Here is a 55,901-nt window from a genome sequence, read left to right on the forward strand (position 1 = left end):
GTCGGCGCGCTGGCCCGGCGGGTGCCGCTGGCGAGGCCGCTGACGGTGCTCGCGCAGGCCGTGGTGGCGCTGCTCGCGCTGACGGTGGTGTTCGCGCGCGAGCAGGCGATCGCCGGGGTGCTGCCGGGGCCCGACGTCTTCGACCACTTCAACACCCTGCTCCAGCAGGGCACTTCGGACGTGGGCCAGTACGCGATCCCGGCGCCGGCCACCCCGGGCATCCGGCTGATGCTGGTGGGCGGGGTGCTGATCGTCGGTCTCGCGGTGGACGCGCTCGCGGTGACGTTCCGCAGCGCGGCCCCGGCGGGTCTGCCGCTGCTCGCGCTGTACTCGGTGGCCGCGGGGCTCTCCGAGGGCGGCGCGAGCTGGCTCTGGTTCGTCCTGGCGGCCGCCGGCTATCTGCTGCTCCTGCTCGCCGAGGGCCGCGACCGGCTCTCGCAGTGGGGCCGGGTCTTCGGCGGGGCCGCGCGGGCGCCCGGCCGGCCTCAGCAGGGCGTGTTCGAGAGTGCGGCGCCGCTGGCCCCGGTCCGTACCGGGCGGCGCATCGGCGTGCTCGCGCTCGGCATCGCCCTGGTGATCCCGGCGATGCTGCCCGCGCTGGACAACGGGCTGCTCGGCTCCGGCGGCGGCACCGGGGACGGTGACGGGAACGGCGGCACCATCTCCGCGGTCAACCCGCTGGTGTCGCTGCAGAACAGCCTGAACCAGCCCCAGGACCGCGAGGTGCTGCGGTACAACACCAACGCCCGGGACACCAAGGGGATGTACCTGCGGATCGTCGCGCTCGACGAGTTCGACGGGGCGTCCTGGAAGTCCTCGGAGCGCCGCATCAAGGACGTGCCCGATCCGCTGCCGAGGCCGGACGGGCTGAGCCCGTCGGTCAGCACCACCGAGGTGCAGACCAGCATCTCGGCGGCGGGCTGGTACGCGCAGAACTGGCTGCCGATGCCGTTCCCCGCGACCCAGGTCAAGATCAAGGGCGACTGGCGGTTCGAGCCGGTCGGCCGGACCCTGGTCGGCGACCGGAAGCAGACGACCCGGGGTGCGCAGTACACCGTCGGCAGCCTCCTGGTGCAGCCGACGGCGGCCCAGCTGGCCAACGCCCCGGCACCGCCCGCCGCTCTCCTGGCGGAGTACACCCGGGTCCCGGACTCGCTGCCCTCCGTGGTGAGCGCCACCGCGCGGCAGGTCACCAGCGGCACTGCGAACAACTACGAGAAGGCCGTCAAGCTCCAGGACTGGTTCTCCACCAGTGGCGGCTTCACCTACAACACCCAGGTCCAGTCGGGCAGCGGCACCGAGGCGATAGCCAACTTCCTGAAGGAAAAGGAGGGCTTCTGCGTCCACTTCTCCTTCTCGATGGCCGCGATGGCCCGGACGCTGGGCATCCCGGCCCGGGTCGCGGTCGGCTTCACGCCGGGCGTACCGCGCGCGGACGGCACGATGTCGGTGGGCCTGCGCGACGCGCACGCCTGGCCCGAGCTGTACTTCGAGGGCGTGGGCTGGACCCGCTTCGAGCCGACGCCGACGCGGGGCTCCGTCCCCGACTACACCCGCCGGCAGGCTCCGTCCGGCAACCCGAGCAGCCCGGCCCAGCCGTCCAGGAGCGCCTCGGCCGAGCCCTCGGCCAGGCCGTCCGCCGCGGAGTCCTGCCCGCCGAGCGCACGCCGCCTCGGCGACTGCGGGCCGTCGGCGGCGGCCGGGGTGGCGGGCCCCACGGACAGCGGCCCCTCGGCATCGACGCTGGTCGGTACGGCCCTCGGGGTGGCGGCGCTGCTGGTGCTGCCGCTGCTGCCCATGCTGTGGCGCAGCCGGGTGCGGGCCCGGCGCCTCGGCTCCGGCGGCCGGACCCCGGCCGACGCGGTGGCCCGTACGCTCGCCGCCTGGCAGGAGATCACCGACACGGCCTGGGACCACGGCATCCCGCCCGACGAGTCCCAGACGCCCCGCAAGGCGGCGGCGCGGGTGGTCCGGCTCGGCCGGCTCGACGGCCCCGCGGCGGACTCCGTCCACCGTGCCGCGGGCGCGGTGGAGCAGGTGCTGTACGCACCCCGCCCCCAGCCCACGCCGGGCCTGGTGGACGACGTGGCCCGGGTTGCGGCGGGGCTCCGCGCGGAGGCGAGCCGCTGGGTCACCCTGCGCGCGATTCTCGCCCCGCGCTCAGCTGTCCGGGTGATCTGGACCCTGTCGCTCCGCTGGGAGACGGCTACGGCCCACTGGGGTGAGCGGGTCCGGGGGCTGGGATCGGCACTGCGGTCCCGTGGAGGTCGTCGAGATGGCGACCCGGGTGCGGGTGACAGCCCCGGGACGCCACAATCCAGCCCGTCATGGGGGTCCCCCCTGGACCTTTAGTCCTTGGGGGAGCTTGAGAAGCGTTTGAGGAACGGGGGTCCGGGGGCGGAGCCCCCGGGCGGTGCTGGGTGACCGGCCACCCCGGCCGGCACCGGGGCAAGGCCAGCCCGGCCGGCATCGGACATGCCTCCGGACCGCACCGGACATGCCTGAGGGGCGGTCACCTAGCGGGTGACCGCCCCTCAATTCAGGTCAGAACGGGGCGGGGTTAGCGCCCCTCATCGCGGCGCCGCTGCCAGCGCTGCTCGATCCGGTCCATCACCGAGCGCCGCTGCCGGGCCTGCCGAGGTCCGGCGGAACCGCCCGCACGCGCCTGTTCACCGGGACGCGGCGCCTTGCGCCAACCGGTGACCGCGAGCACCGCACATCCGAGCATGACGAGGAAACCCACCACGCTGATCCAGATCTGCTGCGCGACCATTCCTGCCATGAGGAGCGCGATACCCACCAAGAAGCCGACGACCGCCTGGTAGACCCGTCGCCGGGTGTACGTACGCAGCCCGCTTCCCTCAAGCGCTGTCGCGAACTTGGGATCTTCGGCGTACAGCGCTCGCTCCATCTGCTCGAGCATGCGCTGCTCGTGCTCCGAGAGCGGCACGGAGTCCTCCTACTCGTCGGTCGCGGGGGGCGACCGGATGCGGCCCCTTCAGGATAGGCAGGGAATCGCCCCCGTGAAACCCGCCCTCTACGCCAAATCGCCAGCCGGGCCGCCACGGCGGTTCGGCTGTGGAGATTCAATTCCCCGTGCGCCGATCCGTCATGCCGGACGGTGTCCACCGATCATACGGGGCGAAGCCGCCGATCGGGGGGCCTGTGGCGTACTCCATGCGGCACAGCGTCCCTGATCAGCCCGCCGACGGCCGCGCGAGCGGGGTCAGCCGCGCTTCTCGCCCAGTACGTGCAGTTGGGTGGCTACGGCATGGAAGGCGGGCAGCTCGGCGGCGGCGGCCTCCAGCTTGAGGAGCGCGTCCAGGGCGCCGGGCTCGGTGTCCACCAGGACACCGGGAACCAGGTCGGCGAAGACCCGCACCCCGTGGACCGCCCCGGCGGTGGCCCCGGCCGCGCCGACCAGCTCGACGAGCTGCTCGGCGGTGAACCGGTGCGGCACCGGGTCGCCCGCGCCCCAGCGGCCCGCCGGGTCCAAGAGCGCGTGGCGGGCCTCGGTGAAGTGCCCGGCGAGCGCCCGGGAGAGCACCGCGCCGCCGAGCCCGGCGGCGAGCAGGCTGAGCGCGCCCTCGGGCCGCAGCGCGTCCACCGCGTTGCGCACGCCTTCCGCCGGGTCCTCGACGTACTCGAGGACGCCGTGACACAGCACCGCGTCGTAGCCACCCCGCTCGACCACGTCGAAGAGGCCGAGGATGTCGCCCTGGACTCCCTGCACCAGCTCGGCGGCGCCCGCCTCGGCTGCCCTGCGCTCCAGCGCGAAGAGCGCGTTGGGGCTGGGGTCGACCACGGTGACCCGGTGGCCGAGGGCGGCCAGCGGCACCGCGAAGTTGCCGGAGCCGCCACCGGTGTCCAGGACGTCCAGGGCCTCCCGCCCGGTCGCCTTGACCCGACGGTCGAGCGCTTCCTTGAGGACCTCCCAGACCACAGCGGTACGGAGGGAGGCGCGGGGGCGCATGGGGTCCGACACGGCAGTTGACTCCTCGGCGCGGTGCCGCCGCGGACGGCGGGGCGGGAAAGGTGAAGACGCGTCCACCCTATTGCCTCCCCGGCCCGCTCCGGATCAGCCGCGGGCCGTCGCGGCCGGGGCGGCACCGTCGCCGTCAGCCCGTCCCCCGTTCCGCCTCCGGCGCCCGGGGCCTGGGCTGGGGCAGCACCGGCTGGAGGACCAGCATCCGCTCGACCAGGCGCAGGAACATGCCCGCGTCGCGGAGCAGGTCGTCGGCGTCCCGGGTGGTGGCCGCGCCCGGGATGCCGGCCTCGGCGCGGGCCCGCCTGTGCGCCCCCGAGGCGAACAGGGCGCTCCACTCGGTCAGTTCGGGCGCTATTTCCGGCAGGACTTCCCAGGCACTGCGGATGCGTTGGCGGCGGCGCGGGTTGGTCTCGGGGCGGCCCCGGGCGGCGAGGACGGCGGCCGCGGTGCGCAGGGCGGCCAGATGGGCCGTCGCGTACCGCTCATTGGGGGCGTCGAGGACGGCCGCCTCGTCCAGGCCGCCGCGGGCCTGGGCGAGCAGATCGAGGGCCGCGGGCGGTGCGCCCGCCCGGCGCGGCACGGGATGGACGTCGTTCGCGGGACCGCCCGCCGGACCGTTCAGTGAGGGGGCAGGGCTGCTTGCGCGGCGCCGGGGTGCGGCTGCTGCGGGGGAGCTGGCCATGACGAACCTCCTGTCGTCGTGTGACGGCGCTGTGGCCGTATGTGTCCATCGTGAGGGGCACCACTGACAATCGACCCGGCCCCAGGCCTGACCTGCTGTGTTGGTTCTCTCCTGACCTGGCGAGACGGCGGTTGTTGTGAGCGGTTCTTCGCCATTCGGCGTGAGACATCCATTCGTTGTCTTTCTCATTCGAAGTGGCGACTTTCGGGGAACGGCTGCGGGATGCTCCCGTAGCGGGGGCGGTTTTTCTGGAGGTCGGCCCAGAACGCGAGGCGGGCGGCAGCGTGGCGGGCGCGCAGATCCTGGGCCCATTCGCAGAGTGGGTCCACTCGGCCGCGATCGGTGATGAACCCCTCGCGATCAGCGCCGAGGACTCCAGCGGTGTAGCGGTAGAAGTTGTTGAGGTGGTGCAGCTCCACCATGGAGACATGGCGGCGCCAGTCCGGGTAGGTGAGCACCTGGGCGAGCTGCACCATTTCTGGGAACCTCACTGCTGCCTTGCCGTGCCCCTTGGCGCCGATGGCTCCGGCCCGGGTGTCCCAGCGGTCGAGCAGGGCGGGGTGCCGCTTCTCGCTGGCCCAGCGGGTCGTCATGTTCCACGCCTGGAAGAGGGCTGCGGAGGCCTTGTCGCGGCCGTAGCGGGCGACCAGTTCGTTGTACTCGGCCTGGGCGGTGACGACCTCGGGGGCAGCCGCGAGGTCGAACTGGGGATCGCTGTTGATCCAGCGGCCGTGTGCGAGGCAGACACAGCGGTCCCGGTCGCGGTACTCCCATCCGACGGCGGTAGCCGGACTGTGCCGCAGCGTGCAGCTGCGGCAGGCCAGGACGGGATGCGGGGAGCCGCGGAAGAATCGCGCGTAGGGCCGCCGGCGGGGCAGCGCCACGTAGAGGGGTGAGCGGCTCAGGACGGGAAGGGCTTTGCGGAGGTGGGCGACCGGGGTGCTGGCAAGAACGCTGAGCCGCTTCTGGGCGGGGTCGTTGAGGTAGGCATCACGGTGCAGGACGTGCTTGCCCGGGGTGCAGTCCCCGATCGTGCGGAACAGCAACGTGGCGGGGAAGTCGTTCGCGGCGGCCAGCCGGGCGACGAAGGACACGACGGTCTCGCCAGCCATGGGCCGTGCCCGCAGCGGGAGCGGGCGGGCTGGTCTCTCCCAGCGTTTCACCGGCGGTCCTCCTCAGCAGCGGTGTCGAGGACGACGGCTTCGAGGTGCCGTTTGGTGATCTTCTCGGCGCCGTCGGCGATGGCGTCGTTGGCGGCCTCGTAGATCAGCTGGTCAAGGCTGCCGATCATGCCGCTGGTCCGGTTGTGCAGGTAGGACTCGTGCCGCAGGAGGGTGCCGGGGGTCTGGCGGTGCAGTCGGAGGGTGGCCTCCATGGTCATGACCACCCGTTCCCAGTCCTCGCGCTGCTGAGGTGTGCCGTGCTCGAACGGGCCGGTGTGCAAGGTGATGAACCGTCCGGCCAGCTGGCGGCCCCGCAGCCCGGAGAACAGACCGTTCTCGCTGACGTTCACACCCGCGTAGATAAACGTCGCCTGGATCTGCTCGAAGAGGTATTTGAGCTGGTCAGAAGCGTCCTGACCGTTGCGGGTGGTGAGGTCGAGATTGTGGATTTCGTCGACCACGATCAGTCGGCAGCGGACCTTGTGAAGCACGGAGATCACGTTGTGGGTGATCACCTGCGGGCTCTCCCGGTAGGCGTAGGGCAGGCCGAGGAATGCGGCCAGCTCGACCACCAGGTCTCGGGGCCTCACCGCGGGCGGGGTGACGATGTAGACGACCGGGATGCGCTCGCCGGTGACGTCGACGGGCGTACTGCGCTCGACCTTGAGCTGGTGGCGTTTGCCGAGCTGGGAGACCGAGGTGGTCTTGCCGGTGCCGGACGGCCCGGACACGATCAGCCCCTTGCGGCCGGTCTGGCGGCGCGCGTTGCGGGCGATCAGCTTCATTCCGGTGGTCGTGATCCTGCGGATCGCGGGGGTGCTGACCAGCAGGAGTTCATCGTGGTAGGCGGTGCGGGCCTGGTCGTAGACGTTTCTCTCGACGCGGCTGAGGCCCTGCCATGCCCCGTCCGGCAGCAGCGGGGGCGGCTCGGGCAGGCTCTGCGACATGAACGCGCGCCAGCCGTCCAGGCTGGCCAGCGGCGGCATCCCCTCGATGTCCCGACTCACTGCTCGTCCCCTTCCGCGAAGGGGTCGTAGAGCCCGAAGGGAACGACCTCTCCGCCGGCAGCTGCCTCGGCAGCCGCGGAGTCCTCGTCGTCCGGTTCGTCGCCGACGGGCGGGGCCTGCAAGGGAACCGGCAGACGGCGGGGCATCGCGGTCGCCGCGCGGGCTTTAGCTGTGGCCCGACGCTCGGGCCCGGGGCCTTCCTCGGCGCGCTTGAGGATGCCCGCCAGGACCACGGCGACCGAGGACTCCTTGGTGGCGTCGACGCCCCGGGCCGCCGCGATTGTGCGGGCATAGCGCCAAGTGAAGTCAGCGAACGGCTGCCGGATCAGCGGGAGTTGGGTCCACTCCGCGGTGATCCATCCGCCCTTGTGATGGTCACGGACCCAGACCCGGGTCAGGTCGTAAGGGTCGTAGTGGACTTCCCAGGCCCCGCGCTGAGCGGCAACCCCGGAGCCTCGCCTTCGGTAAGGGGCGAGGGCAGAGCTGTTGTAGGTGCGGTAGTCGATCTGGACGCCGTAGTCGTTGATGCCCCGCCAGAGCGCGGGCAGCATCTCGATGTAGTCCTCGCCGGTGGGGGTGACGGGCACGTATCCGGCGGCCGCGACCATCGCGGCGTACGCCTCGTTCGGCGAGAGCGGCCGGTCCGGGGTGAGCGGGTGGCGCAGGCCCTCGTGCGGGCGCATCTGCCACCCGGCGACGATCCACTCGTCCAGCAGATCCTGGAGGTCAGCGACCGGCCAGGCCGCCCGGCTCTCGACGTCGCTGCCGCGGCGGGTGACGTCGCGGCCGGTGTAACCCGCCAGGTGCTGGGTGAACAGCGAGTTGATCGAGGAAAATGTCCGCTCCACGACACCCTTTTCCGCAGGTGAGCGAGGGTGACAAGGCTGCACCGAGATGCCGAGCGTGCGGCAGGCCCGCAGGAACGTCTCGGACAGGTAGACCTTGCCGCGGTCGATGACGATGGTGTCCGGGACGATGACCGGCCTGGCGGCCGTCAGCTCCAGCCGGGTGTCAATGTTGACCAGGCGCGCGTGCGGAATCCGGGACGCGGACATGCGCAACGACGCGTCCCAGTTGGGCCGCACCGGCTCGGGAACGACCATGCGAGCCAGTATCAAAGCGGCGTCCACCGCCTTCGTCCCGGCCGGGTGCAGCACCGCCGCGCAGATCGTCCGCGTCGCGATGTCGACCGCGATCGTCAACTCCGTGCGGCCGAGCACCCCGTCGTCCATCACCGCCATCACGTCCAGCGGCGTGGTGTCGATCTGCACCTGTTCACCCGGCCTCGCCGCGACGGTCGCGGTGAACACCCCGGTGGGCCGGTTGGCGATCTGACGGCGTGTGACGGCCGAGCCGAAGGTATGACGGCCTGCCGACAGCGCGACCACCAGCCGGTAGAACGTCGCACGGGACGGCATCGCCACCACACCCTCGCCGTACTCCTCGGTCAGGAACCGCTCGACCTGCCGCAGTATCCGGGCCTTGGTGCCCGTCGACGTGCCGGTCTGAGCCTCGATCGCCGCGACCGTGGCCCGCACGATCCGCGAGTCGACGTTCCCCGTCGGCCTCGGCCGGGGCGCGTACCGGCCGTCGACCAGACCCCACAGTCCCTGTTCCCGGTAGCGGCGGCGCATCCGCTGAACCGTCCGGAGCCCGGCCTTCAGCTCGGCGGCCTTCGCCTTCTCCCGCTCCGCCAGGGACCGGGAATCCGGGTCGTATTCCGGGCGCGGGGCTGTTCCCTCCGCAGCGTCCGGCGGCAGACCGGTCTCCACCTCAATCAGATGGCGTTCCCACCGGCAGGCGGCGTCCGCGACCTTCTTCGGCAGCCCGTCCAGCAGACCCTGAGAGGTCAGCGGGGCCACCGGCGCCGAGCCGATGACCTCGAAGTCAGCGGCCGCGAACAGGTAGGCCGCCAGCACCATGGACGGTTCCCCCGAGGCTGACAGCAACCGCACAGTCGTGCCAGCGACGGCCACCACGGTGTGCTCCAGGCCGCCGAAGACCACCCGGTCCCCGACCCTCAGCAGCGGACGGCCCCGCATCACTCGGCCTCCCCGGCAGCCAGCCGGACCACGCTGCGGTCACCCAGCAGCACCGACAGGTCGGTCACCAGTTCCTGGCACCACAGCAGGTGGAACAGCACCGGCAGCACGGCGATCGGGTCACCGGCTGCCTCAGCACCCTCCATCAGCAGTCCCGGCCGGGAGAAAAACCCCCGCAACCGCCCGGCCGCTTCGGCGCGGAAGCACCGCGGATGCCGGTAGCCGGCCAGCCACCGCAGATTCGCGGACACCACCTGATCGAGCTCGCCCCACAGGGCATAGCGCCAGCCAACCTCGTCGCAGGCCCGCTCAGTTGCCTTGAACTTCGCCATGTCCCGGGCGGGCCGCCGGTCCTCCGGACGGGAGTCCACCAGCAGCACCGAGCCGTCGTCACGGCGTACGAAGTAGTCAGGCGCGTGCGAGACGGTCCTGCCCCGCTCGTCCTCCCAGAACAGCCAGAGAGGCTGCGAGGCCAGCGCCGACACCTGCGGATCGAAGTCGAGCGCCATCGCATGGTCGCGCTCCAGCCACGACTCATAGCCGACATGCGCGCCCACGGTCGCCGACCAGTACAGCCCCGGATAGTTCCGCTGCCCGCGGTACGAGGGGAACTCGCGTACCGGACGCCCGTCCTCGAACCGCACCCGCGCGGCCCTGGCCAACGGCAGCCGACGTTCCACCCCGTCCCCTCCCATGTAGCTCACCTCGAAGCCCTCGACCCGCGCCGGAGCCCCGCCCACCACGCTTCGCATTCGTGTGCTCACCCGTCCAGGCTCGCCAGGTCAGATGAGAACTCGCCACCGCCTTCGCCAGAACTCACGCGAAAGCGCCACATCACGCGCGACCCGACATGCTGCTTTGCCTCGCATACAGGTTCGGGCTAATCTTTTGTACTGACCAGTCAGTTCAAAAGTGGGGCCGGGGTTCCGGCCCGGGGGACGCGCAGAGCAGGGGGGAATGTGGACAGCCCGCATGCGGACGCGACCGGCGCGGCGATACGCGCCGAGGGCTTCGGCCTCAAGGGGCCGCGAGGCTGGGCCTTTCGGGGGGTCGGCATCGACGCGGCGCCCGGCTCGCTCGTCGCCGTCGCGGGACCGTCCGGCTCCGGCCGGACCGCCCTGCTGCTCGCGCTCACCGGCCGGATGAAGCCGGCCGAGGGCCGGGCCGAGATCGGCGGGCTCCCGCTGCCCCGGAAGATGGCGGCGGTACGGCGGATCAGCGCGCTGGGCCATGTGCCCGGGGTCAGCGAACTCGACCCGGCGTTCACCGTCGCCGAGCACCTGCGCGAGCGGGTGATGCTGCAGCGCCGCTACGACGGTTCGGTGCGGGCGCTGCTGCGCTCCCCCGCCGAGCGCCGCTCCGAGGCGCGGGCCCGGATCGCCGACGCGCTGGCCGCGGCCGGGCTCGACCTCGCCTCGCTGCCCAAGCGCGAGCACACCTCCGTACGCGACCTGGAGCGGCTTGAGGCACTGCGGCTCTCGGTGGCGCTCGCGCTGATCGGGCGGCCGCTGCTGCTGGCCGTCGACGACACCGACCTGAAGCTGTCGGACGCCGAGCGCACCGCCGCCTGGGCGCTGCTGCGCTCGGTCGCCGACACGGGCACCACCGTGCTCGCGGTGTGCAGCCAGGCGCCCGCCGAGGCCGACATCACCGTACGGACGACAGAGGCGGCCGCCGAGGACGGGGCCACGAACGAGGAGGGGGCGGCCGATGCGTTCGCCACGACTGGCAGCGCTTGAGCTGAAGCGGTTCGGCAGGGGGAAGCTGCCGCGGGCCGCGCTGGTCGCGCTGCTCCTGCTGCCGCTGCTGTACGGCGCGCTCTATCTGTGCTCGTTCTGGGACCCCTACAGCCGTCTCGACCGGATCCCGGTGGCGCTGGTCAACGAGGACAAGGGGGCGAGCGCCGCCGGGCAGCAGCTCCGCGCGGGCGACGAGATCAGCAAGAAGCTGCTGGCCAGCAGGACCTTCGAGTGGCACGAGGTCAGTGCCGCCGAGGCGGGCAAGGGCCTTGAGAAGGGCACGTACTACCTGTCGTTGACGATGCCCGCCGACTTCAGCAAGAGGATCGCGTCCAGCTCCGGGGACTCCCCCGAGACGGGCGCGCTCCAGGTGCGGACCAACGACGCGAACAACTACATCGTCGGCTCGATCTCCCGGACGGTGTTCTCCGAGGTGCGCGCCGCCGCCTCCACCAAGGCGTCGCGGTCGTTCCTCGACAAGATCTTCATCTCGTTCGCCGATCTCCACGACGCGACCGAGAAGGCCGCCAAGGGTGCGGGCGACCTGGAGGACGGGCTCGGCAAGGCCAAGGACGGCTCCAAGAGCCTGGCCGACGGGCTCAAGGACGCCAAGGACGGCAGCGGCAAGCTGGCGGGCGGCATCTCGGCGCTCGACACGGGTGCTGGCACCCTCGCGAGCGGCGCCCAGCAGGTCGCCGACGGCACCCAGCGGCTCGCGGACGAGGCCAACGGGGCGGCCGGCCAGGCGCGTCCGTACCTGAAGGACCACGGCAAGACCGTCGGGGACTCGGCGAAGCTCCTGGCGGACTCGATCCAGCCGGTGCGCGACAACCTCGCCGAGATCATCAGGCTGGCCCCCGCCGCCGCGACCGGCACGCGCCAGGCCTCCAAGGACCTCGACGCCCTCTACCAGCAGCTCTGCGTGGACACGGCCACGACGGGACCGGTCTGCCCGAAGCTGAAGGAGGCCAAGAAGGCGATGGCCACCGGCGCGACCCTTACCGACGACGTCAACAACCTCGTCAAGGACCAGGGCGGTGATTTCAAGAAGCTCGACAAGAGCCTCGAAGACCTCCAGACGAAGGCCAGGGACCTGGCCGCGAAGGCACCGGCGCTCTCCGGCGACCTGGAGACGAAGATCGCCGACATCAACAAGCTCAACAAGGGCGCGCACGACGTCGCCAAGGGCGCGGCCGACATCCACGCCGGTCTGGGCAGCGCCAAGACGGGTTCCACCGACCTCGACTCGGGCGTCGGCAAGCTGAAGAAGGGCGCGGGCGCCCTGGACGGCGGGATCCTGAAGCTCTCCGACGGCTCCGTCCAGCTGGCGACCGGCCTGCACGACGGCGTCGGGCAGATCCCCGACTACGACAAGCAGGCCCGTGACCAGCGCACCGACGTGATGTCCGACCCGGTCAAGCTGGCCTCGCAGGCGCTGCACAAGGCCCCCAACTACGGCACCGGATTCGCCCCCTACTTCATCCCGCTCTCCCTGTGGGTGGGCGCGATGGTCGCGTACATGCTGATCCAGCCGCTCAACCGGCGGGCGCTGGCGGCCGGCGCCTCGGCCTGGCGGATCGCGTTCGCGGGCTGGCTGCCGGTGGCGGCCGTCGGGGTGCTCCAGATCGCCGCGCTGATGTCGGTCCTGCACTTCGGGCTCGGGCTCGAAATGCAGCGCACCGCCGGGACGCTCGGCTATCTGGCCCTGACCTCCTGCTGCTTCGCGGCGATCGTTCAGTGGCTGAACGCCAAGTTCGGGGCGGCCGGACGCATCCTGGTGCTCGCCGTCCTGATGCTCCAGCTGACGTCGGCGGGCGGCACCTATCCCGTCCAGACGAGCCCGGCCTTCTTCAACGCCATCCACCCCTACCTGCCGATGAGTTACGTGGTCGACGGGCTGCGCAGGCTGATCACCGGCGGCGACCTGGGAGTGGTCTGGCAGGGCTGCGCCGTCCTGGTGGCGTTCACCGCGGGCGCCCTCGCGCTGACCGCGCTCTCCGCCCGGCAGAAGCAGGTGTGGTCCCTGGACCGGCTGCACCCCGAGCTGAGCCTGTGAGAATCGACGCCATGGACAGCAGCAGCACCAGACGGCAGGCGACCCGGCAGAAGCTCTACGAAGCCGCCGTGACGCTGATCGCCGAGCAGGGGTTCTCGGCCACCACCGTGGACGAGATCGCGGAGCGGGCCGGCGTCGCCAAGGGGACGGTCTACTACAACTTCAAGAGCAAGACCGAGCTCTTCGAGGAGCTGCTGCGGCACGGCGTGGGTCTGCTGACCGCGTCTTTGCAGGCGGCGGCGGACGAAACCGCCGAGCGGGGTGGCACCAAGGTCGAGGCCCTCGACGCGATGATCCGGGCCGGTCTCGGCTTCATCCACCGCTATCCGGCCTTCACCCAGCTGTACGTCGCCGAGCTGTGGCGCACCAACCGCGCCTGGCAGTCGACCCTCCTGGTGGTGCGCCGGGAGGCGGTGGCCGTGGTCGAGACGGTGCTGCGGGACGCGGTGGCGGCGGGTGAGCTGAGCGAGGAGATCGACATTCCGCTGACGGCGGCCGCGCTGGTCGGGATGGTCCTGGTGGCCGCGCTCGACTGGCAGGCCTTCCAGAGCGAGCGCTCCCTCGACGATGTCCACGCGGCACTGTCAAGGCTGCTGCACGGGCGGGTCAGCGGACGCTAGCGCGTACCGCGAACGCTGTACGGAACGACAAAAGTGCGCCGGGCCGGTGCGGTTCGATCCCCCAGAACCGCACCGGCCCGGCGCTTCCCCCGTACGCTCCCCCCGTACCTCCTCACGTCCGGGGAGCCGCGCCGGTTCCGCCGCCCCGTGCCGGCGGTGCCCGCGCCGCGCCCCTTCCGTGGCCTCCACTCTCCCGTCCGCGCAGGTGGGAACCCATCCGCGCACCTACTCATCTCGCCTTCTAGGTACGGATACTCAGACGTCCGCGCTCAACCTCAGCGGGAAGCGGCCGGGGCTGGTTACGATCATGCCCGTGTCCGTACTCCCCCTCGTGTTCACCAGCGGCTGGGCAAGCGGGGTCAACGCGTACGCGGTGGTCCTGCTGCTCGGCATTTTCGGCGCCACCGGTCTCACCGACGACGTGCCCGGAGCGCTCCAGCGGCCCGATGTCCTGATCGTCGCCGGCGTCCTGTTCCTCTGCGAGGCGGTCGCGGACAAGATCCCGTACGTCGACTCGGTCTGGGACTCCGTGCACACGGTCATCCGGCCGGTCGCCGGCGCCGTGGTCGGGGCGCTGCTCGCCGGGCAGAACGGTTCGCTGCCGGACCTGGCGGCGGGCGCAGTGGGCGGCTCGACCGCGCTGCTGAGCCATCTGGTGAAGGCCGGGACGCGGATGGCGGTGAACACCTCGCCCGAGCCGTTCAGCAACATCGCGCTGAGCACGGCGGAGGACCTGGGCGTCGCCGGGATCATAGTCTTCGCGATCTTCCACCCGCTCGCGGCGGCCGTGATCGCGGGCACGCTGCTGGCACTTGGCCTCGTGATACTGGTCGTGCTGTGGCGGAAGATCCGCCGTTTCCGGCGGCGCAGGGCGCAGCGCCGGGAGGAGAAGCGGCTGGCCGCGGCGGGGGTCCACCAGCCACCGGAGTGAGTTGTCAGTGGCGGCGGTTAAGGTCGCAGACATGGCACGGATTGCGGTGATCGGCGCCGGTGCGGGCGCCATGGCGGCTGCTGCCCGGCTGGCCGTGGCAGGCCACCGGGTGACGGTGTACGAGCGCTCGTCGACGTACGGCGGCGCGCTGGGACGGTTCGAGCGGGACGGGTTCGTCTTCGACACCGGCCCCGGTCTGCTGCGGCTGCCCGCGGTCTACCGCGACCTGTTCGTGAAGACCGGCAAGGAGCCGCTGGAGAGCTGCGTGGAGCTCGCCCCGGTGGACCCGGCCTCGCGCCACCTCTTCGCCGACGGTACGGAGGTGTCGCTGCCCAACGCCTCGCGCGCGGGCGTGGTTTCGGCGCTGGACGCGGCTCTGGGGGCGGGCGCGGGCGAGCGCTGGGGCGAGTTCCTGGGGCGGGCCAGGGAGGCCTGGGACCGCACGCGCCGGCCGCTCCTGGAGGAGCCGCTGTGGCCCGACTGGCAGGTGCTCGCCCGCGATCCCTACCCGGCGCCGAAGCAGCGCAGGCTGCTCCGTCCGCCCCGGCAGGCGGCCACGCTCGGCGAGGTCGCCGCGTGGGAGCTGGGCGGGGGCCGGCTCGGCGCGCTCCTGGAGAGCTACGCCCTGGAGTACGGCCTGGATCCGCGCACGGCCCCGGCGTCCGCGGCCGTGCTGCCGTACATGGAGCAGACCTTCGGCAGTTGGTACGTCCGCGGCGGCATGCGCGAGCTGGCGCGCGCGGTGTACGAACGCTGTGCCGCCAGGAAGGTCGGGTTCGTCTTCGGCGCCGAGGTGCGGGGGGTACGGGAGAAGGACGGCCGGGCCGCTGGTCTTGAGCTCGCCGACGGCACCGTGGTGGAGGCCGATCACGTGGTGTGCGGGGTGGATCCCCGGGCCCTCGAACCGATGCTGCCCGGCCGGGAGTTGTGGGGATCCGGGCGGGTGCGGCCCTCCGCCGAGGGCGTGCCGAGCCGTTTCTCGGTGCTGCTGGCACTGCGCGGCGGGCGCCCGGGTGACGCCGTGCACCGCACGGTGGTCCACTCCCCCGACGCCACGGCCGAGGCCCGCGCGGCCTTCGCGGGCCCGCACACCGAGCCCCCCACCGTCACGGTTCTGCGCCCCGACGATCCGACGGTGCGGCCCGACGACGACCACGAGGCGGTGACGCTCACGGCGACGGTCGCACCGCACGGGCCGGTCGACTGGAGCGACGACACCCTGGTCCGGCGGTACACGGACGATCTGATCGCGGCCGCCGTACGGGCCGTGCCCGATCTGCGGGAGCGGCTGCTGTGGCACGAGGCGCGCACGCCGGTGCACATGGCGCGGGCGTCCGGCGCCCGGGGCGGTTCGGTGCCCGCGCCCTCACTGGCCGGGGCCGGGGCCGGATTCCTGCACCCGTCCAACACCACCGCTCTGCCGGGGCTCCATCTGGCGGGCGGCTGGGCGCATCCCGGCGGCGGGCTCGCGCATTGCGGGATGTCGGGCGCGCTGGTGGCCGGGCTGATCGTGGAGGGGGAGGACTTCCGGGGCTCGCAGTGATTCCCGGTCCGAACCCCGTTCCCAGCCTCGGCCCCGGGCACGGTCAGTAGCGGTACGGCTGCTGCTCGGGGTGGTGGGGCAGGTCCGGGTGGTTCGGGTCGTACGGGGCGTACGGCTGCTGGACCTGCTGCTGCTGCTCGTACGGGGCGTACATCTGCTCCCCGTCGCGCTGCTGGGGCACCCACACCCCGCCGGGCGGGGTGTCCGTCCCGTACTGCGCGGTGAGCGGGTCCGGATAGTGCTGCTGCTGGCCGCCGAAACTGTCGTAGCCGCTGTACGTGCCGTAGGCCTGGCCGCCGTTGCCGATGTACGGGTCGGAGTAGGCGGCGTACTGCTGCTGCCCGGCGCCCGTGTCGTACTGCGGGGCGTAGGGATCGGCGTACGGCTGCTGCGGGTCGTACGCGCCGTACTGGGGCTGCGCCTCGGGCTGCGGCGCTGGGCTGTAGACGCCGTACTGACCGGTGTCGTCGGGCAGCGGCTGCGGCTCGTACACCGACTCGGCGTGATCGGCATGATCGGCGTGCAGGGTCTCGCCGTTCGCATCCGTGGAACCGGCCGCGGCGGTGTCCCCGTACTGCAGGTCGGAGACTTCCAGGACCGGTTCGGGCGCGGGGGCGGACTTCCGGCCCGACCTGCGGCGGCGGCTCGCGCCCGGCCTGCCGCCGAGCGCCCAGCCGGTGGAGAAGCCGCGCCGGAAGGAGAGGGTGACGTACACCTGGCCGACGGCGAAGGCGATCGCACCCAGGATGATCACGAAGACCGACGGGATCAGGACACCGATCACCACACCGAGGAATCCGGTGAAGGCCAGCAGCCGCCAGCGCAGCCTTGCCTTGTACTGCAGCAGCACCTCACCGAGCAGCCACAGCGCGACGATTCCGAACGCGATGTAGAGGACCGTCCAGCCCATGTACGTCCCTCTTCTCCTGTCCCGGGTGCGGCCGTCCCCCGACCCGGAACCGCTTACCGGCTACGCCCGCTGGTGCAGACCGAGATTCTCGTAGATTTCGAGCGTCGCCGTGGAGTTGTTGAGGGTAATGAAGTGCAACCCGGGTACGCCATCGGCGAGCAGCCGCGAACAGAACTCCGTGGCGAACTCGATTCCAATGGAGCGTACAGCGGCCGGATCGTCCTTGACTGCCAGCATCCGGTCCCGGAGGGTCTCCGGGAAGACGGCGGTGCTGAGTTGGGGCAGTCGTTCCAGCTGCTTCACGCTGGTCACGGGCATGACCTCGGGGATGATCGGGGTCTCGCAGCCGGCCGCCGAGACCCGGTCGCGCAAGCGCAAATAGTTCTCGGGCTCGAAGAACATCTGGGTGATGGCGTAGTCGGCGCCCGCGCGGCACTTGTCCACGAAGTGCCGGATGTCGGAATCCCAGTCCTGTGACCGCGGATGCATCTCGGGGAAGGCCGCGACGCCGACGCAGAAGTCTCCGGACTCCCGGATGAGCGCGACGAGTTCGGCCGCGTACGTCACGCCCTGGGGGTGCTTGACCCACTCGCCCATCGGGTCGCCCTTGGGGTCGCCGCGCACCGCGAGGATGTTGCGGATCCCGGCGTCGGCGTACTGGCCGACGGTGTGGCGCAGTTCGGCCACCGAGTGCCCGACGGCGGTGAGGTGGGCGACCGGGGTGAGGGTGGTGTCCTCGGTGATCTGCTGGGTGGCCTCGACGGTGCCGGTGCGGGTGGAGCCGCCGGCGCCGTACGTCACGGAGACGAAGTCGGGGGCGACCGCTTCTACCCGGCGCAGCGCGTTCCAGAGGTTCCGCTCACCCTTCTCGGTCTTGGGCGCGTAGAACTCGAAGGAGTACATGGTCTCGCCGGTCGCGAGCATGTCGCGCACGGTTCGTGCGCGATCCGTCCTGGTGGAAGCTGTGCCAAGGGCCATACTCGCAGGTTAGCCAGGGGTGTCCGGTCCCCCAACAGGACCGGGGTAATTTGTCCAGATTGTCGGATTCTTGTCCACCCCTCGGACAGCGCTCGGACATCCGGCCCCATCCCGGGGTGCCGCCGGTCCGGCCCGGTGCGGCGGACCGGGCTAGCCGAGCCGCTCCCTGACCCGCTTGGCGAGGTCGGCGGCGGCCGCGGCGGGGTCGTCGGCCTCGGTGATCGCCCGTACGACCACGACCCGGTCGGCGCCCGCGTCCAGGACCTCGTCCAGGTTGCCCGCGTCGATGCCGCCGATCGCGAACCAGGGCCGGTCGGTACCGAGCGAGGCGGTGTGACGCACCAGGTCCAGGCCCGGCGCGTGGCGGCCCGGCTTGGTCGGGGTGGGCCAGCACGGGCCCGTGCAGAAGTAGTCCACGCCCGGCTCGGCGGCGGCCGCGGCGGCCTCCGACTCGGCGTGGGTGGACCGGCCGATCAGCACCCGCTCGCCCAGGATGGCCCGCGCGGCGGGCACCGGCAGATCGCCCTGGCCCAGGTGCAGCACGTCCGCACCGATGGCGTGCGCCACATCGGCCCGGTCGTTCACCGAGAGCAGCTTGCCGTGCCGTCGGCAGGCGTCCGCGAAGACGGCCAGATGGTCCAGCTCCTCGGCGGCCTCCATGCCCTTGTCCCGCAGCTGCACGATGTCCACGCCGGACGCCAGCACGGCGTCCAGGAACTCGGGCAGGTCGCCCTGGCGCTTGCGCGCGTCCACGCACAGGTAGAGCCGGGCGTCGGCGAGCTGCTCACGGGCCGTGGGCATGGAAGTCCCCCGTTGTGTTCGTGTTCGGCCGCGCCGAGGTGCACGGGCCGGTTCGGAACCGGACCGTACACCGCGGCCTGTCGAGGCTGGTCGGTGGGCTCGTTCAGATCAAAGGGCGAGCGCCTGGGCGCGGCGCTTCACCTCCGTGCCGCGATTCTCGCTGAGGGCCTGCGCGGGGGTGCCGGGCAGCGTCGGGTCCGGAGTGAAGAGCCACTCCAGCATTTCTTCGTCGGAGAAGCCGTCGTCCCGCAGCAGGGTCAGGGTGCCGGCGAGCCCCTTGACCACCTTGTCGGTGTCGATGAAGGCGGCCGGCACCTGGAGCGCACGGTTCTCACCGCGGCGTACGGCAATGAGCTGGCCCTCCTTGACCAGCTGCCGTACGCGCGTCACCTCCACGTCCAGCATCTCCGCGATGTCGGGGAGGTAGAGCCAGGCGGGGACGAGAGCATCAATCTTTGCGTCAATCTCGGTCACGGTCCAAGCGTGCCACCTCCCACTGACAGTCGGTACCCGGGTGGTCCCGTCCGGCTACCCGGGGGCCGCGCCCACGGCCCCCGCCGTTTCCCGTCCGTCCGCCTTCGCCCGCGGGCCGCGCGCCGGGGGCTCCCCCCCAGACCCCCGCTCCTCGAACTCCCCCAAGGACCAAAGGTCCAGGGGGGACCCCCATGAGGGGCTGGTTTTTTGCTGACCAGCAGCGCCGCAGAGGCTGATTTTTTTGCCGGCCGGTACTCCAGCCGGGACCGACTCGCGCGACACCCCTCAGCCCACCCGCACCGCCGACTTCAGTGGCACCGACGGGTCCGCCACCCTCTCGCGGTCGAGGGGGGTCGCCGACTCGATCAGCTTGCGGCCCTGGGCCAGGTCCCGGGGGCGGCCCACCGCCAGGACGGCCACCAGCGCCTCGTCGCGGAGCCAGCAGACGGACCAGGGGGCCGTCGTCGGGTCGCCGCGCCAGACCAGCTCGTCGGCGTCGGTGTGGTGGCCCGCGTACTGGACGAAGCGGCCGAACTGCTCGGACCAGAAGTACGGGACCGGGTCGTAGTCGGCGGCCGCCTCGCCCGCGATGTCGGCGGCGACGGTGCGCGGGCCCTGCAGCGCGTTGTCCCAGTGGTGGACGAGCAATCGCTCGCCGAAACGGGCCGAGGGGAACGAGGCGCAGTCGCCGACCGCGTACACGTCGGGGAGCGAGGTGCGCAGCCGGGCGTCCGCGGTGATCGCTCCCTCGGGGCCGAGCGCGATGTCCGAGCCGGCCAGCCAGCCGGTCGCGGGGCGGGCGCCGATGCCGATGACCACGGCGTCGGCCTCCAGCCTGCGGCCGTCGGCGAGCAGCACCTCGCCCGGCACGACCGCCTGGACCCGGGCGCCGGTGAGGAGTTCGGCGCCGGACTCGGCGTACCAGGTGGCCATGGGGGCGGCGACCTCGGCGGGGAGCACCCCGGCCAGCGGGCGGTCGGCGGCCTCGACCACGGTGACCGCGCAGCCCGCCTCGCGTGCGGCGGTGGCGAACTCCGCGCCGATCCACCCGGCTCCCACGACCACGATCCGGTGCCGCTGGTCGAGGACCGGGCGCAGCCGCCGCGCGTCGTCCAGCGTGCGCAGCAGGTGGACGCCGGGGACGCCCGCGCTGCCGGGCAGCGTGAGGGGTTCGGCGCCGGTGGCGATGACCAGGGTGTCGTACGCGACCTCGCCCCCTTCCGTCACCACCCGGTGCTCGGCGGGGCGCACCCCGGTCACTTCGAGGCCGAGGCGCAGCTCCACGTCGAGTGCCTCGAAGTCCACCTCGAAGGCCGAGCCCTCGGCCTTGCCGAGCAGCACCGCCTTGGAGAGCGGGGGCCGGTCGTAGGGCTGGTGGGGTTCGGCGCCGATGAGGGTGATGGCTCCGGCGAAGCCCTGTTCGCGCAGGGCCACCGCGGTCTGCACGCCGGCCATGCCCGCGCCGACGACGACCACGTGCCGCGCTTCGGAATGCGTCTGCTGTTCGCTCACCCGATCACCATAAGCATCTGACGTTTCGTCAGGTAAGGGGTCCCGTCATCGCACACGCTCCTCCACCACCCCGACGCTCCCTACTGCGGATTGGGGGCTAGGGCTATGGTGGCAGGAGTAAAGCACTCGCGGGAGCCCGGACGCACCGGGCTGAGAGGGAGGCTGGGCGGCCTCCGACCGTACGAACCTGATCCGGGTCATGCCGGCGAAGGGAGGGGCTGGACGCCCATGCGTTCTTCTCGAAGCGGATCCCCCGAAGGGTCCGACGTCCTCGTGGTCGGGGGCGGCATCATCGGGCTCGTCACCGCCTGGCGGGCCGCCCAGCGCGGCCTCGGTGTCGTGCTCGCCGACCCCGAACCGGGCGGCGGGGCCGCCCAGGTCGCGGCCGGGATGCTGGCCGCCGTCACCGAACTGCACTACGGCGAGCAGACCCTGCTCGCCCTCAACGTCGAGTCCGCCCGCCGCTACCCGGCCTTCGCGGCCGAGCTGACCGAGGTCACGGGCCTGGACACCGGCTACCGCGCCTGCGGCACCCTCGCCGTGGCGCTCGACTCCGACGACCGCGCCCACCTGCGGGACCTGCACGCGCTTCAGGTCCGTTCCGGCCTGGAGTCGGAGTGGCTCTCCGGGCGCGACTGCCGCCGCCTGGAACCCATGCTCGCGCCGGGTGTGCGCGGCGGGCTCCGGGTCGACGGCGACCACCAGATCGACCCGCGCAGACTCGCGAAGGCGCTGGTCGCCGCGTGTACGCGGGCCGGGGTGCGGTTCGCGTACGGCTGGGCCGAGCGGCTCTCGGTGGTACGGGACCGGGCCGCCGGCGTCGTCCTGGCGGACGGCACCGCGCTCGTCGCCGACCAGGTCGTGCTCGCCGCGGGCAGCCTCAGCGGCAGGCTGGCGGGCGTACCGAAAGAACTGCTTCCGCCGGTGCGTCCCGTGAAGGGCCAGGTCCTGCGGCTGACCGTGCCGCCCGCGTACGCACCCTTCCTGTCCCGGACCGTGCGGGCGGTGGTGCGGGGCGGCGAGGTCTATCTCGTACCGCGGGAGAACGGCGAACTCGTCGTCGGCGCCACCAGCGAGGAGCTGGGCTGGGACACCACGGTCACCGCGGGCGGGGTCTACGAGCTGCTGCGCGACGCGCACGAGCTGGTGCCGGGGATCACCGAGCTGCCGCTCACCGAGACCCGGGCCGGACTGCGCCCCGCCTCCCCCGACAACGCGCCCCTGCTCGGCCCGACCGCGCTGCCCGGCCTGCACCTCGCCACCGGCCACTACCGCAACGGCGTGCTGCTCACCGCGGTCACCGGCGATGTCATGGCGCACGTCCTGACCACCGGCGAACTGCCCGACGAGGCACGCCCGTTCACCCCCCGACGCTTCACCTGTGCACCTCAGGAGCTGACGACCGCATGACCATCTCCGTCAACGGCGAGCCCCGCGCGCTCGCCTCCGGGACCACCCTCGACGCCCTCGTCGCCACCCTCACCCCGGCCCGCTCCGGTGTCGCCGCCGCCGTCAACGAGGCGGTCGTGCCGCGCAGCGCCTGGCCGACGACCACGCTCGACGACGGCGACCGCGTCGAGGTCCTCACCGCCGTGCAGGGAGGCTGAGCCGCCATGGCCGACGACCCGCTGACCATCGCCGACACCGCCTTCGGCTCACGCCTGATCATGGGCACGGGCGGGGCGCCCAGCCTCGGCACCCTGGAACGCGCGCTCGTCGCGTCCGGCACCGAGCTGACGACGGTGGCGATGCGCCGCCTCGATCCCACCGTGCAGGGCTCGGTCCTGTCCGTACTGGACAAACTGGGCATCCGGGTGCTGCCCAACACCGCGGGCTGCTTCACCGCGGGCGAGGCCGTGCTGACCGCGCGCCTGGCCCGCGAGGCGCTCGGCACCCACTGGGTGAAGCTGGAGGTCGTCGCCGACGAGCGCACCCTGCTCCCCGATCCGATCGAACTGCTCGACGCCGCCGAGGTGTTGGTGGACGACGGGTTCACGGTGCTGCCCTACACCAACGACGACCCGGTGCTCGCCCGCAAGCTGGAGGACGTGGGCTGCGCGGCGATCATGCCGCTCGGCTCGCCCATCGGCTCGGGCCTGGGCATCCGCAATCCGCACAACTTCGAGCTGATCGTGGACCGCGCGGGCGTCCCGGTGATCCTCGACGCGGGCGCGGGCACCGCCTCCGACGTCTCGCTGGCGATGGAGCTCGGCTGCTCCGCGGTGATGCTGGCCTCGGCGGTGACCCGGGCCCAGGAGCCGGTCCTGATGGCGGAGGCGATGCGGCACGCGGTGGAGGCGGGACGGCTCGCCCACCGCGCGGGCCGCATCCCGCGCCGCCACTTCGCCGAGGCGTCCTCCACGATGGCGGGCCGGGCGGCGCTGGACCCCGAACGCCCCGCTTTTTAGCGGATCCGCGTCACAGCTCGGCTTCAGTACGGGCCCGGGTCCGCCCGCGGCGTCCGGGTCCCCGGGCGCCGCTCGTAAACTCTCCCCGTGGACACGACCCTTCATGACCCCCTCGTCGGGCAGGTGCTCGACGGCCGCTACCGCGTCGACGCGCGCATCGCCGCCGGCGGTATGGCCACGGTCTACCGGGCCGTCGACACCCGCCTCGACCGGGTGCTCGCCCTCAAGGTGATGCACCCGGGCCTCGCCGCCGACGCCTCCTTCGTGGAGCGCTTCATCCGCGAGGCGAAGTCGGTCGCCCGGCTCGCGCACCCCAATGTGGTCGGCGTCTTCGACCAGGGCGCGCAGGGCCAGTACGTCTATCTCGCGATGGAGTACGTCGCGGGCTGCACCCTGCGCGATGTGCTGCGCGAGCGCGGCGCGCTCCAGCCGCGCGCGGCCCTCGACATCCTGGAGCCGGTGCTCGCCGCGCTCGGCGCCGCGCACCGGGCCGGTTTCGTGCACCGGGACATGAAGCCGGAGAACGTCCTGATCGGCGACGACGGCCGGGTCAAGGTCGCCGACTTCGGCCTGGTCAGGGCGGTGGATTCGGTCACGAACACCACCGGCTCGATCCTCGGCACGGTCTCCTACCTCGCCCCCGAGCAGATCGAGCACGGCACCTGTGACACCCGCGCCGATGTGTACGCCTGCGGTGTCGTCCTGTACGAGATGCTGACCGGCGCCAAGCCGCACAGCGGGGACACCCCCGCCCAGATCCTGTACGCCCACCTCCACGAGGGCGTGCCCGCGCCGTCCGCGGCCGTGCCGGGCCTCGCCCTGGAGCTGGACGAACTGGTCGCCTCGGCGACCGCCCGCGACCCCGACGTCCGCCCGCACGACGCGGTGGCCCTGCTCGCGCAGACCCGCGCGGCCCGCGCCGCGCTCGGCGACGAGCAGCTGGACGCGGTCCCGCCGGGCGCGCACACCCCGGCCGCGGGCCCCGGTTCCGAGGACCGTACGAGTGTGATCCCGCGGGCCGTGACGACGCCGGCCGGCCCGGCGGCCCGGCCGCTGCCGCCCGAGTCGGCCCGGTCCGAGCCCGTCCACCGCACCAGCCGGCTGATCATGCCGCCGCGCATCGAGGACGAGCCGGAGCCGGCACCCCGCGGGCCGCGCCGGCCCCGCAGGGTCGACAACCGGCGCGGGGTGATCGCCCTGGTGGCCGCGCTCGTCATGATCCTCGGCGTCGGCGCGGGCGTCTGGTACATCAACTCCGGCCAGTTCACCCGCGTTCCGGCCCTCATCGGTCAGAGCGAGGACGCCGCGAAGAAGAAGCTGTCGAACGCCGGGCTCGATGTGAAGAAGGTCGACCGGCAGTTCAGCGACACCGTCGAGCGCGGCCAGGTCATCGGGACCGACCCGGCCACCGGGGCCCGCATCCGCGGCAACGGCTCGGTGACGCTGATCGTTTCGCGCGGCCCGGCGACGGCACAGGTGCCCAAGCTGGACGGGATGCCGCTCGACCAGGCGAAGAGCGAGCTGCAGAAGGCGGGCTTCGCGCCCGGCGACACCACGACCGAGTTCAGCGATTCCGTCGCCCAGGGCTCGGTGATCCGCACCAGCCCGGCGGCGGGCATCAAGCGCCACACGGACACGGCCGTCGCGCTGGTCGTCAGCAAGGGCGCCCCGGTCGATGTGCCGAGTGTCGTCGGCGACACCGTGGACGTGGCCACCTCCGCCCTCCAGGGCGCCGGGCTCAAGGTCGTCGTCGCGCCCGACCAGGTCAACTCGCCGCAGGACGCGGGCAAGGTGGCCGCGCAGTCCGCCGCCGAGCACGCCCAGCTCGCCAAGGGCGACACGGTGACGCTGACCGTCTCCAAGGGCCCCCGGATGATCACCGTGCCCAAGGTGACCGGCGAGAAGGCCGCCGACGCCCAGAAGGCGCTGGAGGGCGCGGGCTTCAAGGTGAAGGTCGACCGCAGCTTCCCGTTCCTCAGCGACGAGGTCTCCGGCCAGTCCGTCAACGGCGGCGCCCAGGCCCCCGAGGGCTCCACGATCACCATCACGACCAAGGGACTGTAGGTAGCCACCCCATGCGCAACCCCATCGGCGGCCACGTCCCCGTGGCCGGCGGCCTCGCCACGACCGGACTCTCCTACGCGCGCGAGATCGGCGCCGAGACGGTGCAGGTCTTCGCCGCCAACCCGCGCGGCTGGGCCACCCCCGTCGGAAACCCGGCCCAGGACGAGCAGTTCAGGGCCGAGTGCGCCGAGGCCTCGATCCCGGCGTACGTCCATGCCCCCTACCTGATCAACTTCGGCTCGCAGACCGAGGAGACCGCGGAGAAGTCGGTGGAGTCGCTGCGGCACTCACTGCGCAGGGGCCGCGAGATCGGCGCGCTCGGCGTGGTCGTGCACACCGGCTCGGCCACCGGCGGCCGGCCGCGCGCCGAGGCACTGGCGCAGGTCCGCACCCATCTGCTGCCGCTGCTCGACGAACTGACCCACGACGACGACCCGTTCCTGCTCCTGGAGTCGACCGCCGGGCAGGGCTTCTCGCTGTGCTCGCGCACCTGGGACTTCGGCCCGTACTTCGAGGCCCTGGACTCCCACCCCAAGCTGGGCGTCTGCCTGGACACCTGCCACATCTACGCGGCCGGGCACGATCTCGCGGGGCCGGACGGGATGAAGCAGACCCTGGACCTCCTGGTGGAGACCGTGGGCGAGGGCCGGCTGAAGCTGATCCACGCCAATGACTCCAAGGATGTGGTCGGCGCGCACAAGGACCGCCACGAGAACATCGGCGCCGGGCACATCGGCGCCGAGCCGTTCCGCGAACTGCTCGCCCACCCGTCGACCGAGGGCGTACCGCTGGTCATCGAGACGCCGGGCGGCAAGGAGGGCCACGCCGCGGACGTGGCACGGCTGAAGTCGCTGCGGGCGTAGCCCCGGCGGTCAGAGCTCGGGGCCGTCCCCGGGCTCTTCCTGGTAGGAGTAGCGCTGCTCGCGCCAGGGGTCGCCGATGTTGTGGTAACCCCGCTCCTCCCAGAAGCCCCGGCGGTCCGCGGTCATGTACTCGATGCCGCGGACCCACTTGGGGCCCTTCCAGGCGTAGAGGTGCGGTACGACCAGGCGCAGCGGGAAGCCGTGTTCGGCGGTGAGCAGCTCACCACCGTTGTGGGTGGCGAAGACCGTACGGTCGGAGAGGAAGTCGGCCAGGCGCAGGTTGGAGCTGAAGCCGTACTCGGCCCAGACCATCACATGGGTGACCTCGGGTGCGGGCGGCGCGAGTTCGGCGATCGTGCGGGCCATTACCCCGCCCCATTCGGCTCCCAGCATCGAGAACTTGGTGACGCAGTGGAGGTCGGCGACCACGGTCTCGAACGGCAGCGCCGAGAACTCCTCGTGGTTCCAGCAGTGCTTGTCGCCGTCGGCGGTGGCCCCGAAGACCCGGAACTCCCAGCGCTCCGGCTTGAACTTGGGCACCGGGCCGTAGTGGGTGACCGGCCAGCCGCGCTGGAGCCGCTGCCCCGGTGGAAGCTCCGACTGCGCTGCTTCCTGCCGCTCCCGGCTCTCCGGCTGACCCATGACTCCATGGTGACAGACCTGGAGGGGTGGTGATGACCAGGGACGACCGGAATCGGGCAACTCCTACTAAGCGTGCACTTACTGGACGGTCTCCGATCACGGTGCGAGGATGCGCGGAACCTGCCCAGTTACCGCTTGGAAGGAGCCTCTGCGATGCAGGGCGACCCCGAGGTCATCGAATTCCTCAATGAGCAGCTGAGTGCCGAGCTGACGGCGATCAACCAGTACTGGCTGCACAGCGCGATGCAGGCCAACTTCGGCTGGACGAAGCTGGCCAAGTACACGCGTCACGAGTCGATCGACGAGATGAAGCACGCGGAGGTGCTGACCGACCGGATCCTGTTCCTGGACGGTCTGCCCAACTTCCAGCGGCTCTTCCATGTGCGCATCGGGCAGACGGTCACCGAGATGTTCCAGGCGGACCGGCAGATCGAGGTCGAGGCGATCGACCGCCTCAAGCGCGGCATCGAGGTCATGCGCGCCAAGGGCGACGTCACGTCCGCGAACATCTTCGAGTCGATCCTGGCCGACGAGGAGCACCACATCGACTACCTCGACACCCAGCTGGAGCTGGTCGAGAAGCTCGGCGAGGCGCTCTACATCGCGCAGCTCATCGAGCAGCCGGAGAGCTAGGCGGCCTCTTCGAGTTGCGGGGCCGATTGTGGGGCGACGGCGGTGAGCGCGGGCTCGCCCTGCTCCACCAGCTCCCGTCGGGGGCAGGCGCCGCGTCCGAGCAGCGACTGGATACGGCGTACGCAGGAACCGCAGTCGGTGCCGGCCTTGCAGGCGGAAGCTATCTGGCGGGGGGTGCAGGCCCCGCCCTCCGCGTGCTTCTTGACCTGCTCCTCGGTGACGCCGAAGCAGTTGCATACGTACACGCGGTTCACCTCCCGGAGCGATCAACGCGGGATCGATAGGTCACGGCCGCTCCGATTGATCGGTGAGGCTAACCTAACCTTACCCGGCGCTCCGGGTGCGCGACAGTCCCTGATACGCCAGTGGGGCGCGGATCACATCGATCCGCGCCCCACCTGTGCGTACGGCGGAGAAACTACTGGTCGCGGTACATCTCGGCGACCAGGAACGCCAGGTCCAGGGACTGGCTGCGGTTGAGGCGGGGGTCGCAGGCCGTCTCGTAGCGCTGGTGCAGATCGTCGACGAAGATCTCGTCGCCGCCGCCCACGCACTCGGTGACGTCGTCACCGGTGAGCTCGACGTGGATGCCGCCCGGGTGGGTGCCGAGGCCCTTGTGGACCTCGAAGAAGCCCTTGACCTCGTCCAGGACGTCGTCGAAGCGGCGGGTCTTGTGGCCGGAGGCCGCCTCGTAGGTGTTGCCGTGCATCGGGTCGGTGATCCAGGCCACGGTCGCACCGGAAGCGGTGACCTTCTCGACCAGGTCCGGGAGCTTGTCGCGGACCTTGTCGGCGCCCATGCGGACGATGAAGGTCAGCCGGCCGGGCTCGCGGTCGGGGTCGAGGCGGTCGACGTAGGTGAGCGCCTCGTCCACGGTCGTCGTCGGGCCCAGCTTGATCCCGATCGGGTTGCGGATCTTGGACGCGAACTCGATGTGCGCGCCGTCCAGCTGCCGGGTGCGCTCACCGACCCAGACCATGTGGCCGGAGGTGTCGTACAGGCTGCCGGTGCGCGAGTCGACGCGGGTCAGCGCCGACTCGTAGTCGAGCAGCAGCGCCTCGTGCGAGGCGTAGAACTCGACCGCCTTGAACTCGGCCGGGTCGGTGCCGCAGGCCTTCATGAAGTTCAGCGCGTTGTCGATCTCGCGGGCGAGCTGCTCGTAGCGCTGGCCGGACGGCGACTGCTTGACGAAGTCCTGGTTCCAGGCGTGCACCTGGCGCAGGTCGGCGTAGCCGCCGGTGGTGAAGGCGCGGACCAGGTTGAGCGTGGAGGCGGACGCGTTGTACATCCGCTTCAGGCGCTCGGGGTCCGGGACGCGGGCCTTCTCCGTGAAGGCGAAGCCGTTCACCGAGTCGCCGCGGTAGGTCGGCAGGGTCACGCCGTCGCGGGTCTCGGTGCCCTTGGAGCGGGGCTTGGAGTACTGGCCGGCGATGCGGCCGACCTTCACCACGGGCACGGAGGCCGCGTAGGTGAGGACGGCGCTCATCTGGAGGAGGGTCTTGAGCTTGGCCCGGATGTGGTCTGCGGACACCGCGTCGAAGGCCTCGGCGCAGTCGCCGCCCTGGAGCAGGAACGCCTCGCCCTTGGCGACGGCTCCCAGACGGGCACGCAGCTGGTCGCACTCGCCCGCGAAGACGAGCGGCGGATACGACTCGAGGTCCGCGATCACATCGCGCAGAGCCTCGGCATCCGGGTACTCGGGCTGCTGCGCCGCGGGAAGGTCACGCCAGGTGTTTACGTTCACGGTCACCCGACCCACATTACGGGGTCCGGTATGCCATCCACCCCTGCGACCACCAAATGAGACACCGGCCACGCGGAAGCAGCGGGTCCGCGGGTCAGGGCCGTCACCTTCGCCCCCTCCAACTCCTGATAATCTCACGCCACTTATTTCAATAGCGGGCAAAGCGACCAGGGGTGGGTGTGAGCCGAAGCGTGAGCAGTAGGCACAGGCAGCAGAGGAACGCGACGAGGAAGCTCCTTGCCTACGGGGTGGCCGGCGCGGTCGCCATGACCGCGATGGGCTCGGTGGCCGTCGCGTCGCCGCGCGCCGCGGGGACGGCGACGGCGACGGCGACGGCGACGGCGACGGACGGTGCGGGGCGGGGTGCCGGGTCGTCCCTCCAGTCCCGATTCGCCGACGCGGCCAAGGAGTTCAAGGTTCCGCAGAGCGTGCTGATGGCGGTCTCCTACCGGCAGACGCGCTGGGAGGACCACGGCGGAAAGCCCAGCACGTCGGGCGCGTACAACGTCATGGGGCTGACCCGGGTCACGCCCGCCGACGTGGAGCGGCCCGGCGACCAGGAGCGGCTCACCCATCTCGACCAGAGCGGCGACCCGGCGGTCATGAAGAAGTTCGACGCCCGGCGGGCGCTCGCCGCCGCCGCGCCCGGCGTCGACACCAGCGAGGCGCGGCTGCACACCCTGGACGCGGCCGCCCGGCTCATCGGCAAGCCGGTGCAGGCGGTACGCGACGACGCCGGGCAGAGTATCCGGGCGGGCGCGGCGCTGCTCGCCCGGTACCAGCGCGCGGCCACCGGCTCGCTGCCCGCCGCCCCGGGCGCCTGGTACCCGGCGGTGGCCCGCTTCAGCCAGGCCGCCGACGCCAAGGGCGCCGACCTCTTCGCGCGGCGCGTCTTCGACTCGGTCCGCTCCGGCGAGAGCCGGGTCACCTCCGGCGGCCAGCGCCTGACGCTGCCCGCGGACCGCACGGTCGAGCCCCTCAAGGCGTCGAAGGCGCCGCTGGCGGCACCGTCCGGGAGCGCGGCCCCGGCACCCGAGTGCCCGGCGGGCCTCGCCTGCGACTTCCAGCCGGCCGACCCGAACAACTACAACGTGGCGAACCGGCCGGACAACGGCTTCGACATCCGGCAGATCGTGATCCACGACACGGAGACCGGTTACCAGAACGCCGTCAACACCTTCCGGAACCCGACGAGCAGCGCCAGCGCGCACTACGTCGTCAAGGACGACGGCAGCCTCGTCACGCAGCTGGTGGCGACGAAGGACGAGTCGTACCACGCGGGCAACAAGACCGTGAACATGCACGCCCTCGGCATCGAGCACGTGGGCTTCGCCATGAAGGCGGGCAGCTGGTACGGCGAGCCGCTGTACGAGTCGTCCGCCACGCTGGTGAAGTACCTGGCCGGCAGGTTCGGCATCCCGCTCGACCGCGAGCACATCATCGGCCACGACGAGGTGCCCGGTCCGCTGGACGCGTACGTGGCCGGACAGCACTGGGACCCGGGCCCGTTCTGGGACTGGAACCACTACATGTCCCTGCTCGGCGCCGACGCCGGGGACACCGGCCGGCCGCTGACGGCCGGGCAGGTCGTCAAGGTCGTGCCGCCCTTCAGCCCGCAGACGACGACGTACCTCGACCCCGCCACCAAGGTCCGCGCCACGTTCGACGAGCCGGTCAGCTTCGGCTACCTGTACGCCTCCCCGTCGGCCGACGGCGCCCCGCTGTCCGACCCGTACCTGGGTTCGCAGCTCGCGACGGAGGGCCCGAACTGGGCCGACAAGGTCGTGGCCGGCGGCCAGTACGTCGTCGCCGACCGGCAGGACGACTGGACGGCGATCTGGTACGGCGGGCAGAAGGCCTGGTTCTACAACCCGGACGGCCGCTACACCGCCGCGGTGGACCCCTCGGCCCCGGTCGTCCTGAAGGCGAAGGGCGGCGCCGCGATCCCGGTCTACGGGCGCTCCTACCCCGAGGACTCGGCGTACGCGGGCACCGGCGTCCCGGTGCAGGGCAGCAACTCGGCGTCGCTGACGAAGTACAGCGTCCCGGCCGACCAGGCGTACGTCGCCGCCGGTGCCCCGGTCGCGGGTGACTACTACTACGGCGGCACGACGCTCGGCACCCTGGTCAAGGGCGCCCAGACCTTCTACCCGATCCGCTACAACCACCGGATCGCCTGGGTGAAGGCGGCCGACGTCGAGCAGATCACCCCGGCCGGGCCGGGCTGTCCCATGGGGTAAGGTGCCGGGCATGTTCGCGCACTCGACCCAGAACTGGTGGTGGACCGCTCATCCGGCGGCCCGCTGATCTCTGCGCGTACTCAGACTCGCGAAGGCCGCCCCGAGGGGCGGCCTTCGGTGTTTCCCGGGCCGTTCCTCCCGCTCACCATCGGAAGGAACCCCAACTCATGCTCATCCAGAGGCTGTTGGACGAATCATGCCCGCCGTTCGCGCTGCTCCGCAGGCGCACCCCGGGCCGCGACCACGACACCGTGGAGCTGTTGATCGGCGAGGTCCACGAGGCCGAACGGCTCGGTGATCTCCCGGTCGGCGACCGGCCCGCGCTCGCCCTGGTGCCGTTCCGGCAGATCAGGGAGCGCGGCTTCGACGTCCGCGACGACGGGACCCCGCTCGCGGTGCTCGTCGCGGACGAGACGTACGAACTGCCGCTCGCGGACGTGCTCGCCGAGCTGCCCGCGCACGACGTACGGGTCGAGGGCGGCGGCTTCGACGTCGGCGACGACGCGTACGCGGAGATCGTCCGGCGGGTGATCGAGGACGAGATCGGCCGGGGCGAGGGCGCGAACTTCGTCATCCGGCGCACCTTCACCGGCGAGATCCCGGGCTTCGGCCGGTCCGACGCACTGGCCCTGTTCCGGCGTCTGCTGACCGGCGAGCGGGGCGCGTACTGGACGTTCGTCGTGCACACGGGCACCCGTACCCTGGTCGGCGCGAGCCCCGAGGTCCATGTGCGGATGACCGGCGGCACGGTCGTCATGAACCCGATCAGCGGGACCTACCGCTACCCGGCGGGCGGCCCGGCCCCCGAGGACCTGCTGGCCTTCCTCGCCGACCGCAAGGAGACCGACGAGCTGTCGATGGTGGTCGACGAGGAGCTCAAGATGATGTGCACGGTCGGCGACATGGGCGGCGTCGTGATCGGCCCCCGCCTCAAGGAGATGGCCCATCTCGCGCACACCGAGTACGAGTTGAGGGGCCGCTCGTCGCTCGACGTACGGGACGTGCTGCGCGAGACGATGTTCGCGGCGACGGTCACCGGGTCGCCGGTGCAGAACGCCTGCCGGGTGATCGAGCGGTACGAGCCCGGCGGGCGCGGCTACTACGCGGGCGCGCTCGCCCTGCTCGGCCGGGACACGGGCGGCACCCAGACGCTGGACTCGCCCATCCTGATCCGCACGGCGGACATCTCCCCGGACGGGCGGCTCAGGGTGCCGGTCGGGGCCACCCTGGTACGGCACTCGGACCCGGCGGGCGAGGTCGCCGAGACCCATGCCAAGGCAGCCGGCGTCCTGGCGGCGCTCGGGGTGCGCCCCGGCCGCCCGCACACCGATTCCGGGCGGCCCCGGCTCGCGGACGATCCCCGGGTGCGGGCCGCCCTCGACGCCCGGCGGGCGGACCTCGCGCCGTTCTGGCTGCGGATGCAGGACCGGCCCGCCGAGCCGGCCGGCTCGGCGCTGGTGGTGGACGGCGAGGACACCTTCACGGCGATGCTGGCGCATGTGCTGCGCTCGGTGGGCCTGTCGGTGTCCGTGCTCCGCTACGACGCCCCGGAGCTGCCCTCGCGGGTGCTCGGCCACGAGGGGCCGGTGATCCTCGGTCCCGGTCCCGGCGATCCCTCGGACGCGGCCGACCCGAAGATGGGGCTGCTGCGTCCGCTGGCGGCGGAGCTGCTGCGCTCGCACCGGCACGGGCTGCTCGGTGTCTGCCTCGGGCACGAGCTGATCGCGGCGGAGCTCGGCCTGGAGATCGTGCGCAAGCGGGTGCCGTATCAGGGGGCGCAGGTGCGGATCGACCTGTTCGGGCAGGAGGAGACAGTCGGCTTCTACAACAGCTTTGTGGCGCGGTGCGAGGGGGCGGCGGCGGGGGTGGAGCTGGCCCGGGACGCGTCGACGGGCGAGGTGCACGCCCTGCGGGGTGCGGGCTTCGCGGGCATCCAGTTCCACCCGGAATCGGTGCTGACCCTGCGCGGCCCGGAGCTGGTCCGGGACCTGCTGGCGGGGGTGGCGGCGGTGCGCTGAGTCGCGCCCCCGAGGTCAGGGGGCAGTCGGGACCAGGACGTTCTCGGTGTGGCGGCCCGCCACATAGGCCGCCACGTTCTCCACCGTCGTCGCGACGATCTGGCCCACCGCGTCCTGGGTGTAGTACGCCTGGTGCGAGGTGACCACGACGTTCGGGAACGTCACGAGCCGGGCCAGGGTGTCGTCCTCGACGACCTCCAGCGACTTGTCGAGGAAGAACAGGCCCGCCTCGGCCTCGTACACGTCGAGGCCGATCCCGGCGAAGCGCCCCTTGCGCAACTCCCCCACCAGCGCGTCCGTGTCGACGAGTCCACCCCGGCTGGAGTTCACCAGGATCGCGTCGTCCTTCATCGCCGCGAGTTCCGCGCGCCCGATGAGGTGCTGCGTCGATGGCAGCAGCGGCACATGCAGGCTGATCAGGTCCGCGTTCGCGAAGAGCTCGTCCTTCTCGACGTACTTCATGCCGAGCTCCAGGCAGGCCGGGTTCTGTGCCACGTCCCAGCCGAGCAGGGTCATGCCGAAGCCGTGGGCGATCCGGGTGAACGCCTCGCCGATCTTTCCGGTGCCGAGCACGCCGACCGTGCGGCCCCGCATGTCGCGGCCGAGCAGCCCGTCGAGGCGGAAGTCGAAGTCGCGGGTGCGGTTGGAGGCCCGCACGATCCGGCGGTTCACCGCCATCGCCAGGGTCCAGGCGAATTCGGCGACGGAGTACGGGGAGTAGTAGGAGACCCGCGCGATGGTCAGGCCGAGGCGTTCGGCCATGTCCAGGTCGATGTTGTTGAAGCCGGTGGACCGCTGGGCGATCATCCGGGTCCCGCCGGCCGCCAGGCTCCGCAGCACCCGGGCGTTGAGGTTGGCGTTGACGCTGGTGGAGATCACTTCGTACCCGGCGGCGATGGGGGCCGTGTCCTCGGTGAGGAAGACGTCCAGGCAGCGGACGTCGTGGTGTCCCTCGAAGGCCTTCTCGATCAGCGGCTTCTCATCGGCCTGCACGCCGAATGCCAGGATTTCCACGACTTTCCCCTTATTGGCGTCCATGGCTTTTCCGACCGATCAGCGAGATATACGGGCTATGGGCCGGATATCGCGAATATACGGCCCACAGCCCGGACCCGCCCGGCCGGATCAGCCGAAGAAGACGCCCACCTCGGCGTAGAGCGCGGGGTCCACGGTCTTCAGCTTCGAGGTCGCCTCGGAGATCGGCACCCGCACGATGTCGGTGCCGCGCAGCGCGACCATCTTGCCGAAGTCGCCGTCGCGCACCGCCTCGATGGCGTGCAGCCCGAAGCGGGTGGCGAGCCACCGGTCGAAGGCGCTCGGGGTGCCGCCGCGCTGAACGTGGCCGAGGACGGTGGTCCTGGCCTCCTTGCCGGTCCGCTTCTCGATCTCCTTGGCCAGCCATTCGCCGACGCCGGACAGCCGGACGTGCCCGAAGGAGTCGAGCGTGCCGTCCTTGAGCACCAGCTCGCCGTCCTTCGGCATGGCGCCCTCGGCGATGACGACGATCGGGGCGTACGAGGCCTTGAAGCGGGAGGTGATCCAGCCGCAGACCTGGTCGACGTCGAAGCGCTGCTCGGGGATGAGGATGACATTGGCGCCGCCGGCCAGACCGGAGTGCAGGGCGATCCAGCCCGCGTGCCGGCCCATGACCTCCACGACGAGCACCCGCATGTGGGACTCGGCCGTGGTGTGCAGCCGGTCGATGGCCTCCGTCGCGATGCCGACGGCGGTGTTGAACCCGAAGGTGTAGTCGGTGGCGGACAGGTCGTTGTCGATCGTCTTCGGTACGCCGACGCACTTGATGCCGTACTCGTCGCTGAGGCGGGCCGCGACACCCAGGGTGTCCTCGCCGCCGATCGCGATCACGGCGTCGATCTCGTACTTGGCGAGGTTCTCCTTGATGCGGCGGACGCCGTTCTCCGCCTTCAGGGGGTTGGTGCGCGAGGAGCCGAGAATGGTGCCGCCGCGCGGCAGGATGCCGCGCACCGCCGGGATGTCCAGCTTGACGGTGTCGCCCTCCAGCGGGCCGCGCCAGCCGTCCTTGAACCCGGTGAACTCGTATCCGTACTCCTGCGCACCCTTGCGGACGATGCCCCGGATGACGGCGTTGAGCCCGGGGCAGTCACCGCCTCCGGTCAGTACTCCGACCCGCATGGAATGGTCCCTTCGCCTGGGAGTGACGTACGCGGTCCACGCTAGTGGTGACGTACGTCACTCCGGGATGGGGCGAAAGGTCAATTCGCGGGACGGGGGCGGGAGTTGACGGACCGTCGTTCACCCGCACGGGGGACGCCCCGGTCAGGCGTCGTCCACGCTGTCGAGGCCGCGCTCTATCGCGTACCGCACGAGCTCCACCCTGTTGTGCAGCTGGAGCTTGCCCAGGGTGTTCTGCACGTGGTTCTGCACCGTGCGGTGCGAGATGACCAGGCGCTCGGCGATCTGCTTGTAGCTCAGGCCCTTGGCGACCAGGCGCAGCACCTCGGTCTCGCGCTCGGTGAGCTGCGGGGCCTTAGGCTCGTCGGCGGTGGCGGACGCCGGGTCCCTGGCGAGCCTGCGGTACTCGCCGAGGACGAGGCCGGCCAGGCCCGGGGTGAACACCGGGTCACCGACGGCCGTGCGGCGGACCGCGTCGGTCAGCTCCTCGGTGCTGGCCGACTTGAGGAGGTAGCCGAGCGCGCCGGACTTCACCGCTTCCAGTACGTCCGCGTGCTCGCCCGAGGCCGACAGGACGAGCACCCGCAACGCCGGGTTGGCGGCGACCAGTTCCTTGCAGACCTGGGCGCCGGGCAGGCCCGGCAGGTTGAGGTCGAGGACCAGGACGTCGGGCGCCACGGCCTGGGCCCTGCGCACCGCCTGCGGCCCGTCGCCGGCCGTGGCGACCACGTCGAAGCCGGCGGCCGCGAGGTCCCGGGCCACCGCGTCGCGCCACATCGGGTGGTCGTCGACCACCATCACCTTCACCGTCGCATCGGCCCGCACCGCTTGCTGCTCCGTCATCCGCGCCGTCCCGCCTTCCCCCGTGGAACCTTCAGTTCGACTTCTGTGCCCTGGCCCGGCACGGAGATCAGCTCCGCCGTGCCGCCCAGGTCCCGCAGCCGGCCCCGGATCGAGAGGGCGACGCCCATGCGCCCCTCCCCCTCGGCCTGGTCGAGCCGGCCCGCCGGGATGCCGGGACCGTCGTCCCGTACCGTCACGATCACTTCGTCCCCCCAGTCCTCGACCAGGATCCAGGCCTGAGCCAGCTCCCCCGCATGTCTGCTCACATTGTCCAACGCGGCACTGACAGCGGCCGCGAGCTCCTTGGCCGCCGAGGGCGGCAGCAGCACCGGAGCGCCCGGTTCCGCGAAGGAGACCCTCGACCCGGCGTGCGGGGCGAGCAGCGAGCGCAGATCGGTCCCGGCGCCGTCGCCGGGCTCGTCGTCAACCTCCACCGCGCGGACGACGGCGCCGTTCGCGGCGTCCTCGGAGGCCCGGGTGGGCGGCACCAGGCCGCTGGAGACCAGGGTGCGCAGGGCGACCTCCTGCTCGCCGGCCATCCGGCCGAGCTCGGCGGCCTCGCCGCCCAGAGCGGTGCCCCGGCGCTGCACCATGGCGAGCACCTGGAGCACGCTGTCGTGGATGTCGCGGGCGAGGCGCTCGCGCTCGCGGGTGGCCGCCTCGATCTCCAGGGCGCGCGCGAGGGTCGCCTCACTGGCGCGCGCCACCTCGACGATGTAGCCGACGGCGATGGAGGCGATCCACACCAGGATCACGTTGTGGAAGGTGTCCCGGGTGGGGCTGCCGCGCTCGACGATGTTGGCGACGGCCACCAGCGAGGAGGCGAATCCGGCCCAGCGCCAGCCGCCCTTGATGGCGAAGGCCAGGACCGATCCGGCCGTCGCGATCGTCGGCAGCGTCGGGCTGTCGAAGTGCTGGGCGTCCACGTCGGCGACCGGTGTCAGCAGGATGCCGACGATCACCACGGTGAGGTCGACGGCCAGGAAGCGCTTGGTGCAGGCGGCCGCGTTCGCCACCCTGGGCAGTGTGGCGAAGTTCCAGAGGGTGAGCACCGAGAGGTAGCCGATGCCCACCCAGGGCCGCTCGAACTTTCCGTAGCCGGTGGCGAAGATCACCACCGCGTAGACCGTGGTGAGCACCCGGTAGCCGGTCAGCGCCCGCCACAGCGGCAGCTCCACCGACATCCGTACGACCCGTTCGCGCTTGGCCACTTCCCCCACCCCTGGACGGACGGTCGGCTAGTCGCCGGGCTGTTCCGCCTGCTTGGCCTGCTCCGCCTCGCGGGCCCGTTCCGCCTTCTCGGCGGCCTTGTGCTCGTCGGCGATCCTTTTGGCCTCGTCGGCGATCTGGCGCTTGGCGGCCGTCGCGTAGATGTCGACGTACTCCTGGCCGGAGAGCTTCATGATCTCGTACATGACCTCGTCGGTCACCGAGCGCAGGATGAAGCGGTCGCCCTCCATGCCCTGGTAGCGGCTGAAGTCGAGCGGCTTGCCGATCCGGATGCCGGGGCGCATCAGCTTGGGGACGACCTTCCCCGGCGGCTGGATCTTCTCGGTGTCGATCATCGCGACGGGGATGACGGGGGCGCCGGTGGCCAGCGCCACCCGGGCCAGGCCGCCGGGCTTGCCGCGGTAGAGGCGGCCGTCGGGCGAGCGCGTGCCCTCCGGGTAGATGCCGAAGAGGCCGCCGCCCTTGATGACGTCGATGCCGGCGTTGATCGCCGCCTCGCCCGCGCCGCGGGCGCCCGAGCGGTCCACCGGGAGCTGGCCGACGCCCTTGAAGAACGCGGCCGTCAGCTTGCCCTTCACTCCGGGCGAGGTGAAGTACTCCGCCTTGGCGATGAAGGTGACCTTGCGGTCCAGGACGGCCGGCAGGAAGAACGAGTCCGAGAAGGAGAGGTGGTTGCTCGCGAGGATCGCCGGACCCTCGGCGGGAATGTTCTCCAGGCCCTCCACCCACGGCCTGAAGGCGAGCTTCAGCGACCCGCCGATGGAGAACTTCATTGCGCCGTAGATCAACTCGGATGCCTTCCTGTGCTTGTCGAACAGACCTTAACCCGTGCCGGGGCCGGGCCTCCCGCGCGACGGCTCTGGTCGGTGTCAGTCCGGTCGCGTACCGTGAAGTACGACTCCCCCGCACAACCCCGCCCCTGCTCATGAACAGGAGACCCCTGGTGCCGGTCCTCCCTGGAGCCGAGCCGTTCCGCCACGAGGGCGGAGAGGTCGGCGTCCTCCTCTGTCACGGCTTCACCGGTTCCCCGCAGTCGCTGCGCCCCTGGGCCGAATACCTGGCGGAGCGCGGCCTGACGGTCTCGCTGCCGCTCCTGCCCGGACACGGCACCCGCTGGCAGGACATGCAGCTCACCGGCTGGCAGGACTGGTACGCGGAGGTGGACCGCGCCCTGCGCGAGCTGCGCGAGCGCTGCACCCAGGTCTTCGTCTTCGGGCTCTCGATGGGCGGCGCGCTGGCGCTGCGGCTGGCCGCGAAGCACGGCGACGAGATCAGCGGCCTGGTGCTCGTCAACCCGGGCAACAAGGTGCACGGCGCGGCGGCCCGCGCGCTGCCGGTGGTCCGCCACTTCGTCCGCTCCACGAAGGGCATCGCCAGCGACATCGCCAAGGAGGGCTCCGAGGAGGTCGGCTACGACCGGGTGCCGCTGCACGCGGCGCACTCCCTGCGCAATTTCTTCCAGCTGGTGGACGGTGAACTGCCGCAGGTGACCCAGCCGTTGGTGGTCCTGCACAGCCCGCAGGACCATGTGGTCCCGCCGGCCGACTCGGCGCGCGTCCTCAGCCGGGTGTCCTCCACGGATGTCTGCGAGATCCTGCTGGAACAGAGCTACCACGTGGCGACGTTGGACCACGATGCGGAGCGGATCTTCGAGGAGAGCTACTCGTTCATCGGCCGCCTCGCTCCTAGCGTCGGGAAGAAGGGGAGCACGACCGGTGGCTGAGCACGACGCGGACCGCGAACCGCAGCCGATCGACGAAGAGGCTGCCTGGGCGGCGATCGTGGCGGGGTACGGCGAGGAGCCGGCCGACCCGCCGGGCGCCAAGCCGTTCAAGTCGGTGGAGGACCTCGCCCTGATCGAGGACGAGGCCGACGAGACGCCGGAGCCGAAGCCGGATCCCGCGCCCGACAAGGGCCAGGAAAGACCGGCGCTCGGCAGCTCGGTGGTGTTCGCGCCCGGCGTGGGCGGCCCCCGCGACTTCCAGCCGGCCGAGCCCGCCGACGACGACCTGGACGCCTCGGACGAGGGCCACTTCGTACCGCCGGAGCCGCCGCCCCTTCCGGAGGCCGACACCGCGGCGAAGTTCGCGTGGCTGGGCGTGGTGGGCGGCCCGCTGCTGCTCCTCCTCGCGGCGATCTTCGGCTGGGACATGACGTGGTGGCTCACCACCCTGGGCGTGGGCGGCTTCCTGGGCGGCATCGGCACGCTGTTCGCCCGCATGCAGCACGACGAGGACGACGACGACCCGGGCCACGGCGCGGTGGTCTGAAGGTGAGGCGCGGGGTCTGGGGGCACAAGCCCCCAGTCACCCCCTCGGCACTCGCAACGCCGCCAGCACCGGCAGATGGTCCGTGGCGGCTGCGAGGTCGTCCTGCGGAACCAGCCCCAACGGCACACCGCAGCCCAGCACTTCGACCCCCCGCGTGGCGAACACCGCGTCGATCCGCTGCTGCGGATCCCGGGGCGTGGAGGTGAACTCCCCGCCCCACGGCGCCACTTGCCAGCAGTCCTGGAGCACCCCGGCGAGCCGGGTGAAGCTGCGTCCGCCGGGCCGTTCGTTGAGGTCGCCGCCCGCGACGGCGTGCTCCACCCCCATCCCGGCCAGCCGGTCGAGCAGCGCCCCCGTCTGCTCGTACCGCTCGGCGCCCTGGAGGCTGAGGTGGGCGCTCAGGACGCCGATCCTGGCCCCGCCGATCCGTACCACCGCGGTCGCGAAACCGCGCCGGTGCAGGCCCGGGGTGAGCGGGAGCAGCACGTCCTCGGTGCGCTCCACGGTGGCCCGCAGCGAGCACAGCAGCATCGGACCCGCGGCCGTCGCGCCGCCGCTGAGCATCACCAGGTCGCTCGCCGCGGCGAGGCGTGCCGCGGCCTTGCGCCAGCGGAAGAAGCGGGGCGCCTCCTGGATGAGTACGAGATCGGGTGCGCAGGCGCGGATCACCCGGGCGAGGGCCGCGTTGTCGTCGCGCATCGAGCGGATGTTGTAGCTGAGAACGCGGATCACGGCCGAGCCGTTCTCCGTCGCGGACGCGGGCAGGCCGTCGGCAGGTGTCGTCATGGCCCACAACGTATGACAGCGCCCGCCGGGTCCGGGACCGGACTCGGCGGGCGCTGTCGGTGGCGGGTGCGTCACATGACGGGGTCGGGCTGCCGCGCCAGGTCGGCCGCGCCGACCAGACCGGCCTTGTTGCCGAGCTGGGCCGCGATCACGTCGGCGACCGGGCGCCAGTTCCCGCCGACCAGCCAGCGCCGGTAGGACTTGCGGATCGGGTCGAGCACCAGCTCGCCCTCGTCCGAGAGCCCGCCGCCCACGATGAACGCGGACGGGTCGAACAGCGAGGCCAGATCGGCGAGGCCCGCACCGGCCCAGCGGGCCAGTTCGCGGTAGGAGTCGACCGCGACCGGGTCGCCCTGCCGCGCGGCCACCGAGATGTGCTTGCCCTCGATGCCCTCGGGGGTGCCGTCGCCCAGCGCGAGCAGGACCTCGGCCCGCTCGGGGGTGGCGTTGGCACGCTGCTTGGCGTAGCGCACGAGCGCGCGGCCGGAGGCGTACTGCTCCCAGCAGCCCTGGCTGCCGCAGCCGCACAGCAGGCCGTCCGGCACCATCCGGATGTGGCCGAACTCGGCGGCCACGCCGAAGTGGCCGCGGCGCAGCTTGTTGCCGATGATGATGCCGCCGCCGAGGCCGGTGCCCAGGGTGATGCAGATGACGTTGCGGTGGCCCTTGCCGGCGCCGAAGCGGTACTCGCCCCAGGCGGCCGCGTTGGCGTCGTTCTCGACGACGACCGGGAGGCCGACGCGCTGCTCGACCTTCTCCTTCAGCGGTTCCTGGCGCCAGTCGATATTGGGCGCGAAGTAGACGGTGGACCGCTGGCGGTTGACGTAACCGGCGGCCCCGATGCCCACGCCCACGATCTCGTGTCCGGCGCGCGCGCCGTCGACGGCCGAGGCGATCGCGTCCACGATGGCATCGGGCGTGCCGGGAGTCGGCACCTTGTGGGTGGAGAGGATGTTGCCGTCCTCGTCGACCACGCCCGCCGCGATCTTCGTGCCGCCGATATCGACACCGATGGTGAGTCCCATGAATCCCTCAGTTCGGTCGAGCCCCGCTAGGGCCAACCGTACCCGAGCGGGGACGGCGCTCAGCGTGCCGAGCCCGCGTTCACCCCGGGGGTGAGTGCAGGTCCCGGCGCCGGTCGGGACCTCAGTCGAGGTCGATGTGCTCGGTGGCGCCGGGGCCTTCGTCCCGCTTGCGGTCGTCGGCGGCCGTCCAGCGGCGCTCGTGGCCCTCGACGGCGGAGCGGTAGGCGGCGAGCAGTTCGCTGCCGGCGGCGGCGAGGTGGTCGAAGACCTCGGGGTTGCGCTCGATGACGGGCTCGACGGCGGACTTCGCCTGACCGATCAGCTGCTGCACGGCGGTCTGGGCAGCCATGCCGGGCAGCGAGGACTGGACCCCCAGGACACCGGCGACCTTGTCGGAGACCGCGTCGAGGAGCTTGCGCAACTCGTCGGCGGCGGATCCCGTCGGGGTGCCGTACTCGGCGCGGCGGCGCGCCCTCTCGGCGGCGAGGTCCTCGGCGCAGGCGTCGGCCCAGGCATCCGCGTCGGGGGCGGGGTGCTCGGTGGCTTCGCTCATGGCGGACTCCAGCGGCTGGTGTTTCCTACGGGTCTGTTTCCTTCGACGTTACCCGAACGGGGGTACACCGTTCAGCGACCTCGGGGCCACAGCTCGGGATCGGGTGCGAACCGGACGTCCAGGACGCCGTCGTTCAGCCCGGCGCCGGTGACGGTGCAGCGGCGCAGCGCGGACGGCAGCGGCACGATGCGGCGGAACGGGCCGACGGTGAGCAGCAGTTCGTCGCCGCGCCGCACCAGGGCGAGCCCGTCCTTGACGGCGCCGGGCAGCACGAGGCGCCACACCAGGACGTTGTCCTCGGCGATCCGGTCCTCGATGGTCCACCGCGGAGCCGCGGCGTCGAGGTCGTCCGGCCCGCACCACCCGCCGTCGATCCGTTCCAGGTCGTCGTCGCCGCGCGGGTCGCGCCCGAGGTGCGCCACCTCGTGTACGGCGGTGAACTCGCCGGTCAGCTCGTCCAGGTGCTTGCGCTGCTGGGCGACGAGCCCGGCGAGCCAGGGGTCGGGGGTCTCGGCGGGCAGCAGCCGGTTGGCGACCACCGCGTCGAGGGCGAGTCCGTGCAGGGCGATGCCGAGCCGGGCGGTGCGCAGGGCGTCCGCGGCGGCCGGTCCGGGTTCCACGACGAGCCGTACGGTCGTGCCGGGGTCCTCCACCACGGCCTGGACGGCGGCCAGTTCGAGATCCCAGCGGGCGGCGGTCTCGTACAGCCACTGCGCGGGCATGGGCACCCCGGCGAGCTGGGCGAGGACCGGGCGCAGCGAGCGGGCGGCCTGGCGCTCGGGCGGCAGGAGCCGGCGCAGATAGCGGCGCAGCTGCTCGGGCAGGGCGAGGGCGGCGAGCGCACGGTCGGCCGGCGGGAGGTCCACGACGAGCAGGCCGGGGCCCTCGGCCGCGGCCTCGCGCAGGGCGCTGAGCAGGGCGAGCTGTTCGGCGCCGGGGAGCTCGGTGAGTTCCTCGGCGTCCAGGCGGGAGGCGCCCAGCAGGTCGAGGGCGGTGCCCGCGCGGTCCTGGAAGGCGAGGAGTTCGGTGCGGAAGTGCGCGGCCGAATCGATTCGGCGGACCGTGACGCCGCCGAGTTCGCCGGGTACGCGGTCCGAGGTCAGCAGGGTGACCCGGGTGCCCCGGCGGGCGGCGGCGAGTGCGGTCGCCGCCGCGACGGTGGTGCGGCCCGCGCCGCCGGGACCGGTGACGAGGACCGTACGCATCAGGCCGCGGAGCCCTCGGGGCCGCTCTCGACCCGCTTCTTCAGTCCGGCCAGGGCGCGGTCGATGATGACCTTCTCGGCCTTGCGCTTGATCATGCCGAGCATCGGGATCTTGACGTCGACGGTGAGCTGGTAGGTGACCTCGGTCGCCCCGCCGGGGGCGTCCGCCAGGGTGTACGAGCCGTCGAGGGCGCGCAGCATCTGGGACTTGACCAGGGTCCAGCTGACCTTGTTGCCGTTCCAGGTGTAGGCGAGGGTGTGGTCGTCCTTGATGGCGCCCGCGTCGAGCAGCAGCCGCACCTTCTCGGCGTGACCGGCGGCGTCGGTGGAGAGCACCTCGGCCTCCTTCACCTCGCCGGTCCACTCGGGATAGCGGGCGAAGTCCGCGATCACTCCCATGACGTCGGCGGGGGCCGCCTCGATGGTGATAGACGAGCTGGTGTGTTCCGCCATCGTCGTGGCTCCTCCAGTGCGCGGTCCGGTGGGTCTGAATCTCCCCCCGCCCGGCCTTGGCCTGGAGCGCGGGGAGGTGTGCGTGCAGGCTATCGCGTACGGGCCGGGCGCCGGTCCAGTGGCCGGATCACCACTCCAGGGCGAAGGGCCGGGAGGTGGCCGCGAAGTGGCCGACGTTGACGCACTCGGTGCGGCCGATGCGCATCCGCCGGGCCAGCGGCTGGTGGACGTGGCCGAACAGCGAGTAGCGGGGCCGGGTCCTGCGGATCGCGGCGAGCAGGGCGCGCGAGCCGCGCTCGAAGCGGCGCGCGACGGTGTCGTACACCAGCTCCGGGACCTCGGGCGGGATGTGCGAGCAGAGCACGTCGACCTCGCCGAGCGCCTCGACCTTCGCGGCGTACTCCTCGTCGGAGATTTCATAGGGCGTTCGCATCGAGGTCCGCAGCCCGCCGCCCACGAAGCCGAAGACGCGCCCGGCTATCTCCACCCGCTGGCCGTCCAGGACGGTGGTGCCCGGCCCCGCGTACTGCGGCCACAGGTCCGGCATGTCGACGTTGCCGTACGTGGCGTACGTCGGGGCGGGGAAGGCGGCGAACATCTCGGCGTACTGGCGCCGGACCGCCGCCTCGATCGCGGCCTCCCGGTCGAGCCCGGCCCACAGCGAACGTGCCAGCTCACGGGCCTCGTCGAAGCGCCGGGCGGTGCGCAGGGCGACGATCGCGTCGGCGTTCTCGACGCCGAAGAGGTCGGGGAAGATGCCGCGCGAGTGGTCGGCGTAGTCGAGGAAGAGGACGAGGTCACCCAGGCAGACGAGCGCGTCCGCCCCATGACCCGCCCTGGCGAGGCCCTCGGCGTTCCCGTGCACGTCACTGACCACATGAACTCGCATGAAGGCCACCTTAGGCCGTCGGACCTGCGGTTACTTCCGAGTCCTGAAAGGTGTGGACTACTGTGCGCGAAGCAGTGTCAAACATGTGTGACGCACGGAACATCTGGCCAGAACCCCCTATCGGGAACCCACTACCCATGGGTAACGTCCGGGCAGTCCAGTCGTGCTCGGAGTTCCGCCCCCCACGGAATCCCCGGGCACCTGCCCGATCTTGGACCGCAGCCGGTGCGTCACACAGAGCCGTGGCACCGGCGCCCGATGAGGAGCAGCAGTCTTGCGCGAGTTCAGCCTTCCGGCCCTGTACGAGGTCCCTTCGGACGGCAACCTGACGGATCTGATCCGCCGCAATGCCGCTCAGCATCCCGATGTCGCGGTGATGGGCCGCAAGATCGCGGGTGCCTGGGCCGATGTCACCGCCCGCCAGTTCCTCGCCGAGGTGCGCGCCGTCGCCAAGGGCCTGATCGCCGCCGGCGTCGAGGCCGGCGACCGGGTGGCCCTGCTCTCGCGGACGCGGTACGAGTGGGTGCTGCTCGACTTCGCGATCTGGAGCGCGGGCGCCGTCACCGTCCCGGTGTACGAGACCAGTTCGCCCGAGCAGATCCAGTGGATCCTCGGCGACTCCGGCGCGACCCTGGCCGTCGTCGAGTCCGAGGCCCACCAGGCCTCGGTCGTCGCGGTCCAGGGCGGCCTGCCCGCCCTCAAGGGCATCTGGCAGATCGAGGCCGACGCCATCGCCCGGCTCACCGAGACCGGCGCGGACGTCTCCGACGAACTGCTGGACGCCCGGATGTCCTCGGCGCACGCCGACGACCCGGCCACCATCGTCTACACCTCGGGCACCACCGGCCGCCCCAAGGGCTGTGTGCTGACCCACCGCGCCTTCTTCGCCGAGTGCGGCAACGTGGTGGAGCGCCTCAAGCCCCTCTTCCGTACCGGCGAGTGCTCGGTCCTGCTGTTCCTGCCCGCCGCGCACGTCTTCGGCCGGCTGGTCGAGGTGGCCTCCGTGATGGCGCCGATCAAGCTCGGCTGCGTACCGGACATCAAGAACCTGACCGATGAACTCGCCTCGTTCCGGCCGACGTTGATCCTCGGGGTGCCGCGCGTCTTCGAGAAGGTCTACAACTCGGCGCGGGCCAAGGCGCAGGCCGACGGCAAGGGCAAGATCTTCGACAAGGCCGCGCACACGGCGATCGCGTACAGCAAGGCGCTCAGCACGGACGCCGGGCCCTCGGTGGGTCTGAAGGTCAAGCACAAGGTCTTCGACAAGCTCGTCTTCAGCAAGCTGCGGGCGGTGCTCGGCGGGCGCGGCGAGTACGCGATCTCCGGCGGCGCGCCGCTCGGCGAGCGGCTCGGCCACTTCTTCCGCGGCATCGGCTTCACGGTCCTGGAGGGCTACGGCCTGACCGAGTCCTGCGCCGCGACCGCGTTCAACCCCTGGGACCGGCCGAAGATCGGCACGGTCGGGCAGCCGCTGCCGGGTTCGGTCGTACGGATCGCGGACGACGGCGAGGTGCTGCTGCACGGCGAGCACCTGTTCTCGGGCTACTGGAACAACGAGACGGCGACCGCCGAGGCGCTGGCCGACGGCTGGTTCCACACCGGTGACATCGGCACCCTCGACGAGGACGGCTACCTCGCGATCACCGGCCGCAAGAAGGAGATCATCGTCACCGCGGGCGGCAAGAACGTGGCCCCCGCGGTCATCGAGGACCGCATCCGCGCGCACGCGCTGGTCGCGGAGTGCATGGTGGTCGGCGACGGGCGGCCGTTCGTGGGCGCGCTCGTCACCCTGGACGAGGAGTTCCTGGGCCGCTGGGCCGAGGAGCACGGCAAGCCCGCGAGCAGCTCCGCGGCCTCGCTGCGCGACGACGCGGAGCTGCTCGCCGAGGTGCAGCGGGCGGTGGACGACGGCAACGCGGCGGTCTCCAAGGCGGAGTCGGTCCGCAAGTTCCGCGTCCTGGCCTCCCAGTTCACCGAGGAGGCGGGGCACATCACGCCGTCGCTGAAGCTGAAGCGCAACGTGGTGGCGAAGGACTTCGCCGACGAGATCGAGGCGATCTACACCCGCTGAGCCCCCGGCGGGGCCGGGGTTCGGGAGCTGTGCCGCGGGGGCTGGATTCCGGCCCCCTTACAGCAGCCCCCTCAGCTTCTCCGCCAGGAGATCCCAGCGCCACTTCTCCTCGACCCACTCGCGGCCCCGCTCCCCCATGCGGCGCCGCAGTTCGGCGTCCTGGAGCAGGGTCACGATGCGGTCCGCCGAGTCCTGCGGGACGTCGCCGCGCACGACCCACCCGGTCTCGCCGTCGAGGACCGCGTCCGGTGCGCCGCCCGAGTCGCCCGCGACCACGGGCAGGCCGGTCGCCGACGCCTCCAGGTACACGATGCCGAGGCCCTCGACGTCCAGGCCGCCGCGCCGGGTGCGGCACGGCATCGCGAACACGTCGCCCGCCCCGTAGTGCGCGGGCAGTTCCTCCCAGGGCACCGCGCCGGTGAAGCGCACGGAGGCCGCGACCCCGGTGTCCGCCGCGAGTTTGCGCAGCTCGGCCTCGTACGGCCCGCCGCCGACGATGAGCAGCACCGTCTCCGGCACCTGCGCGAGGACCGCCGGCATGGCGAGGATCAGGGTGTCCTGCCCCTTGCGCGGCACGAGCCGCGAGACGCAGACCACCACCGGCCGGTCGGCGAGCCCGAGCCGTTCGCGTACGGCGTCGCCGCCGGAGCCGGGGTGGAAGGTCTTCTCGTCGACGCCGGGCGGGAGTTGGACCATCCGGGCCGCGGCCTGCTGGGTCAGCGCGCCCGCGATCCGGGACCGGGTGTACTCACCCAGATAGGTGATCGTGTCCGTGCCCTCGCCGATCCTCCGGAGCAGCTGCCGCGCGGCGGGCAGCTGGGCCCACCCCGCCTCGTGCCCGTGCGTGGTCGCCACCACGCGCTCGGCGCCGGCCCTGCGCAGCGCGGGCCCCATGAGGCCGAGCGGCGCCGCCGCCCCGAACCACACCGAGGAGCAGCCGTGCTCGCGCAGCAGCCCGACGGCCCGCCGGGTGACCCGGGTCGTCGGCAGCAGCATCGTGGTGGCGTCCCGTACGACGGTGAACGGCTGCTCGGCGTCGAAGGCGGCGGTCGCCTCGATGCCCTCCCGGCTCCGCTTCCACGTCGAGGCGTAGACGACGACCTGCTCGGGGTCCAGCCGCAGCGCCATGTTGTGCAGGAACGCCTGGATCCCGCCGGGGCGCGGCGGGAAGTCATTGGTCACGATCAGGGTCTTGTGCATCGCCGCCGACAGTACCCAACGCGGGGCGCGGAACCGAAAGGGCAGCTCGCGGACTGGACCGGCGGGACGCAACCCGCAGCTCGCGAGGCGGGCCGCACAACGCGACGGGCACCCCGCGGGCGCGGCGCGGCGCGGCCCCGTCTGACGGCCGGCGCCCGTCCGCACCCGGCATCATGGCTGACTCCGGCCCCCGAAACGAGGACGAGGCGGACCTCATGAGCATCCCCCGGCGCACCCTCGCCGTGGCGGCCACCTGGGCCGCGACCCGCTGTCTGCTGCTGCTCTGCGTGTTCCGGGTGGCGGTGCTGCCGGGCCCGGACGTCACCAGCGACGTGCACGTCATCTACCAGGGCTGGTCCCAGGTCCTGCAGACCGGCACGTACCCGCTGGACGACGTCACCTGGCAGTACCCGCCGGCCGCGGCGCTCGCGATCCTCTCCCCCGGGGCGCTGCCCTTCCTCGGCTACGCCTCGGCCTTCTTCGTGCTCGCCTTCCTCGCCGACGCACTGGTCTTCGCCCTCCTGACGTACGCGGCGGGGCGCCCCGGCAAGTCGTTGAACGGCGCCTGGGTGTGGACCGTCGGCGTGCCGCTGCTCGGCCCGACCGCGTACGCCCGCTACGACCTGATGGTGACCGCCGTCGCCGTCGCGGCGCTGCTGGCGGGCGCCCGCCGTCCCCGGGTCCTCGGGGCGCTCGCCGCTTTCGGGGCGCTGCTCAAGGTGTGGCCGGTGCTGCTGCTGGTGCGCGCCCCGCGCCGGGCCTGGTCGGCCGCCGCCGTCACCGCGGCCGGGCTTTCGGTGGCGTGCGTCGCGGCGGCGCCGGGCGCGTTCGCCTTCCTCGCCTTCCAGCGGGACCGGGGCACGGAGGTCGAGTCGCTGGGAGCACTGGTCTTCCAGGTGGCCCGGCACTTCGGCTGGCCGGGCCGGGTGCAGCTGAACTACGGCTCGGTGGAGTTCCTGGGACCGTACGTCCCGCTGGTGTCCGCCCTCGCGCTGGCACTGAGCGCGCTCGCCTTCGGCTGGCTGCTGTTCTGGCGGGTCAGGGCCCGGGGCCCGCTGCGTCCGAGCACCCTCGCGGACGCCGCCTTCACCGCGGTGCTGCTCTTCACCACCACCAGCCGGGTCATCAGCCCCCAGTACCTGCTGTGGCTGGTCGGCCTGGCCGCGGTGTGCCTCGTCTTCCGCCGCGGCCCGATGACCCGCCCCGCCCAACTCGTCCTGGTCGCCACCGGCGTGACGCTCCTGGAGTTCCCGATCTGGTTCTCCCACGTGGTGGCCGGCGACTGGCTGGGCATCCTCCTCCTCGCCGTACGCAACGGCCTCCTGATCACCGCGTGCCTGCTGTCCTGCCACCGCCTGTGGCAGTCGACGGCCACCGCCCGCAACCACCCGCCCCTCCCCCACCAACCGGCCCGCACAACCGAACCGTCAAGCACCTCCTGACCCCGCACACACCGCCAGAGCCGCACGACAGCGGCACACTGAACGGCCATGGCCAGCGCCGTCCCCAGACAGACACCGGGCAGCCCCAGCCCCGAAAGCCCCTGGGCGAGCACCAGTTGAAGCACCACCCCGCACCCGGTGATCCGCGCCAGAAGCGGGCTGCCGCCACTGCCCTCGAAGATCCCGCCGAGCGCGATGTAGCAGGAGAGCAGCACCAGACAGGGGCCGAGGCAGCGCAGATACAGCGCCCCCGCGTCGGCCACCTCTCCCCGCGCGCCGAACGCCGCCATGATCCAGGGCGCGGCGGCCGACAGCACGAGGAGCGCCCCGAGCCCGACCGCCCCCGACATGCGCAGCGCCTCCCGCCCGACGGCCCACCGTTCGTCGCGCCCGGCACCGAGCAGCTGCGCGGTGTGGATCGCGGCGGCCTGGCGTACGGAGTAGAAGGCCATGGTCGCCACGTACATCGCCTTGGTGGCGATCCCGTACGCGGCGACCTCGGCGACGCCGATCCGGGCGACCACGGCGACCAGGACGAGCGCCCCGGCCATCCGCACCACGAAGTCGGCCGACATGGGAAGGCCGGTCCTGAAGGTGCGGCGCAGATCGGCGGCGAGTCCGCGCGGCGAGGGCCCGGCCGCGCGCAGCACGGCGTTGCGCCGCAGCGCCGCGAGCCCCCACCCCAGCGCGGCCGCCCGCCCGAGCACCGTGGCGATGGCGGCGCCCCGCACGCCCAGGCCGAACCCCAGGATGAGCAGCGGGTCGAGACCGAGGATCAGCCCGTTGGCGAGCAGGGCGAGGCGCATCGGGGTGCGGGTGTCGCCCGCGCCCTTGAGGATGCCGTCCACGACGTTGGTGGCGAAGAAGACCGCCATGCCGGGCAGCGCGACGGAGAAGTACCCGGTGGCGAGCGGGAGCGCGGACCCGCCGCCACCACCGAGCACCAGACGGGCCAGCGGCTCCCGGCACGCGTACCCGCCCACCGCGACGACCGGCGTGACAAGCGCCCACAGCCCCCACCCGCCCCGCACGGCCGCCCGCACCCCGCCCGGATCCCCGGCACCCCTGGCCCGCGCGACCAGAACGGTCGTCCCCGAACCGGCCATGAGGACGACCCCGAGCAGCACGTTCTCGGTGTTGGTCGCGACGGCCACCGCGGCGACCGCGTCCCCGCCGAGCCGCGCGACCCAGACCATGTTGATGATTCCGGCCGTGACCCCGGCCAGGAGCTCGAAGTAGACCGGAAGCGCGAGCGCCACCAGCCGCTTGCGATGAGCAGCCGCCCCCATGACCCATCCCCTCGTTTCGCTGTACCTCGATTCGAGGTAGCTCGATAAGAGGTACCATGACGCAGGGCAACCGGACAAGACGAGGGGCGCGCATGCTGGAGCTGTCGATCCTGGGGTTCCTGTACGAGGAGCCCCTGCACGGCTATGAGCTCAAGGAGCGCATCAAGGGGCTCAGCGGGCACATCCGGCCGGTCAGCGACGGGGCGCTCTACCCGGCGATCACGCGGCTGGTGAAGGCGGGCCTTCTGGAGCAGCGCACCGAGCCGGGCAGCGGGGCCGCGCCGCGGCGCATCCTCTCGCTCACCGACGCGGGCCGCGCCGATCTCCTGGAGCGGCTGCGGCACCCCAAGGATGTCGAGATCACCGACGGGCAGCGGTTCTTCACCCTGCTCGCGTTCCTGCGCCACCTCCCCGACCCCGCCGAACAGGCCGCCGTCCTCAAGCGGCGGCAGATGTTCCTGGAAACCCCCTCCAGCTTCTTCTACCGCGAGGGCCGGCCCGTCGCGGCCGAGGAGGTACCGGACCTGTTCCGGCACGGGATGCTGCGGATCGCGCGGGCCACGGCGGCCGAGGAGACGAAGTGGCTCGCCGAGGCCGTCGAGCAGCTGGGTCGGGGGTGATCAGGTCAGCTGGTCGCGTACGTAGGCGCGCCACATCGTGGTGAACTCCCTTGGGGACAGGCCGAGTTCCTCGGTCATGGCCTTCTCCACTGCGCCCTCGCGGTGCGGCTGGTCGCCCACCTTGGTGTAGAAGCGGGCCAGGGTGGCCTCGCCCCAGTGGGCCGCGATCAGGCGGCAGGCCAGCCAGCCGCCCTCGTACGCCCTGGCGAGCCGGTCCGCGCCGCCGTCGAAGCCGAAGTCGGCGTCGGTCGGCAGGTCCGCGGGGAGGTCACCGGCGCGGACCGCCTGCTGGAGTTCGGGGGCGGCCTGCGGGGCGGTGCGGCCGGTGTCGCGGTAGCCGACCCAGTCCGCGTACCCCTCCGAGAGCCACATCGGGGTGGCGGGCGAGGTGTGGGCGCGGGTGGCGACATGGGTGGTCTCGTGGGTGAGCACGACCCGGCGGCCCAGATCGCCGAGGACCGAGTACGCCTCCGGGTTGACGATCACCCGGTCCGCGGGGGCCGCCGCCGCGCCGCCCGCCTCGCCGGTGGTCACCGCGGCGATCCCCCGGTAGGACGCGGCGGGCGCCCCGAGCAGCGCGGCCATCCCGTCGAGCGACGCGGGTACGAGGACGACGACGCGGCCCGCCCACCGGCGGGGCCAGGCGGCCGACACCTCGGGCACGGCCGAGTCCGCGGTGTCCGCGATCCCGTGCAGCTGCGCCGCGTCCTGGCCCACCCCGAGCACCAGGCTGTGCTTGCCGCGTACGGCGGTGACCCGGCCCTGCTGCCACAGCATCTGGGCGGCGCCCTGGGCGGGCCGGTCCCCTGCGACGTACCAGTGACCGCCCTGCCGGTCGAGGGTGAGGGTGCGGGCGGCGGTCACGGGAGCGGTGTCGTAGCCCTCGATCCGGTAGCGCAGGTCCACCTTCGCGGTGACCGCCCCGCCCTGCCGGTCCACCCCGTTGACCTTGTACGTCCAGGACGTGAGCGGCACCTGCGCGAGGTTGCCGAACTCGGTGCGCTGGGCCTGCCGCAGCCCCGTCGCCGCCGGGTCGACGATGGCCAGATAGCCGCCCTCGTCGTGCTTGAGCACCGCCGCCGCCCGCCGGTCCAACAGCTGCTGCACCTCGCCGACGGTGGCGTCGGGGGCCGGTCCGGGCGCCGAGCAGGCCGCGAGGAACAGCAGTGCGGCGAGCCCGCATCCCGCCGCCCGCCCGCGCCGCACCTGTCGACCGCGTCCCTGACCTGCCACCCGCCGATCGTACGGTCAGACGCGGGTGACCGAGGAGACGGGCATCATCCCCACCGGGTCGTAGCGCACCGGCGCCCCGGGATACGGGGCGTGCACCACCTGGCCGTTGCCCATGTACATGGCGATGTGACTGGCGTCGTCGCGGTACGCCACCAGGTCGCCCGGTCTCGCCTCGGAGAGCGGCACCTGGTGGCCCGCGTACCGCTGCTCCTGCGAGGTGCGCGGCAGACCGATGCCGGCCTGCGCGTACGACCACTGCATCAGGCCCGAACAGTCGAATCCGGAAGGCCCGTTGGAGCCCCAGATGTACGGTCGGCCGATCGCCGAGCGGGCCGCCATGACGGCCGCCGCGGCCCGCGAGGAGGCGGGCGCCGCGCCGGACAGCGCGGGCAGGTCCATGCCGCCCGAGCGGGAGGCGCGGTCGAAGGCGGCCCGGTCGTCGACGGGCAGCGCGTTCAGCATCCGGCGCGCCTCGGCCAGCTTCGCCTCCACGGTCCGCTTGTGCCGGGCGACCTCGCCGCGGCTGCGCTCCAGCGCGGCCAGTGTGCGGCCGGCCTCCGCCCGCTGCTGCGCGAGGCGGCGCTGCTCGTACTGGAGCTCCTGGAGCGCGCCGCTCTGATGGCTGCTCAGCCGGTCGAGGGCGGCGGCCCGGTCGAGATAGGTGTCCGGGTCGGCGGACAGGAGCAGCGCGAGCGAGGGGTCGATGCCGCCGGAGCGGTACTGCGCACCGGCCAGCGCGCCGAGCGCGCCCCGCATGCGGTTGATCCGCTCCTGGCCGCGCGCCACGGCGTCCTGCGCCCGCTTCACCTCGTCGCGCAGCCGGCCGGTCCGCTCATCGGCCTTGTCGTACTGCTCGGTGGCCTGCTCGGCCTCCGCGAAGAGCCGGTCGACCTTGGCCTGCCCCGAGGAACCCGGCGTATGCGGGTCGGCACTCGCCGCGGGCGCCGCGAGGGCCGCCGCCGTTGCGGCCGCGGCCGAAAGGACGGTGACGCGGGCGCTCTGGGTGAGGCCGGACTGCGAGGACCGGCGATGGGACGCCACGGATGCCGCACTCCCTTGCACTGCGTGCGGCCCCTGCCGCCCGGGGCGGGCGGCGAGTCACCGGGGGAACCGCACGCCGGACAGTAACCGGGCGGATACCCGGCGGCCAACGACCCCGCTGCCCGCACAGAGTGACGCCCCACCGGAGAACACAGGTCACCGGCGGGGCGTGGCGTCAGCCCGAGTTGCCGCAATTCGCCCGTTCGGGCGATGCCTGCGACTGACCGGGGAAAGGTGCGTCAGCCGACGCGCACGCCGAACTCGAACGGCATGTTGTCCATCGACTCGTAGCGCACGTACGCACCGGGCTTCGGCGCGTGCAGCACCGTGTTGTTGCCGGCGTACAGGCCTATGTGGTGCAGGTCGCCGAAGAAGAGCACGAGGTCGCCGGGCTTGAGCTCGCTGCGGCCGATCCGGGTGCCCGCGTTGGCCTGTTCCTGCGAGGTGCGCGGCAGCTGGACGTTGGCCTGGCGGTAGGCCCAACCCGTCAGACCCGAGCAGTCGAAGGAGTCGGGGCCGGTGGCGCTCCACTGGTACGGCCTGCCGATCATGCCCTCGGCCGCTTGGAGGGCGGCGGCTCCGACCTGCGAGGCGGGCACGTCGTGGCCGAGGTCCGGGCGGGCGGAGGAGCGGTTGGCGCGGGCGTCGTCGGCCGCGAGCGACGCCTTCTCCTGCGCGGTCAGCGAGTTGAGCAGGCTCTGCGCGTCGCTGAGCTTGCCCTGGACTTCCTGCTTCTTGTCGCCGAGCACCTTGCGGGTGTCGGCGAGCTCCTTCAGCTTGTCCTGGGCCTCCTTGCGCTCCTGTGCGAGGGAGCGCTGCTTGCCCTGCATCTTCTGGAGCGCCTCGGTCTGAGTGGCACTCAGCTGCTGGAGCGAGGAGGCCTTGTCCAGGAAGTCGTCCGGGTTGGAGGAGAGGAAGAGCGCGAGCGAGGGGTCGATGCCGCCGGAGCGGTACTGCGCCGAGGCCATCGAACCGAGGCCGCTGCGGAGCGTGTTGAGCTCCTGCTGGCCGCGGGCGACCTTGTCCTGGATCTGGCCGACCTGCTTCTCCAGCTGGCTCTGCTTCTCCTTGGCGTTGTTGAACGCCTCGGTCGCCTGCTCGGCCTCCGCGTAGAGCTTGTCGACCTTGCTCTTGACCTCGTCCTTGGAAGGCTTGGGGTCCGCGTGGGCGGCCTGCGAGGTGATGGCGACGACAGCGGCGGCGGTCGCGGAGAGCACGGTCACGCGGGTGCGGCTCGCGGGCTTGGGTCGACGGTGGGACGCCACGAAGGCGAGCTCCTTCTTCCTCAGCCGCCGAACACTGCTGACTCGGCGGGACCCTCACGGCCACCCCGGACGAGTGATCAACCGCATGAAGGTACGAGGCCCGACCCTAGTGACCATCCTGTGATCAGTTCAAATCCTGACGGCAAAAAAATCGGTCACCGAGAGGATTCTTTACTGTCATCGCACGCGTAGTAGTTGGCACTTGACGGAGTGCTCGACAGCGATCACCCGAATTCGGGCATTGAACACAGGAGTTAACAGAACGGCTAGAACAGCCAGAACGCCCGGAATGCGTCAGACCCGCGAAAGACGCTTCAGGAGCAGCAGGGAGGCGACCGGGCGCGCGCCCGCCTTCGCGACGCCGTCGGCGACTTCCTTGTCCGTCGAGACGACCACCACGGGCCGCCCCGAGGGCTCGGCGCGCACCAGCTGACGGATCAGCTCGTCCGCGGTCACCCCGGGCTTGGAGAACAGCACCCGGACGCCCCTGGGCGGTGCGAGCAGCACCGGAGCCGCCAGTTCCGCGCCGTCGAAGACGCAGGTGACCTCGGCGCCCGTCTGGGCGGCGAGCACCGAGAGCCCGCCGAGCAGCCGCAGCCGCTGCTTCTCCAACGGCATCGTGGGATAGCCGGTCTTGGTGACGTTGTAGCCGTCCACGACCAGATGCACCTGGGGCAGCGCGAGGAGTTGGTCGAGCAGCGCCGGGTCGGTCTCGGAGAGCGCGCGGGCCGCGATGTCCTTGGGCGTCATGGTGCCCGGCGCGACCGCGTCCACCGTGTCGGCGGGGCGCACCGAGGCGGGCGGCAGGGCGAGTTCGCGCCGCAGGCCCTGGGCGCTCTCCAGGACGGTGTCGAGCAGCAGCCGCAGCCGCATGTCCTCGACGGAGCGCCCCTCGCGCACCGCGCGCCGGCTCGCCTCAAGGCCCGACTCGGCCTCGCCGAGCCGCGTCTTGAGCCGCCGGGTCTCGCTCTCGGCGGCGGCCACCCGGGCGGCCGCCTCGCCCCTGATGCCGTCGATCTCGGAGGTGGTCTTGCGCAGGGCGGCCTCGCCGCGCTTCACATCGCTCAGGGCGCTGCGCAGCTTGCGCTGGAGCGTTTCGGCTTCCTTGCGCGCCGCGATCAGTTCCGTCCGCAGTTGTTCGCTATCCGACTTGATCTGGGCGCGGGCTTCGGCGAGTTCCTCGCGCAGCCGGTCCAGTTCGCGCCGGCCCTCCTCGTCGGCCCGCTCGGCGTCCGCCCGCTGGGCCTCCTCGCCGGCCGCGGCGACCAGCTTCAC

General features: G+C 72.1%; 51 protein-coding genes, 1 pseudogene and 1 riboswitch (2 of these 53 cut by a window edge). Of the genes and pseudogenes, 20 read left to right on the forward strand and 32 right to left on the reverse strand.

The window, feature by feature from the left end; all coding sequences use genetic code 11:
- Positions 1-2,352 carry the 3' portion of a transglutaminaseTgpA domain-containing protein gene (locus tag ACIQ8J_RS01555; protein ID WP_403263695.1) on the forward strand. Its footprint begins 132 nt before the window's first position, so the window shows 2,352 of its 2,484 coding nt (coding positions 133-2,484); its start codon lies beyond the left edge, outside the window; the stop codon is at positions 2,350-2,352.
- Positions 2,353-2,560: 208 nt separating this feature from the next.
- Here ACIQ8J_RS01555 and ACIQ8J_RS01560 read toward each other — a convergent pair whose 3' ends face one another.
- The 7 genes from ACIQ8J_RS01560 to ACIQ8J_RS01590 form a co-directional block, all read right to left on the reverse strand.
- Complete coding sequence (locus tag ACIQ8J_RS01560; protein ID WP_403263697.1) at positions 2,561-2,950, reverse strand: DUF3040 domain-containing protein; 390 nt, start codon at positions 2,948-2,950, stop codon at positions 2,561-2,563.
- 276 nt (positions 2,951-3,226) lie between these two features.
- Entirely contained in the window at positions 3,227-3,985 is a 759-nt protein-coding gene (locus tag ACIQ8J_RS01565; protein WP_403263699.1) for a class I SAM-dependent methyltransferase, read from the reverse strand.
- A 133-nt stretch (positions 3,986-4,118) separates the two neighbouring features.
- Positions 4,119-4,670, reverse strand: a complete 552-nt coding sequence (locus ACIQ8J_RS01570) for an SAV_6107 family HEPN domain-containing protein (protein WP_403263700.1) — start codon at positions 4,668-4,670, stop codon at positions 4,119-4,121.
- A gap of 185 nt (positions 4,671-4,855) precedes the next feature.
- Positions 4,856-5,782 carry a hypothetical protein gene (locus ACIQ8J_RS01575; RefSeq protein WP_403263702.1) on the reverse strand — a complete coding sequence of 309 codons (927 nt, stop codon included), beginning with the start codon at positions 5,780-5,782 and terminating at the stop codon, positions 4,856-4,858.
- A gap of 47 nt (positions 5,783-5,829) precedes the next feature.
- On the reverse strand, positions 5,830-6,840 hold the full coding sequence (locus ACIQ8J_RS01580) for a TniB family NTP-binding protein (protein WP_403263704.1): 1,011 nt from the start codon (positions 6,838-6,840) through the stop codon (positions 5,830-5,832).
- Positions 6,837-8,882 (reverse strand): Mu transposase C-terminal domain-containing protein, encoded by a 2,046-nt coding sequence (locus tag ACIQ8J_RS01585; protein ID WP_403263706.1) that lies wholly within the window; start codon positions 8,880-8,882, stop codon positions 6,837-6,839. The genes ACIQ8J_RS01580 and ACIQ8J_RS01585 overlap by 4 nt, the downstream gene beginning before the upstream one ends.
- Positions 8,882-9,577 (reverse strand): TnsA-like heteromeric transposase endonuclease subunit, encoded by a 696-nt coding sequence (locus ACIQ8J_RS01590; RefSeq protein ID WP_403265155.1) that lies wholly within the window; start codon positions 9,575-9,577, stop codon positions 8,882-8,884. Before ACIQ8J_RS01590 ends, ACIQ8J_RS01585 begins: the two co-directional genes overlap by 1 nt.
- A gap of 264 nt (positions 9,578-9,841) precedes the next feature.
- On the opposite strand from ACIQ8J_RS01590, the gene ACIQ8J_RS01595 reads away from it, so the two are divergent.
- The 5 genes from ACIQ8J_RS01595 (at position 9,842) to ACIQ8J_RS01615 (ending at position 15,771) form a co-directional block, all read left to right on the forward strand.
- Positions 9,842-10,621 (forward strand): ATP-binding cassette domain-containing protein, encoded by a 780-nt coding sequence (locus ACIQ8J_RS01595; RefSeq protein ID WP_403263708.1) that lies wholly within the window; start codon positions 9,842-9,844, stop codon positions 10,619-10,621.
- Positions 10,593-12,677 carry a YhgE/Pip family protein gene (locus ACIQ8J_RS01600; RefSeq protein ID WP_403263710.1) on the forward strand — a complete coding sequence of 695 codons (2,085 nt, stop codon included), beginning with the start codon at positions 10,593-10,595 and terminating at the stop codon, positions 12,675-12,677. The genes ACIQ8J_RS01595 and ACIQ8J_RS01600 overlap by 29 nt, the downstream gene beginning before the upstream one ends.
- A gap of 11 nt (positions 12,678-12,688) precedes the next feature.
- Positions 12,689-13,297 (forward strand): TetR/AcrR family transcriptional regulator, encoded by a 609-nt coding sequence (locus ACIQ8J_RS01605; RefSeq protein ID WP_329465629.1) that lies wholly within the window; start codon positions 12,689-12,691, stop codon positions 13,295-13,297.
- Between the two features lie 313 nt (positions 13,298-13,610).
- A complete protein-coding gene (locus tag ACIQ8J_RS01610) occupies positions 13,611-14,228 on the forward strand; it encodes a DUF4126 domain-containing protein (RefSeq protein WP_403263712.1) in 618 nt (205 codons plus the stop codon).
- A gap of 31 nt (positions 14,229-14,259) precedes the next feature.
- On the forward strand, positions 14,260-15,771 hold the full coding sequence (locus ACIQ8J_RS01615) for a phytoene desaturase family protein (protein WP_403263714.1): 1,512 nt from the start codon (positions 14,260-14,262) through the stop codon (positions 15,769-15,771).
- Positions 15,772-15,814: 43 nt separating this feature from the next.
- Here the strand turns inward: ACIQ8J_RS01615 and ACIQ8J_RS01620 are convergent, their stop codons facing one another.
- The 5 genes from ACIQ8J_RS01620 to ACIQ8J_RS01640 all read right to left on the reverse strand — a co-directional run bounded on the left by ACIQ8J_RS01620 (position 15,815) and on the right by ACIQ8J_RS01640 (position 20,446).
- Positions 15,815-16,681, reverse strand: a complete 867-nt coding sequence (locus ACIQ8J_RS01620; RefSeq protein ID WP_403607727.1) for a hypothetical protein — start codon at positions 16,679-16,681, stop codon at positions 15,815-15,817.
- A 60-nt stretch (positions 16,682-16,741) separates the two neighbouring features.
- Positions 16,742-17,659, reverse strand: a complete 918-nt coding sequence (metF, locus tag ACIQ8J_RS01625) for a methylenetetrahydrofolate reductase [NAD(P)H] (protein ID WP_403263718.1) — start codon at positions 17,657-17,659, stop codon at positions 16,742-16,744.
- A gap of 150 nt (positions 17,660-17,809) precedes the next feature.
- A complete protein-coding gene (gene thiE, locus ACIQ8J_RS01630) occupies positions 17,810-18,460 on the reverse strand; it encodes a thiamine phosphate synthase (RefSeq protein WP_403263719.1) in 651 nt (216 codons plus the stop codon).
- A 108-nt stretch (positions 18,461-18,568) separates the two neighbouring features.
- Positions 18,569-18,934 (reverse strand): Rv2175c family DNA-binding protein, encoded by a 366-nt coding sequence (locus tag ACIQ8J_RS01635; protein WP_399049831.1) that lies wholly within the window; start codon positions 18,932-18,934, stop codon positions 18,569-18,571.
- A gap of 285 nt (positions 18,935-19,219) precedes the next feature.
- Entirely contained in the window at positions 19,220-20,446 is a 1,227-nt protein-coding gene (locus ACIQ8J_RS01640) for an NAD(P)/FAD-dependent oxidoreductase (RefSeq protein WP_403263722.1), read from the reverse strand.
- Positions 20,447-20,564: 118 nt separating this feature from the next.
- A riboswitch (TPP riboswitch) is annotated at positions 20,565-20,677 on the forward strand.
- Between ACIQ8J_RS01640 and thiO the strand changes: the two genes are divergently transcribed.
- The 5 genes from thiO to ACIQ8J_RS01665 all read left to right on the forward strand — a co-directional run bounded on the left by thiO (position 20,675) and on the right by ACIQ8J_RS01665 (position 25,781).
- Positions 20,675-21,856 carry a glycine oxidase ThiO gene (thiO, locus tag ACIQ8J_RS01645; protein ID WP_403263724.1) on the forward strand — a complete coding sequence of 394 codons (1,182 nt, stop codon included), beginning with the start codon at positions 20,675-20,677 and terminating at the stop codon, positions 21,854-21,856. Its footprint overlaps the riboswitch before it by 3 nt.
- Positions 21,853-22,053, forward strand: coding sequence for a sulfur carrier protein ThiS (gene thiS / locus ACIQ8J_RS01650; RefSeq protein ID WP_403263725.1), 201 nt, complete (start codon positions 21,853-21,855; stop codon positions 22,051-22,053). The genes thiO and thiS overlap by 4 nt, the downstream gene beginning before the upstream one ends.
- Positions 22,054-22,059: 6 nt before the next feature.
- The gene (locus ACIQ8J_RS01655) at positions 22,060-22,854 is read left to right on the forward strand and encodes a thiazole synthase (RefSeq protein ID WP_403263727.1); all 795 of its coding nucleotides are present in this window, start codon (positions 22,060-22,062) and stop codon (positions 22,852-22,854) included.
- A gap of 87 nt (positions 22,855-22,941) precedes the next feature.
- Positions 22,942-24,918: a Stk1 family PASTA domain-containing Ser/Thr kinase gene (pknB, locus tag ACIQ8J_RS01660; protein WP_403263729.1), complete on the forward strand. Its 1,977-nt coding sequence runs from the start codon at positions 22,942-22,944 to the stop codon at positions 24,916-24,918.
- An 11-nt stretch (positions 24,919-24,929) separates the two neighbouring features.
- Positions 24,930-25,781, forward strand: a complete 852-nt coding sequence (locus ACIQ8J_RS01665; RefSeq protein ID WP_403263730.1) for a deoxyribonuclease IV — start codon at positions 24,930-24,932, stop codon at positions 25,779-25,781.
- A 9-nt stretch (positions 25,782-25,790) separates the two neighbouring features.
- Here the strand turns inward: ACIQ8J_RS01665 and ACIQ8J_RS01670 are convergent, their stop codons facing one another.
- Entirely contained in the window at positions 25,791-26,423 is a 633-nt protein-coding gene (locus ACIQ8J_RS01670; RefSeq protein ID WP_403263732.1) for a sulfite oxidase-like oxidoreductase, read from the reverse strand.
- A gap of 153 nt (positions 26,424-26,576) precedes the next feature.
- Between ACIQ8J_RS01670 and bfr the strand changes: the two genes are divergently transcribed.
- Positions 26,577-27,056 carry a bacterioferritin gene (gene bfr, locus ACIQ8J_RS01675; protein ID WP_403263734.1) on the forward strand — a complete coding sequence of 160 codons (480 nt, stop codon included), beginning with the start codon at positions 26,577-26,579 and terminating at the stop codon, positions 27,054-27,056.
- On the opposite strand, the gene ACIQ8J_RS01680 is transcribed toward bfr, so the two are convergent.
- Both ACIQ8J_RS01680 and ACIQ8J_RS01685 read right to left on the reverse strand, forming a co-directional pair.
- A complete protein-coding gene (locus ACIQ8J_RS01680; protein ID WP_403263736.1) occupies positions 27,053-27,310 on the reverse strand; it encodes a bacterioferritin-associated ferredoxin in 258 nt (85 codons plus the stop codon). The genes bfr and ACIQ8J_RS01680 overlap by 4 nt on opposite strands.
- A 164-nt stretch (positions 27,311-27,474) precedes the next feature.
- Complete coding sequence (locus ACIQ8J_RS01685; RefSeq protein WP_403263737.1) at positions 27,475-28,806, reverse strand: class II 3-deoxy-7-phosphoheptulonate synthase; 1,332 nt, start codon at positions 28,804-28,806, stop codon at positions 27,475-27,477.
- A 185-nt stretch (positions 28,807-28,991) separates the two neighbouring features.
- Here ACIQ8J_RS01685 and ACIQ8J_RS01690 point away from each other — a divergent pair, with 185 nt between their 5' ends.
- The 3 genes from ACIQ8J_RS01690 to ACIQ8J_RS01700 all read left to right on the forward strand — a co-directional run bounded on the left by ACIQ8J_RS01690 (position 28,992) and on the right by ACIQ8J_RS01700 (position 33,058).
- On the forward strand, positions 28,992-31,040 hold the full coding sequence (locus tag ACIQ8J_RS01690; protein WP_403263739.1) for an N-acetylmuramoyl-L-alanine amidase: 2,049 nt from the start codon (positions 28,992-28,994) through the stop codon (positions 31,038-31,040).
- 10 nt (positions 31,041-31,050) lie between these two features.
- The gene (locus ACIQ8J_RS01695) at positions 31,051-31,107 is read left to right on the forward strand and encodes a trp operon leader peptide (protein WP_078516689.1); all 57 of its coding nucleotides are present in this window, start codon (positions 31,051-31,053) and stop codon (positions 31,105-31,107) included.
- Positions 31,108-31,207: 100 nt separating this feature from the next.
- Entirely contained in the window at positions 31,208-33,058 is a 1,851-nt protein-coding gene (locus ACIQ8J_RS01700; RefSeq protein WP_403263741.1) for an anthranilate synthase family protein, read from the forward strand.
- Between the two features lie 15 nt (positions 33,059-33,073).
- Here the strand turns inward: ACIQ8J_RS01700 and ACIQ8J_RS01705 are convergent, their stop codons facing one another.
- The 5 genes from ACIQ8J_RS01705 to ACIQ8J_RS01725 form a co-directional block, all read right to left on the reverse strand.
- Positions 33,074-34,072 carry a 2-hydroxyacid dehydrogenase gene (locus ACIQ8J_RS01705; RefSeq protein ID WP_403263743.1) on the reverse strand — a complete coding sequence of 333 codons (999 nt, stop codon included), beginning with the start codon at positions 34,070-34,072 and terminating at the stop codon, positions 33,074-33,076.
- Between the two features lie 111 nt (positions 34,073-34,183).
- Positions 34,184-35,212, reverse strand: a complete 1,029-nt coding sequence (locus ACIQ8J_RS01710; RefSeq protein WP_403263745.1) for a 6-phosphofructokinase — start codon at positions 35,210-35,212, stop codon at positions 34,184-34,186.
- Positions 35,213-35,356: 144 nt separating this feature from the next.
- Positions 35,357-36,055: a response regulator gene (locus ACIQ8J_RS01715; RefSeq protein WP_403263747.1), complete on the reverse strand. Its 699-nt coding sequence runs from the start codon at positions 36,053-36,055 to the stop codon at positions 35,357-35,359.
- Positions 36,052-37,266 (reverse strand): MacS family sensor histidine kinase, encoded by a 1,215-nt coding sequence (gene macS / locus ACIQ8J_RS01720; protein ID WP_403263748.1) that lies wholly within the window; start codon positions 37,264-37,266, stop codon positions 36,052-36,054. The genes ACIQ8J_RS01715 and macS overlap by 4 nt, the downstream gene beginning before the upstream one ends.
- Before the next feature lie 27 nt (positions 37,267-37,293).
- Positions 37,294-38,073 (reverse strand): 1-acyl-sn-glycerol-3-phosphate acyltransferase, encoded by a 780-nt coding sequence (locus tag ACIQ8J_RS01725; protein WP_403263750.1) that lies wholly within the window; start codon positions 38,071-38,073, stop codon positions 37,294-37,296.
- A 155-nt stretch (positions 38,074-38,228) separates the two neighbouring features.
- On the opposite strand from ACIQ8J_RS01725, the gene ACIQ8J_RS01730 reads away from it, so the two are divergent.
- Both ACIQ8J_RS01730 and ACIQ8J_RS01735 read left to right on the forward strand, forming a co-directional pair.
- Complete coding sequence (locus tag ACIQ8J_RS01730) at positions 38,229-39,008, forward strand: alpha/beta hydrolase (RefSeq protein WP_403263752.1); 780 nt, start codon at positions 38,229-38,231, stop codon at positions 39,006-39,008.
- On the forward strand, positions 38,920-39,555 hold the full coding sequence (locus ACIQ8J_RS01735) for a hypothetical protein (RefSeq protein WP_403263754.1): 636 nt from the start codon (positions 38,920-38,922) through the stop codon (positions 39,553-39,555). The genes ACIQ8J_RS01730 and ACIQ8J_RS01735 overlap by 89 nt, the downstream gene beginning before the upstream one ends.
- 36 nt (positions 39,556-39,591) lie before the next feature.
- On the opposite strand, the gene ACIQ8J_RS01740 is transcribed toward ACIQ8J_RS01735, so the two are convergent.
- The 6 genes from ACIQ8J_RS01740 to ACIQ8J_RS01765 all read right to left on the reverse strand — a co-directional run bounded on the left by ACIQ8J_RS01740 (position 39,592) and on the right by ACIQ8J_RS01765 (position 44,465).
- Positions 39,592-40,341 carry an endonuclease/exonuclease/phosphatase family protein gene (locus ACIQ8J_RS01740; protein WP_403263756.1) on the reverse strand — a complete coding sequence of 250 codons (750 nt, stop codon included), beginning with the start codon at positions 40,339-40,341 and terminating at the stop codon, positions 39,592-39,594.
- Between the two features lie 71 nt (positions 40,342-40,412).
- Positions 40,413-41,366 (reverse strand): ROK family glucokinase, encoded by a 954-nt coding sequence (locus ACIQ8J_RS01745; protein ID WP_403263758.1) that lies wholly within the window; start codon positions 41,364-41,366, stop codon positions 40,413-40,415.
- Between the two features lie 121 nt (positions 41,367-41,487).
- The gene (locus ACIQ8J_RS01750; RefSeq protein WP_403263760.1) at positions 41,488-41,919 is read right to left on the reverse strand and encodes a DUF5304 domain-containing protein; all 432 of its coding nucleotides are present in this window, start codon (positions 41,917-41,919) and stop codon (positions 41,488-41,490) included.
- Positions 41,920-41,990: 71 nt separating this feature from the next.
- Entirely contained in the window at positions 41,991-43,124 is a 1,134-nt protein-coding gene (locus ACIQ8J_RS01755) for an ArsA-related P-loop ATPase (protein WP_403263762.1), read from the reverse strand.
- Entirely contained in the window at positions 43,124-43,576 is a 453-nt protein-coding gene (locus tag ACIQ8J_RS01760; protein WP_403263764.1) for an SRPBCC family protein, read from the reverse strand. The genes ACIQ8J_RS01755 and ACIQ8J_RS01760 overlap by 1 nt, the downstream gene beginning before the upstream one ends.
- 127 nt (positions 43,577-43,703) lie before the next feature.
- On the reverse strand, positions 43,704-44,465 hold the full coding sequence (locus tag ACIQ8J_RS01765; protein ID WP_403263766.1) for a metallophosphoesterase: 762 nt from the start codon (positions 44,463-44,465) through the stop codon (positions 43,704-43,706).
- A 274-nt stretch (positions 44,466-44,739) separates the two neighbouring features.
- Here ACIQ8J_RS01765 and ACIQ8J_RS01770 point away from each other — a divergent pair, with 274 nt between their 5' ends.
- Positions 44,740-46,536, forward strand: a complete 1,797-nt coding sequence (locus tag ACIQ8J_RS01770) for an AMP-dependent synthetase/ligase (protein WP_403263768.1) — start codon at positions 44,740-44,742, stop codon at positions 46,534-46,536.
- A 57-nt stretch (positions 46,537-46,593) separates the two neighbouring features.
- Here ACIQ8J_RS01770 and ACIQ8J_RS01775 read toward each other — a convergent pair whose 3' ends face one another.
- A complete protein-coding gene (locus ACIQ8J_RS01775) occupies positions 46,594-47,736 on the reverse strand; it encodes a glycosyltransferase family 4 protein (protein WP_403263770.1) in 1,143 nt (380 codons plus the stop codon).
- 215 nt (positions 47,737-47,951) lie between these two features.
- Between ACIQ8J_RS01775 and ACIQ8J_RS01780 the strand changes: the two genes are divergently transcribed.
- Positions 47,952-49,178 carry a glycosyltransferase 87 family protein gene (locus ACIQ8J_RS01780; protein ID WP_403263772.1) on the forward strand — a complete coding sequence of 409 codons (1,227 nt, stop codon included), beginning with the start codon at positions 47,952-47,954 and terminating at the stop codon, positions 49,176-49,178.
- 11 nt (positions 49,179-49,189) lie between these two features.
- Here the strand turns inward: ACIQ8J_RS01780 and ACIQ8J_RS01785 are convergent.
- Positions 49,190-50,467: pseudogene (locus ACIQ8J_RS01785) on the reverse strand (MATE family efflux transporter); the annotation flags it as partial.
- 92 nt (positions 50,468-50,559) lie between these two features.
- Here ACIQ8J_RS01785 and ACIQ8J_RS01790 point away from each other — a divergent pair.
- Complete coding sequence (locus ACIQ8J_RS01790) at positions 50,560-51,087, forward strand: PadR family transcriptional regulator (protein ID WP_403263774.1); 528 nt, start codon at positions 50,560-50,562, stop codon at positions 51,085-51,087.
- Here ACIQ8J_RS01790 and ACIQ8J_RS01795 read toward each other — a convergent pair whose 3' ends face one another.
- The 4 genes from ACIQ8J_RS01795 to ACIQ8J_RS01810 all read right to left on the reverse strand — a co-directional run.
- Positions 51,088-52,320: a hypothetical protein gene (locus ACIQ8J_RS01795; RefSeq protein WP_403263776.1), complete on the reverse strand. Its 1,233-nt coding sequence runs from the start codon at positions 52,318-52,320 to the stop codon at positions 51,088-51,090.
- 15 nt (positions 52,321-52,335) lie between these two features.
- Positions 52,336-53,361: an NlpC/P60 family protein gene (locus tag ACIQ8J_RS01800; protein WP_403263778.1), complete on the reverse strand. Its 1,026-nt coding sequence runs from the start codon at positions 53,359-53,361 to the stop codon at positions 52,336-52,338.
- Between the two features lie 239 nt (positions 53,362-53,600).
- Positions 53,601-54,626, reverse strand: a complete 1,026-nt coding sequence (locus ACIQ8J_RS01805) for an NlpC/P60 family protein (protein WP_403263780.1) — start codon at positions 54,624-54,626, stop codon at positions 53,601-53,603.
- 294 nt (positions 54,627-54,920) lie between these two features.
- Positions 54,921-55,901, reverse strand: the 3' portion of a protein-coding gene (locus ACIQ8J_RS01810; protein WP_403263782.1) for an NYN domain-containing protein. The gene runs 381 nt beyond the window's last position; 981 of the gene's 1,362 nt are visible here — the last part of the coding sequence; its start codon lies beyond the right edge, outside the window; it ends in the stop codon at positions 54,921-54,923.

This window comes from Streptomyces sp. NPDC094147, from assembly GCF_044764265.1.
Classification (GTDB): Bacteria; Actinomycetota; Actinomycetes; order Streptomycetales; family Streptomycetaceae; genus Streptomyces.

Coding starts and splice junctions, on each gene's coding strand:
- ACIQ8J_RS01570 (WP_403263700.1), bottom strand. CDS start 4,670: ATGGCCAGCTCCCCCGCAGCAGCCGCACCCCGGCGCCGCGCAAGCAGC.
- ACIQ8J_RS01780 (WP_403263772.1), top strand. CDS start 47,952: ATGAGCATCCCCCGGCGCACCCTCGCCGTGGCGGCCACCTGGGCCGCG.
- ACIQ8J_RS01715 (WP_403263747.1), bottom strand. CDS start 36,055: ATGACGGAGCAGCAAGCGGTGCGGGCCGATGCGACGGTGAAGGTGATG.
- ACIQ8J_RS01655 (WP_403263727.1), top strand. CDS start 22,060: ATGGCCGACGACCCGCTGACCATCGCCGACACCGCCTTCGGCTCACGC.
- thiO (WP_403263724.1), top strand. CDS start 20,675: ATGCGTTCTTCTCGAAGCGGATCCCCCGAAGGGTCCGACGTCCTCGTG.
- ACIQ8J_RS01615 (WP_403263714.1), top strand. CDS start 14,260: ATGGCACGGATTGCGGTGATCGGCGCCGGTGCGGGCGCCATGGCGGCT.
- ACIQ8J_RS01735 (WP_403263754.1), top strand. CDS start 38,920: ATGCGGAGCGGATCTTCGAGGAGAGCTACTCGTTCATCGGCCGCCTCG.
- ACIQ8J_RS01670 (WP_403263732.1), bottom strand. CDS start 26,423: ATGGGTCAGCCGGAGAGCCGGGAGCGGCAGGAAGCAGCGCAGTCGGAG.
- ACIQ8J_RS01665 (WP_403263730.1), top strand. CDS start 24,930: ATGCGCAACCCCATCGGCGGCCACGTCCCCGTGGCCGGCGGCCTCGCC.
- ACIQ8J_RS01590 (WP_403265155.1), bottom strand. CDS start 9,577: ATGGGAGGGGACGGGGTGGAACGTCGGCTGCCGTTGGCCAGGGCCGCG.
- ACIQ8J_RS01765 (WP_403263766.1), bottom strand. CDS start 44,465: ATGCGAGTTCATGTGGTCAGTGACGTGCACGGGAACGCCGAGGGCCTC.
- ACIQ8J_RS01710 (WP_403263745.1), bottom strand. CDS start 35,212: ATGCGGGTCGGAGTACTGACCGGAGGCGGTGACTGCCCCGGGCTCAAC.
- bfr (WP_403263734.1), top strand. CDS start 26,577: ATGCAGGGCGACCCCGAGGTCATCGAATTCCTCAATGAGCAGCTGAGT.
- ACIQ8J_RS01750 (WP_403263760.1), bottom strand. CDS start 41,919: ATGAGCGAAGCCACCGAGCACCCCGCCCCCGACGCGGATGCCTGGGCC.
- ACIQ8J_RS01585 (WP_403263706.1), bottom strand. CDS start 8,882: ATGCGGGGCCGTCCGCTGCTGAGGGTCGGGGACCGGGTGGTCTTCGGC.
- ACIQ8J_RS01755 (WP_403263762.1), bottom strand. CDS start 43,124: ATGCGTACGGTCCTCGTCACCGGTCCCGGCGGCGCGGGCCGCACCACC.
- ACIQ8J_RS01700 (WP_403263741.1), top strand. CDS start 31,208: ATGCTCATCCAGAGGCTGTTGGACGAATCATGCCCGCCGTTCGCGCTG.
- ACIQ8J_RS01760 (WP_403263764.1), bottom strand. CDS start 43,576: ATGGCGGAACACACCAGCTCGTCTATCACCATCGAGGCGGCCCCCGCC.
- thiS (WP_403263725.1), top strand. CDS start 21,853: ATGACCATCTCCGTCAACGGCGAGCCCCGCGCGCTCGCCTCCGGGACC.
- metF (WP_403263718.1), bottom strand. CDS start 17,659: ATGGCCCTTGGCACAGCTTCCACCAGGACGGATCGCGCACGAACCGTG.
- ACIQ8J_RS01790 (WP_403263774.1), top strand. CDS start 50,560: ATGCTGGAGCTGTCGATCCTGGGGTTCCTGTACGAGGAGCCCCTGCAC.
- thiE (WP_403263719.1), bottom strand. CDS start 18,460: ATGCCCACGGCCCGTGAGCAGCTCGCCGACGCCCGGCTCTACCTGTGC.
- ACIQ8J_RS01775 (WP_403263770.1), bottom strand. CDS start 47,736: ATGCACAAGACCCTGATCGTGACCAATGACTTCCCGCCGCGCCCCGGC.
- ACIQ8J_RS01620 (WP_403607727.1), bottom strand. CDS start 16,681: ATGGGCTGGACGGTCCTCTACATCGCGTTCGGAATCGTCGCGCTGTGG.
- ACIQ8J_RS01600 (WP_403263710.1), top strand. CDS start 10,593: ATGCGTTCGCCACGACTGGCAGCGCTTGAGCTGAAGCGGTTCGGCAGG.
- ACIQ8J_RS01605 (WP_329465629.1), top strand. CDS start 12,689: ATGGACAGCAGCAGCACCAGACGGCAGGCGACCCGGCAGAAGCTCTAC.
- ACIQ8J_RS01745 (WP_403263758.1), bottom strand. CDS start 41,366: ATGGGACTCACCATCGGTGTCGATATCGGCGGCACGAAGATCGCGGCG.
- ACIQ8J_RS01740 (WP_403263756.1), bottom strand. CDS start 40,341: ATGACGACACCTGCCGACGGCCTGCCCGCGTCCGCGACGGAGAACGGC.
- ACIQ8J_RS01575 (WP_403263702.1), bottom strand. CDS start 5,782: ATGGCTGGCGAGACCGTCGTGTCCTTCGTCGCCCGGCTGGCCGCCGCG.